Raw genomic sequence first — 55,771 nt, 5'->3', positions numbered from 1 at the left:
ACGGCGGGGCCACGCTGATCCTCTCCGGTGGCGATATCAACACCGGCGTACCTGAATCAGACCTGCAGGACGCCGAGCCTGACTTTCGCGGCATGAACCTGATCGGCTATGATGCGATGGCGATCGGTAATCACGAATTCGACAATCCACTTTCGGTGCTGCGTCAGCAGCAAAAGTGGGCGAAATTCCCGCTGCTCTCGGCCAACATTTACCAGAAAAGTACCGGACAGCGCCTGTTTCAGCCCTATGCCCTGTTTAACCGTATGGGGCTGAAAATTGCCGTTATCGGTCTGACTACTGACGATACGGCGAAAATAGGCAACCCGGAAAATTTCACTGACATCGTGTTCCACAAACCCGCCACGGAGGCCAAAGCGGTCGTCGAGGCACTGCGCGCCAAAGAGAAACCGGATGTCATCATCGCGGCGACTCATATGGGCCATTACGATAATGGTCACCACGGTTCGAATGCACCGGGGGATGTGGAGATGGCGCGCGAGCTGCCCGCAGGCTACCTCGATATGATCGTCGGTGGTCACTCGCAGGATCCGGTCTGCATGGCGAAAGAGAACGTCAAACAGGCTGATTACGTGCCGGGAACACCCTGTACGCCGGACCGTCAGAACGGCACCTGGATCGTCCAGGCCCACGAATGGGGCAAATACATCGGTCGCGCAGACTTTACCTTCCTGAACGGCAAGCTGACGCTGGAACATTACGAACTGGTGCCGATTAACCTCAAGCATAAGGTGAAAAATGCCGACGGTACGACGACCTGGGTGAACTATACCCCAGAGATCGCGAAAAACCCGGCGATGCAGAAGTTGCTGACGCCTTTCCAGAAAAAAGGCGAAGCGCAGCTGGGGGTGAAAATCGGCAGCGTTAACGGGCGGCTGGAAGGGGATCGCAGCAAAGTGCGCTTTGTGCAGACCTCAATGGCGCGGCTGATCCTGGAAGGACAGATCGATCGCACCGGCGCTGATTTTGCGGTCATGAGCGGCGGCGGCGTGCGCGACTCGATTGAGGCCGGGGCGATCACCTACAAAGATGTTCTGAAAGTGCAGCCGTTCGGCAATCAGCTGGTGTATGTGGACATGAAAGGCAGCGAGGTTGAAAAGTATCTCGCCGTGGTGGCCAATAAACAGGTGGATTCCGGTGCTTATGCGCAGTTCGCCCGCGTCAGCCTGACGGCAGACGGTAGCGGTGTCAGCAACATCAGCATCAACGGCAAACCGCTGGAGGCTGATAAGACCTACCGCATGGCGACCCTAAGCTTTAACGCGACGGGCGGCGATGGCTATCCGCTGGTGGATAAGCTGCCGGGCTACGTGAATACCGGCTTTGTCGATGCTGAAGTGCTGAAAAAGTACATTGAGAGCCATTCCCCGCTGGACGTGGCGAAATACCAGCCCGCCGGGGAAATCGTTTATCAGAAGGCAGAAGAAAAGACGGCAGAGAGCGAAAAACCGGCGCAGCCTAAAAAGTGGCGTCAGGCGAAGATAGACACCGCGATGCATTAACCGTCTGTCCGTCAGTGTCGGCCCTCACCTGGCCTGTGGGCGAACCGAAACAGAAGGTTCGCCCCTACGCAGGGTGACGGCGGGCCGCCACAAAACGTTCGCGCACTTTGTCGTACAGCCAGTTATACACTACGGTATACGGCAGGAAGAACAGGAAGAAGGCCACCTCAATCAGAAATGCCTGCCACAGGGAGACGCCCAGCATCCAGGCGGCCAGCGGCAGACCAATCAGAATAAATCCCCCTTCAAAACCCAGCGCGTGCAGGATGCGCAGCCCGATGCCGCGGGTCACCTTCTCGCGTGGATACAGGCGGTCAAATCCGGCGTTATAAATGATGTTCCACACCATCGCTACCGTCGACAGCATGATCGCCAGTGCGCCCATCTGAAACAGGGGTTTGTTCATTGCCCAGGCGGCAATCGGTGACACCAGCGCGATCGCCAGCACTTCAAAGCCGACAGCGTGAAAAAAACGTTCTTTTAGCGTGCGACCAGACATAGGTCCTCCTTAATTTACTATGGGCGCTATTTTCCACGTTTTATTTGCTAAGATAAAATGACTATCCATCGATAAAAGCGATACACGTTTGCGTTATTCACCGGAATCACTGGAAGCCTTTGTTCAGACGGTCGAGAGCGGCTCGTTCTCTGCGGCGGCGCGCGCCCTGCGCAAAAGTCAGTCCACCATCAGCACGGCAGTGGCGAACCTTGAAAACGATCTGGGATTTACGCTGTTCAGCCGTGAGTCGCGTAATCCGGCACTGACCGAAAATGGTCAACGGGCGCTGGCCCAGGTCAAAGAGATACTGGCGGCTTCCGCCAGGCTGGATGAGCTGGCAATCCGCCTTGCGGGCGAAGTGGAACCCTGCCTGCGGCTGGCGATCTCCGACTTCTGGCAGGCGGATTACCATGAGTCACTGTTGCAGCGCTTTTCCGCTCGCTATCCGGATATTGAATTTGAATGCATGATCGCCGAAGATGCCGACGTGATTGACCTGTTACAGAGCAATCGTGCCCACGTTGGCGTGGTGCGCGTGCAGGATCACTATCCGGCCGATATCAGCGTGCAGCGCCTGCAGGTGGAGGCGCAGATGGCCATCTTCCTGCACCAGGACCATCCGCTGGCCCAACAGGAGCAGGTAACGGACGCCGATCTGAAGCAGCTGCGCCAGCTGAGGCTGAATACGTGGATTGAGCGGACGCCGGTACCCGCGGGCAAGGTCTGGCTGGCACAGTCGTATCTGCTGCTGCTGGAGATGGCGGAGCAGGGGTTCGGCTGGAGTATTCTTCCGCGCTGGCTGACCGAGCAGTTTGGTCATCAGAAGCTGCGCGAGCTGCCGGTGGCGGGCTGGCCGCAAAAAATTCAGGTGGACGTGGTCTGGTCACGCCGGACCCCGCCAGGTCCGGCAGGCCGCTGGATCATCGATCAACTGATTGCCCAGCGCCCGACTTAATCCCGCCTGGCGATGTCGGCAAAGCTGGCGTTCAGCAGCTGCGCCAGATCCTGCGGAGCCAGCTCAATATCCAGCCCGCGCCTGCCGCCGGAAACATACACGGTGGCAAACTGCGGTGCCAGGTGGTCAATCACCGTCGGCAGCTGCCTTTTCTGCCCCAGCGGGCTGATGCCACCCAGCAGGTAACCGGTGCTGCGCTGAGCAAACTGCGGGTCTGCCATCTCAACTTTTTTAGCCCCCAGCGCTTTAGCGACCTTTTTCAGATCGAGCTGCCCGGCGACCGGTGTGACCGCTACCGCCAGGGTTTTATTGTCGCCATTCAGCGCCACCAGCAGGGTTTTATACACCCGATCGGCATCAAGATTTAACTTACGCACCGCTTCGTCCCCGAAGTGAGTTTCGCTGCTGTCATGTTCATAAGGATGGAGTGTGAAGGCAATTTTTTGCTTTTCGAGCAGTTTTACCGCGGGTGTCATAACACAAACCTTCTTTCAGTTAATGCAATAAGGAGTGAAGTTTTGGTGAAGAAAAGTACTGGCGAAAGTTCACTATTTGAGCGACAATCCTGTCCGCGTCAGCTTAATCGCTGAGACGATAACAAAAATCATAAATATGTCCTTATTGACGGGCCGATAGCGATATCGGCCTTTTTTTTATTTCTGGCTCAGTAATCCGGGCAGGTTTCCTTCACCGTACAGGTGCAGCGCACCCACGGCGACCAGATAATTCCCCGGCGGCAGATCGTGTAAGAAGCGGCACCACTGCTGATTGCGCTGATGCATCAGCAGGTCGTTCAGACTGTTGCTAAAAGTACTGGGCAGCGCCAGTTTCCCGACGCTGCCCGGCGGCGCTTCCAGCCACCAGCTGACCATGGTTTGCAGCAGGCGCGCGTTAGTCTGCCAGTGCGTCAGCGTGTCCTGCAACAGCGGCAGCCCGTTATCCGGCAGCGATTTCAGCAGCGCCAGCTGGGCTTCCGGCCCTTCCAGCTCAATCACCTTCTTCTGCTGTTCGCGGGCCGCCTGCAACAGCTGGTAGTCAATACCGCAGTCGGCGCGCAGCCCCAGGCGCTGTGCCTGCTGAGCCTGAAGCATCAGCGCCACCTGCCAGGCGGGCAGGGTATCAATGCGCTCCGGGTCGATGCTCAGCTCTTCACAGCGGCGTTGCAGCTCTTGCAGCTGTTCTGCAGAGAGCCGCTCTGCCAGCGAGGCACAGATCTCGCTTTCACTGAAGGGCGAGGCTCCGGCGGTAATATCGGCCTCAACAATCAGCGCATCGGCCTGCTGAAGTTTTTCATTCAGCACCGCCGGCAGCGGCAACATATTGCGTGTCCCCATATGAATGCTGCCTACCAGATGCAGGTGGCGCTGACCCAGCCGGATATCCAGCGCCGGATAGCGGTAACTGACCGACCGCAGCCTGCGCCATAATGTCTGAAGCCCGTGTCCAAAATTGCCCATCGTTTTTTGCCTCATCCTCATATTCACACCATGCTAGCGTGATAAGTCGCTGACGGACAGAGCGAAACGAAGCACCGCTCAAGGGAATCAGGACTGCGGAGGACGATAGCGGATCAGGCGATTGGCATTGCTGACGACGGTAATTGAAGAGAGCGCCATCGCAGCCCCGGCCACCACCGGACTCAGCAGGGTTCCTGTTAACGGATAGAGTACTCCGGCCGCGATGGGGATCCCGCAGGCGTTATAGATAAATGCGCCCAGTAAATTTTGTTTCATATTGCGAAGCGTGGCCTGGGATATCGCTAATGCATCAGCGACGGCATTCAGATCCTGACGCATCAGCGTGATCGCCGCCGTTTCAATGGCGACGTCGCTGCCGCCGCCCATGGCGATACCCACTTCGGCCTGGGCTAACGCCGGAGCATCGTTAATTCCGTCGCCAATCATTGCCACCTGCTGCCCCTGCTGTTGCAGGGAACGGATCGCCTCGGCTTTGCCTTCCGGCAAAACACCGGCAATCACGCGGTCAATTCCCGCCTCGCGGGCAATGGCGTTCGCTGTGATTTCATTATCACCGGTCAGCATCACCAGCTGATATCCGCGTTTGTGCAGCCGCTGCAGCGCGCTGAAACTCTCTTTGCGCAGCGGGTCGCGAAGGGCAAACAGCGCGACGATTTTTCCTCCAGCCGCCAGCAGTACCGGGGTGGATCCCCCCGAAGCCTGCTGTTCTATCTGCTGAGTGGCGGCATCGGTGGCAATCTGCTGCTGCGCCATCAGCGGCGGGTTACCCAGCAGCAGCGGCGTGCCGTCGAGCAGGCCGCTGACGCCCAGCCCCGGTATCGTCCTGAATTGCTCAATGTCTGGCAGCGACGGCTGGGCCGCGTAGTCGATAATGGCTCGTGCCAGCGGATGGCCCGAACCCTGTTCAAGGGCCGCCGCCTGGCGCAGCACGGTGGGCAGATCTGCCCCGTTGAACAGCTGGACGTCAACCACGCGCGGTGCGCCCTCCGTCAGGGTGCCGGTTTTATCAAAGACTAAGGTCGTCAGTGTGCTGGCGCACTGCAGGGCATCAGCATCACGCACCAGAACCCCGAACTCGGCGGCACGTCCGACGCCTGCGATAATCGACATCGGGGTGGCGAGACCCAGCGCACAGGGGCAGGCAATAATCAGCACGGTGGTGGCGATCACCAGGGTATAAACCATCTGAGGGGCCGGGCCGACCAGATACCAGACGGCAGCGCTGATGAGCGCGATAGCGACCACCAGCGGAACAAACACCGCTGAGATCTTATCCGCCAGCTGCCCGATCTCCGGCTTGCTGCTTTGTGCCTGGCGCACCAGCTGAATTATGCGCGACAGCGTCGTATTTTTACCGATGGCGGTAGCGCTGAACAGCACGCTGCCGTCCTGCAGGACCGTCCCGGCGTGCAGGACATCACCCGTTGATTTCTGCTGCGGGATGGCTTCTCCGGTCAGCATCGCCTCGTCCAGCCAGGCCTCACCGCGCAGAATAGTGCCGTCTACCGGCACGCGATCGCCGGTGTTAACGCGCAGCATCATCCCGACCTGCACCTCACTCAGCGGCAGGATCTGCTCTTCACCTTCCGTCACCACGCGGGCCGAAGGTGGGGTCAGATCCAGCAGTTTTTCCAGCGCTTTTGACGAGCGCTGACGGGCGCGTTGCTCCAGCATATGCCCGAGGTTAATCAGGCCGATAATCATCGCGCTGGCTTCATAATAGAGATGGCGGGCGGCCATCGGGAACAGATCCGGCCACAGATTCACCGCGATCGAATAGAGCCAGGCGGCGGCGGTGCCCAGCGCCACCAGCGTATCCATGGTCGCGCTGCGGTTCAGCAGGCTGCGCCACGCGCTGCGGTAAAAATGCCCTCCGGCCACCACCATGACCACCAGCGTCAGCACGCCCACCCCCAGCCAGCCGCTGCGGTTGTTGTCGGTCAGCATCATATTGTCACCGATCATCCCCCAGCCCATCAGCGGAATGCCCAGCGCCAGGGCGACGATGGCCTGCCAGCGGAAGCGTCTGACCGCGGCCTGCGCCGTCTGCTGTTGTTTTTCCCGACGTTCGACGTCATCTTCGATAATTTCAGCACCATATCCGGCGCGGCTCACCGCATCGATCAGGGCCTGAGGCGGGACGGAACCCAGCACCAGCGCGCTGCGTTCCGCAAGGTTGACCCGCGCCTGGCTGACGCCTTCGACGTTTTGCAGCGCACTCTGTACGCGGCTGACGCAGCTGGCGCAGCTCATACCGTCGATCAACAGCTGGAAGCTGTCGGTGACGGGAGAATGTGCCGGAAGCTCGGACGGTGACGCTGTCAGCGCTTCCGGCTGAGATTCTGATTCTGTCAGCGTGTCAGACTTTGGGTGGGCGTCACCTGCTGACAGGCTGGCGTGATAGCCTGCCTGTTCGACGGCGGCGATCAGCGCATCGGCGCTGGCCTCACCGGTAATGCGGGCTTCGGTGATACTGACTTCCGCCTGTTGCACATCGTCACGCTGTTCCAGGGTCTCTTTAACCCGTTTAACACAGTGGCCGCAGGACAGTCCGTCCAGTGCCAGAATGGTAACTTGCGACATATCATCACTCCTGTTGATCCGGTTTGACCCGGCGATGTTTTTACATTAGTTATGGAGGTTAAACCTTCCATCTGGGGGAAGGTCAAGGAGCAAGTATGAATATCAGCGACGTGGCAAAAAAAACCGGATTAACCAGCAAAGCGATCCGTTTTTACGAAGAGAAGGGGCTGGTGACGCCGCCGCTGCGCACGGACAACGGCTATCGCAGCTACAGTGCGAAACAGCTGGAGGAGCTGACGCTGCTGCGCCAGGCCCGTCAGGTGGGATTCAGTCTGGATGAGTGCCGGGAGATGGTCAGCCTGTTTAACGATCCTGAGCGCCACAGCGCCGATGTGAAGGCGCGTACGCTCAGTAAAGTGCGCGACATCGAAGCGCATATCAGTGAGTTGCAGCAGATGCGGCAAAAGTTGCTCGACCTTGCTGCCAGCTGCCCCGGCGATGACAGCGCCGAATGCCCGATCATTAATCATCTGGCTGGCTGCTGCCACAGCGGTAAATCAGATTAAAGCGTACGGCGAATAATCCGCAGCGTAATGCCTTCTACCGCGACCACGGTGATCTGCGTCCCGGCGGGAAGATCTTCATCGGCCTGTACGCGCCAGTTGCCGTCACCGATTCGCACGTGCCCCAGCCCGTTGACCAGCCCGGTATCCAGCGTCAGCTGGCGGCCAACCATCTGCTGACCGCGCTGATTTAACGTGGAAGGCGGGCGTTTGCGATCCCGATGCTTCAGCCAGCGATACCACCACAGGGCGGCGAGGATCGTCAGTACCGCAAAACTCAGGCCCTGCCATTCCCACGGCATCGGTACCAGCCACACCAGCAGGCCGACCAGTACGGCTGCCATGCCGCTCCACAGCAGATAACCGCTGGTGCCCAGCATCTCCGCCGCCAGCAGCAGGCCGCCGAGCGTCAGCCATAACCACCACGGATTCGCCAGCAGCTCATCAACGATCAACGCTTACGCTCCAGTTTGCTCTCGCCCAGCAGTTCGCTGATACCGGCAATCGAGCCCATCAGGCTGCTGGCATCCAGCGGCATCATCACCACTTTGCTGTTGCCTGAAGACCCGATATTTTGCAGCGCATCAGTATATTTCTGCGCGACGAAATAGTTGATAGCCTGAATGTCCCCTGCGGCAATCGCTTCGGACACCATCTTAGTGGCCTGCGCTTCAGCTTCAGCTCCGCGCTCGCGGGCTTCTGCCGCCAGGAACGCGGACTGACGCTCACCTTCGGCTTTCAGAATTTGTGACTGTTTTTCCCCTTCGGCCCGCAGAATAGCGGCCTGGCGCACGCCTTCCGCTTCCAGAATGTCAGCACGCTTGGTTCGCTCCGCTTTCATCTGCGCATTCATCGAGGCGATCAGCTCTGCCGGTGGGCGCACGTCGCGGATCTCGATGCGGGTAATTTTAATGCCCCACGGGTTGGTGGCTTCATCGACAATGTGCAGCAGGCGTGTATTGATGTTGTCGCGCTGCGACAGCATTTCATCCAGCTCCATCGACCCTAATACCGTACGCATGTTGGTCATGGTCAGATTAATGATGGCCAGCTCAAGGTTGCTGACTTCATAAGCGGCACGCGCCGGGTCAACCACCTGAATAAAGCACACGGCATCGATGGTGACGCTGGCATTATCCTTCGAAATAATCTCCTGCGAAGGGATATCCAGCACCTGCTCCATCATATTAATTTTGCGACCCACGCGATCCATAAAGGGGATCACCAGGTTCAGGCCCGGCTGGAGCGTATTGGTGTAGCGCCCGAAGCGTTCAACCGTCCACTGATACCCCTGCGGGACGATTTTGATCCCTGACCAGACGAGGATCAGAGCCAGAATGATAATGACGGGAATCACAGTCAGCATAAAAAAATAACCTCCAGATTGTTATTATTAATCAAAATAGTAGGGGCATTCCTTTCCCGAATACCCTTATTTCAGTGCACTGAAACCGCTGGCATTGTAGCACCAGTGGCAGCTATCGCCCGGCATTGCCCCCAATTATCGGGATTCAGCGGCGACTTTTTATCGGTGCGGCTTTGAGTAATGAAAAGAGAAATCGGCGATATAACTGCCGTCAGCCCTGGCAATCGCTTTCGAGAGTTCCTGATAGTAAGGTTCCAGCCCGATACTTTCAATCTCTGCAATTTTTTCCCGGACAGGGGCGCAGAACAGCGCAGGGTTGCCCGCTGCCAGTCGTTTATTATTCACCGGTAATTCGTGGGTCACCGCCTTCATCGCGGTACGAATGGCCTGACGATAGCTGCCCGGAACCTTGCTGACATCCTCTGAGGCTGTCAGGACGTTGAGCGTAGGGAATTCATTCGCCATGACGGCAGACTTGAGCCGGGCAAAAAATTGCTCAAAGAGCTGGAAAGACTCCAGGTCGGTCACTTTCGGCTTGGTGGATTTGCCGCTGGTATTTCCCACCGGGCGGGGCGCTTCAGAAGGCGGTAACTTTATCCTGCGCAGCTGAAGGTCAAAAAGATAATCCGCATGCTTGCGGCGTTCCTGCAAGTCAGGAAACTTTTCATTGAAGGCTTTGATGAAATCCGGGGCGGGCAGGTCGGCCAGTTCATGATTATCCAGCCAGTCAGAGCGGGCAAACACGCCCGGCTTAACGAACCACGACGGAACCGGTTCAGAGAAGCGTACAGACTTTCCGTTGCGGTCAAATTCGACAAACTCTGCGCCTTTCTCGAAAGCGAAGCAGCAGTTTTTGAAACTGATGATGGTGTCATTGATGATAAGGGCGTCTTTGACAAACTTTGCCACCTCAGCGCTCATAACAAAGGCTGTTTTTTTATCACCATCACGTAACACATAGTTAAGATCGGCCACAGACTTCACGCCAGGTTCAAGATCGAACTCAAAGAAAACATGTGACATATTACAAACTTCCTGTTTTTCCAGAATGAGTCATAGTATCACACCCTGGCTCGTTAACGACATCAGGCAGGAGGACGTGCCGGTAATGAGACGCATACCGGGGCGCAGGGAAGAGAGACTTTTCTTAGAACAACAGGCAGACTTTCATCGATTAATTTTTGACTTTCAGTTCGATACCTGACTCGTCCCGCTTCATCATCAGCTGGGCATTTTCTCTGGAAACGATGCTAATGACCACTGACTTCATATCATCCATGCTCAGCGCCATCAGACGGGCGTTCAGCAGCAGTATGGTCCTTAACATCTCTTCGTTAAACTCTGATGCGATGTAGTCCATCATTCGCTGATTTTCTTGCGCGTTGACGCTTTCTGCCACGTTCTGTGAAAAGCAGGTCATTGTGTCACCCTCTGCGTTAAAGTTTCTAAGGCAGCCTGACAGGTCTGCACGATGGCCATCTGCTGTTCAAGCCGCTGTGCATAGTGAGCCTGTTGTGCTGATGCCGCGCGTTCAAGTTTTAACGTCAGTGATAAAGCCTCACTCGCAGCCTGTGAAAGTTCCAGGCAGGTGGACAGATAGTGCTTACGGTAGCGTTCACTCTCTGACAGTGCCCTGAGAAGGATTGAGCGTGATTCAGTGACAAGAAAAAGGTATTCCGGTGTCATTTCAGGCACTCCTGATAATCATTTGAACAGGGCCAGCTGGCCTGGCCCATTAACGTTGCTTCTGGCGTCTTAATGGAAGTGTGAATGGCCGCCGAAGCCCTCTGAGCGCGAGTTATCATGACCGTAACCGTGACCACCGAAGGCGGAGCTGTGGGCATTGTCACTACCACGATTGTCAGATCCACCGCGTGAGGCATGACTGCCTCTATTCCCGCCGTTCCCTCTGGCGGTTGAGAAAGGGACATTCGAGACCACAACAGGCATGTTGGTGATAACAGAAGGGACAGACTGAACGGGGGTTTTCACGCCCACGGTGACCGCAGGCGTTAATGGTGACACATGAACGGATGGCGTCATAGTGGCCATCGGCTGGCTCAACATACCTGACATTTTCATTGCCTGCTGCTCACGCGCGTTTTCCTGAGCATTGAAGTTGGCGGTAGCGGCCTCGCTGGCCACGCTGGCGTGATCTACCATCATCTCTTGCTGCATCTGCTGAGCTGCTTTATCGGCTGTCGCATTGCGGTTGTAGGCGGCGGCCGCTTTTGCGTCGGCTTGCTGCTGCTGAACCTGATTACGGTAATTCGTGCCATTGACCTCATGCTCAGCAGCGCGGCGCGCGGCGGAGATCTCGCCCCCCCGGACCGCCAGTGCATGGTTCCAGCTACCATCTGCATTAAAACGACCGGTACCATCCGTGCTTTTCACGTCGTTGAAGTGTGCTATGTTCTCTGCTTCCTGTTTCTGGAGGTTGTGCAGGTTAGAAACCGCGTGATCAAAGACATGAGACGAGTCAACCGCCATCGCATTAAAAGAGGCAACAACAGCCAGAACAGTAAGAGCAATCATTGTGCGTTTCATAATTTTTTCCAGTCGATATCAATGTTTAAGATTTTTGATAACAGGGTTGTGATACTGACCACGCAGACTGCTCTGACTTGAAATAGAGTGACTTCTGATGAGCGATGCTGTTGAGTGGTGTTATTTATATGACTATTTGATGTGATGAATTCTAGTCTTATTAATGTCTTTGAAAAATGATCTGGATCAGTTTTTCATCGAATTGATGTGAGTTAAAAGTCTTATTGTATAAGTTGTATTAAAATTAATTAGTCTTAGATTAGTCTTTTGATTGGGTAAGGCAGAAGGGGACGTAGCGCAGAGAGAGTGTGCAGGAAGGAACAGAGGCCGGTGGCTTAACCACCGGCGATGCTGTTTTAGTAGAGCAGAGAGTAAAGCTGACGACGGTATTTCGCTGCCAGCGCGTCGCCGGTTCCGAGTGCCGCGAGAATGTCCTGCAGGATTTTTCGTGCCTGACCGTTGGCCGCGCCAAGGTCCTTTTTCAGGTGCGAGAACAGCAGCTCCAGCGCTTCTTCATTGCGTCCGACCTGATGAAACTGCAGGGCCAGCTGCGTGGCCAGCTCGACATTGTCCGGTTCCGCTTCGATCTGCTGTTGCAACTGCTGGATTTCCGGCGTGTCGGCCGCCTGCTTCAGCAGCTCAATCTGCGCGACCAGCCCCTGATAGCGCGTGTCCTGATCCTGCAAGGGCACCACTTTCAGCACGGCTTCGGCTTCTTCGCTGCGGTTGAGGCCGATCAGCACTTCAGCCAGCAGGAAACCGATGTCGCTGCGCTGCTTGCCGAGTGACCACGCATCCTTCAGCAGTGGCAGGGCGTCGATCAGCTTACCTTCGTCCATCAGCTGCATGGCCTGCTGTGCCTTCAGCTCTTCTTCCTTCGGCAACACTTTCTCCAGCAGGGCGCGCACGGCTTCTTCCGGCTGCGGGCCCTGGAAACCGTCCACTGGCTGGCCGTTCTGGAACAGGTACACCGTCGGAATCGAACGCAAACCAAACTGCTGCGCCACAGCCGGTTCGGCGTCACAGTCCAGTCTTGCCAGCACGAACTGACCGGCATACTCCTGCGCCAGACGATCCAGCAGCGGGGTTAACTGCTGGCAGTGCTGGCTGCGTTCGGACCAGAAATAAAACAGCACCGGGATCTGCATTGACTGTTCCAGCGTCTGTTGCAGGTTGGTTTCATTAATCTCGACAATTGCAGCTTGTGGTGACATGAATTCGTCTCTTCTCACGTAAGTTTATTACTCTATTGGGGCAAGACCCCGAGCTTCAAGGGCCGGTGCCTAATTCTGGCGTAAAATTCGATCCATTACCCAGCCTGGCAGCAAACGTCGCAACAGGGTGATGGCATGTGTGACCAGCGTCACCGGATAGCGCAGACGCGGATGGCGGCTCTCCAGCGCATGACGCAGTTTTGGCAGTATCGCCTCTGGCGGCAGGGTGAAGCGTGCGGCAATTCCCGGATTTTCTACCGGCTTGTCCTGCTGCGCCTGGCGAACGTTATCGGTAAACCGGGTATGGATTGGGCCGGGTTCAATCAGGCTGACGCGCACGCCGCTGTCGTGCAGCTCCATGCGCAGCGCATCAGACCAGGCTTCCAGCGCGTACTTACTGGCGGCATACGCACCGCGCCCCGGCGTTGAAATCAGCCCCATGACCGAGCTGGTATTGATAATGCGCCCGACGCTGGCGATCAGCGCAGGCAGCAGCAGTACGGTAAGCTGGTGGGTGCCAAAAAGATTAGTGGCAAACTGCTGCTCCAGCTGCTGGCGCGACACCGACTGCAGCGAGCCGTAAACGCCAAAGCCACCGTTGTTAAACAGACCGTACAGGCGGCCATCACACAGGGAGAGGATCTCCCCGGCGGCTCGCTCCACGCTGGTGGCGTCATCCAGGTCCAGCAAAACGCCGCTGAAACCCAGTTCATTCATTCTTGCCACATCCTGTGGCTTACGGCAGGCGGCGATCACATGGTAGCCACGGCGCAGCAGATCGTTGGCTGCCACCAGGCCAATACCGCTGGAACTGCCGGTAATGACGATGCTTTTTTGCATAACTTTACCTGTTGCGGCGCTCAGAGCCGTGTCACTCATGCTTAACTAGGGGAGCCAGACTTTTGGCCATCAGGTCGGCAATAAACGGCTGGGCCGCAGGATTAGGATGAATACCATCGTCCTGCATCCATTCCGGTTTCAGGTAAACCTGTTCCATAAAGAAGGGCAGCAGCGGGATGGCGTGCTCTTTCGCCAGCTCAGGGTAGATGGCGGCAAAGGATTCGCTGTAGCGCTTGCCGTAGTTGGGCGGTATGCGCACCTGCATCAGAATCGGCTGCGCTTTAGCGGCCAGCACCTGTTTAATCGCCTGATCCAGATCCTGTTTCACCTGCTGAGGGGGGAAGCCGCGCAACGCGTCATTGCCCCCCAGCTCAATCAACACCCAGTGCGGCTGATGTTGTTTCAGCAGCGCTGGAAGACGTGCCAGCCCCTGCGTCGCGGTATCCCCGCTTATGCTACCGTTAATAATGGTGGGGGATTTTTGCCATTTATCATTGAGTAACGCAGGCCATGCGGCACTGGCAGACATGCGGTAACCGGCGCTCAGACTGTCGCCCAGCACCAGCAGCGTGTCCGCCGCCGTCGCGCGCAGCGTCATGAAAGCCATTAATAACAGGAAAGGCAAATGCCAGCGGAAAACATTCTTGAAGTTCATCGTCTTAGTAAGTCCGTCGGTCAGGGTGAGCATCAGCTTTCCATCCTTACCGGAGTTGAGCTGGTTGTCAAACCGGCTGAGACCTTAGCCCTGATCGGCGAGTCGGGATCGGGCAAGTCCACGCTGCTTGGCATTCTGGCCGGGCTGGACGACGGCAGCGAGGGCGAGGTAATGATGCTCGGCCAGCCGCTGCACCAGATGAACGAGGAGCAGCGGGCAGAGCTGCGCGCGAAGAACGTTGGCTTTGTTTTCCAGTCTTTTATGCTGGTCCCCACCCTGAACGCGCAGGAAAACGTGCAGCTCCCGGCGCTGCTGCGGGGGGAAAGCGAACGGCAGAGCCGTGAACAGGCCGCAGCCCTGCTGGCGCAGTTAGGGCTGGCAGAGCGCCTCAGCCACCTGCCAGCCCAGCTTTCTGGCGGTGAACAGCAGCGCGTGGCGCTGGCCCGCGCCTTTAACGGCCGTCCGTCGCTGCTGTTTGCCGATGAGCCGACCGGCAATCTCGACCGCAAAACAGGCGATCGTATTGCCGATCTGCTGTTTTCCATGAACCGCGATTATGCCACCACGCTGATCCTCGTCACCCACGATGAACAGCTGGCTGCGCGCTGCGATCGCCGCCTGCGGCTGCGCGACGGCAAGCTGTGGGAGGAAGCATGATCTGGCGCTGGTTCTGGCGCGAGTGGAAATCGCCCTCGCTGCTGATTGTCTGGCTGGCGCTGACGCTGGCGGTGGCCTGCGTGCTGGCGCTGGGTTCACTCAGCGACCGCATGGAGAAAGGATTAAGCCAGCAAAGCCGTGACTTTATGGCGGGCGACCGGACCCTGCGCAGCGGCAAAGAAGTCCCTGCTGAATGGCTGGAGCAGGCGCGCGCTGACGGATTGCAGGTCGGGCGTCAGCTCACCTTTATGACCATGACCTTTGCGGGAGATACGCCGCAGCTGGCATCGGTGAAGGCGGTGGATGACCTCTACCCGATGTTCGGGCAGCTGAGCACCGCGCCTGCCGGGTTAAAACCGGCAGCCGGGACGGTGCTTGCGGCTCCGCGTCTGCTGGCGCTGCTCGATCGTAAAGCCGGGGATAGCATTGACGTGGGGGACACCACGCTGCGCATCGGCGGGGAGGTGATTCAGGAGCCTGACGCGGGCTTTAATCCCTTCCAGACCGCGCCGCGCCTGCTGATGAACCTGGCGGATGTGGAAAAAACCGGGGCCATTCAGCCCGGTAGCCGCATCACCTGGCGCTATAAGTTCTCCGGTACGCCGGCGCAGCTGGCGCGCTATGACAGCTATATCGCATCGCGTCTGACGGCCGATCAGCGCTGGATAAGCGTGGAGAACAGCGAGGATGCACTGGGTAAATCAATGCAGCGTGCTCAGCAGTTCCTGCTGCTGTCGGCGCTGTTAACGCTGATGCTGGCGATTGCCGCCGTGACGGTCGCGATGAACCACTACTGCCGTAGCCGCTACGATCTGGTCGCCGTGCTGAAAACGCTGGGAGCCAACCGCGCGGCCCTGCGCAAACTGATTATCGGTCAGTGGCTGGCGGTGCTGCTGCTGGCGGCGATAGTCGGCAGTGCGATCGGCCTGGGTTTCGAAGCACTGCTGTTGCGCATGCTGCGCCCGGTGCTGCCAGGTGAACTGCCGCCAGCCAGCGCCTGGCCGTGGCTGTGGGCAGTAGGGTCACTGTTTGTGATTTCACTGCTGGTAGGGCTGCGTCCTTATCGTCTGCTGCTGGCTACCCAGCCGCTGCGCGTGCTGCGCCGGGACGCGGTGGCCAATATCTGGCCGCTGAAGATTTATCTGCCGGTGATGGCGCTGGTGGTGATCGGCCTGCTGGCGCTGCTGGTCGGTGGCAGCAAGCTGTTGTGGGCGCTGGTAGCGGGTATTGTGCTGCTCTCCCTGCTTTTAGGCGCTATTGGCTGGGGCGGTCTGCTGCTGCTGCGCCGCCTGACGCTGCGTAACCTGGCATTTCGCCTGGCGGTGAACCGTCTGCTGCGCCAGCCCTGGACCACCCTCAGCCAGCTGGCGGCGTTCTCGCTGTCATTTATGCTGCTGGCCCTGCTGCTGGTGATGCGAGGCGATCTGCTGGATCGCTGGCAGCAACAGCTGCCGCCGGGCAGTCCGAACTATTTCCTGCTGAATATCACCGAACAGCAGGTGCCGCAGGTGCAGGCGTTTCTGCAACAGCATCAGGTGAAGCCGGAAACCTTCTACCCGGTAGCCCGCGTGCGCCTGACCGGTATCAATCAGCAGCCTGCCGATCCGGCGCAGGATGAGTCCCTGAACCGTGAACTGAACCTAACCTGGCTGAAAGATCTGCCCGATCACAATCCGATGACCGCAGGGAGCTGGCCGCCGAATCAGGGTGAGGTCTCCATCGAGCAGGAGCTGGCGAAGCGACTTGGCGTCAAACTGGGGGATACGCTGACCTTTACCGGCGATACTCAGGAGTTCAGCGCGAAAATCAGCAGCATGCGCAAAGTGGACTGGGAGAGTCTGAAGCCGAACTTCTTCTTTATCTTCCCGCCGGGCGCGCTGGACGGACAGCCGCAGACCTGGCTGACCAGCTTCAGAATGGATAACGACAACGCCACGCTGGCTCAGTTAAACCGCCAGTTCCCGACGCTCAGCCTGCTGGATATCGGCACTATTCTGCGTCAGATAGGGCAGGTGCTGGCGCAGGTGAGCCAGGCGCTGGAGATTATGGTGATTCTGGTGACGGCCTGTGGTGTGCTGCTGCTGCTGGCGCAGATCCAGGTCGGGATGCGCCAGCGGCGTCAGGAGCTGGTGGTCTACCGCACCCTGGGAGCCAGTAAAAAACTGCTGCGCGGGACGCTGTGGTGCGAGTTTGCGCTACTTGGCGTGGTGTCCGGTGTGGCTGCGGCTATTGGTGCCGAAGCGGCGCTGTGGGGGTTGCAACGCAAGGTATTCGACTTCCCGTGGCAGCCTGATTTTGTACTGTGGCTGGTGCTGCCGTTAACCGGTGCGCTGCTGCTGTCGCTGTGTGGTGGCTGGCTGGGTGTGCGGCTGCTGAAAGGCAAGGCGTTGTTCAGAGGGTATTACGCGGGTTAACGGTATCCGGTCAGGGTCGACCGGAACAGAAGGTCGACCCCTACGCGGTCCGGATGCAGGGGCAGACCTTTTTTCGGTCAACCTGCCGATGTGGGGGCTGACCATCTTTTTCGGTCAACCTGCCGATGTAGGGGCTGACCTTTTTCGGCCAATCTGCCGATGTAGGGGCTGACCTTCTTTTTCGGTCAGCCCGCAATCAATCAGGAAGGACTGGGCGTATAAGCTGCATTTCAACGCCCAGGCGGATGGCATGTTTTGCATTGTTTACGCCTAATTTTTTCACCGCATTCGTAATATGATATTTCACCGTTGTCAGTTTCACCCCGGTAATCGTGGCTATCTCTTTATAAGACTTACCTACGCTAATCCAGTAAATGATTTCATTCTCGCGATGAGTGAATATATTTTTGCTGGTCATTTTTTCAAACTCATTATTCATCTGCATTTTTTGATACAGGTAGATTGTTTTTTCATGAGTGATCATCAGCAGCATATGCAGTTTGCTTTTTTTTACGTTAATGATGCTTCCAATATCCTCTTCACCGTCATTGTCTGAAAACAGTGAGAGCATCACTAAGTTTTTATATTGGTCGTGTAGTACAAAGGTATATCCATTGATAATTTTATGGTTGCGGGCTGAATCGAAAAAGCTCAGTGACTTATCCCCCTCGTTTAACAGGAAAGTTTCATCCCATGAAAAGGGAGTGAGGCGTTGTAAGGCCGTGATGACAACCGGGTCGATAAACTGAAAGTTGTTTTTTTTGTAAAATTTAAACCATTCCTGACGGTTAGAAATGATCGCCAAATTAGCCGGGTTGCTTTTACTCATAATGGCATAAACATATTTTATTTTATTAAACACCCCCAACTCTTTTTCCAGGTGGTGCTTCATTTCTGAGTTAATTTCGCGTTATTAAAAAAGTTATCACGCATCTCATGCTCTCCATGTGAAAATATTCATCCCTGATGTCACAGTTAGTGACATTAACATAGTTGCCCTTATCAGGCTAATCAGGAAGTAGGGGATGGAGTGATAATTGGTTTTGATAGAAAAAGGGAAACCGTGTAAATGGTTTCCCTGGTGTCGGCAAAGTATGTAGCTAAGGCATTAGGGACTGATATGAATTATTTTTGTCGCAGCGATCATAGACCAATAAAACCGGCCATTGTAACTGTACTAAAGTACAGTCCGGCGCGTTTTTTCATTTGCCTTGAGAATATTGGGGCGAGTCTTTTTTTCAAATGTAGGGGCTGACCTTCTGTTCCGGTCAGCCCGCAAGATTAAGCCAGCTTCTCAACCGCCCAGGCAATCCCGCTGGCGTACTCTGCCGGCAGCATTGGCACCAGCGCGTTAAGCGCATGGCTCAGCGCCTGAGGACTGACGTCGGACAGGTTGAGGTGGCCGACTTTACGTCCGGCGCGCACCTCTTTTTCATACCAGTGCAGGTGCACCAGCGGCTGGCTCAGCCAGTCGGGGTTCACGTCAGTGCCAATCAGATTAACCATTACCGACGGTGTGCTGACCACCGGCGTAGGCAGCGGCAGGTCCAGAATGGCGCGCAGATGCAGTTCAAACTGGCCGATCGACGCGCCGTTCTGCGTCCAGTGGCCGCTGTTGTGCACGCGCGGAGCCAGCTCGTTGATCAGCAGACCTTCCGGCACCACAAAGCACTCCATCGCCATCACGCCGACGTAGTTCAGCTCATTCATAATGGCGGACAGCATACGCTCGGCCTGCTGCTGATGCGCGGCGTTGACCTGCGGCAGCACCACGCTGGTCCGCAGGATCCCGTCCTGATGCAGGTTGTGCGTCAGCGGGTAAAACACCGTTTTGCCGTCGTGAGCGCGTGCGCCAACCAGTGACATCTCGCCGGAGAAGTTAATCCCCTGCTCAACGATGCATTCACCGTAGCAGTCGGCTGGCAGTGCTTCAGTTTCATCAGCACGCAGGCGCCACTGGCCGCGACCGTCATAGCCGCCGGTGCGGCGTTTGACAATGGCCAGCGGGCCAAGAGTGGTGAATACCTGCGCCCATTCGTCAGCGCCGGAAAGCAGCTGCCACGGAGCGGTAGCAAGGCCCAGCCTGTCCAGCAGCTGTTTCTGCGTCAGGCGGTCGGCCAGTAGCGGGAAGATATCGCGGTTCACAAACGCATTGTGGCTGGCCAGCTCGCGGGTTAACGCGGTTTCGGGCCAGCGCTCAATTTCGGCGGTAATCACACTCTGAGCGATCGGCAGGTCGCCCGGCTCGGCATCCAGGCCGACCGGATACACGGCAATGCCCAGTGGTTCACCAGCCTGGCGCAGCATGCGCCCCAGCTGGCCATTCCCTAATACGCAAACCGGCTTCATGCTTCCTCCCGCGGGTCCGGGTTGTTCAGCACTTCATCGGTCTGGCTCTGACGCCAGTGATTCAGGCGGCCAGCCAGCTCTGCGTCATGCAGCGCGAGGATCTGAGCGGCCAGCAGGGCGGCATTGGCCGCACCGGCTTTGCCAATCGCCAGAGTCCCGACCGGGATGCCGCGCGGCATCTGCACAATGGAGTACAGGCTGTCGACACCGCTCAGCGCTGCGCTCTGTACCGGCACGCCCAGCACCGGCACCAGCGTTTTTGCCGCCAGCATGCCAGGCAGGTGCGCTGCGCCGCCTGCTCCCGCGATAATCACCTGATAGCCGTTGTCCGCTGCCTGTTCGGCAAAGCTGAACAGTTTGTCCGGCGTGCGGTGTGCAGACACCACTTCGCAGTGAAAGGGAACGTCCAGGCTGGTAAGGATTTCCGCCGTAAACTGCATGGTTGCCCAGTCACTTTTGGAACCCATAACAATAGCAATGCGGGCCGGTGCGGCGTTGGATGACATGCGGGTCTGACTCCTGTGATTGTAAAACGTCACCAGGGTCGCGCTGAGGGGCAACCCGGTGGGAAGGGCAGAGAGAATATCACGACTACGCGGCGAGGAAAACGGTTGCGTGGCGCAAAACCCCGCCGGATCCCATCAGGTTTTTGCTTCAGAACGGGAAGGAAATCAGGCTTATCTCGTCAGCGCTGACTCTGATCATCGACCCTTCTTCGTGCCATGCCCCCAGCACCAGACGTTCAGCGGGTTGACCGTTAACGAGCAGCGGATGAACGGCAGGGCGGTGAGTATGACCGTGGATCAGCCAATGTACCTGCTGCCGTGACATCACGTCCACGACGGCCTGCGGGTTGACGTCCATAATTTCCTGGGATTTGCTGCTGTTGGCCTGGCGGCTTCCTGCGCGCATTTTCAGCGCGATACGCTGGCGGACAAACAGAGGCAGGGCGAGGAACAGCGTTTGCAGCCAGCGCTGCTGCACCTTCGCGCGAAAGCGCAGATAGCCTTCATCATCGGTACACAGGGTGTCGCCGTGCATAATCAGCACGCGCCTGCCGTACAGGTCCAGCACCTGCTCTTCCGGCAGCAGGGTCATGCCGCTGGCTCTGGCAAAGCGCTTACCGACCAGAAAGTCGCGGTTACCGTGAATAAAGTAGCAGGGGATAGCCAGCTGGCGCAGGGCTGCGGCGACCTCCGCGTGTAGCGGATTCGGGTCGTCGTCGCCAATCCAGGCTTCAAACAGGTCACCGAGAATATACAGCGCGTCAGCGTGCTGGGCTTCACGGCGTAAAAAATGCAGAAAACCGGCTGTGATAGCCGGTTCTTCAGTACACAGATGGAGATCTGCGATAAACAGCGTGTGCGACATTATTCGCTGACGGTGACTTTCTGGATAATCACGTCGTCTTTTGGTACATCCTGGTGCATGCCGCTGCGGCCGGTAGCCACGGCTTTAATTTTCTCAACCACGTCCATGCCTTCAACCACTTCGGCAAACACGCAGTAACCGAAGCCCTGCAGGCTTTCGTCACGGAAGTTGAGGAAGTCGTTATCAGCGACGTTAATGAAGAACTGCGCGGTAGCAGAGTGTGGCGCCTGAGTACGGGCCATCGCCAGCGTACCTTTGGTGTTCTTCAGGCCGTTACCGGCTTCGTTACGAATCTCTTCTTTGGTGTCTTTCTGCTTCATGCCCGGCTCAAAACCTCCGCCCTGGATCATAAAACCGTTGATCACACGGTGGAAGATGGTGTTGTCGTAAAAACCTTCGCGGCAGTATTCAAGGAAGTTTTTAACGGTAGCCGGCGCTTTATCATCGAAAGTCTTGATGACGATATCGCCATGATTAGTCTGGAAAGTGACCATATTCTCATCCTGTCAGGGTTGGAGTATTTAACATTGAGCGCCGGGAACTGAGACGGAAGTCTGTCCCGTGCGACAGACGGCTCTTATATCACAAAATGTGATAGCTCGTCAGCCTCCCCTGGATAAACCAAGCGCAGATAACCTTGCTTTGCGTAGCGCTGAAGGTAAGAATACGTCAGAATGATCGATTGAATTTTTCTTGTAATCCCGCACACGCTTAAAACGGAATGTCTCAATGCTAAAGATTTTTAATACCCTGAGTCGTCAAAAAGAGGAATTTAAACCTATTCATGCCGGTAAAATCGGTATGTACGTGTGTGGCATTACCGTTTACGACCTCTGTCATATCGGACACGGCAGAACCTTCGCGGCCTTCGATGTCGTGGCGCGCTATCTGCGCTACAGCGGCTATGAGCTGAATTACGTGCGTAACATCACCGATATTGATGACAAAATCATCAAACGCGCGAATGAAAATGGTGAAACCATTGAGCAGCTGACCAATCGTATGATTGCCGAGATGCACAAAGATTTCGCTGCGCTGAATATCCTGCCGCCAGACCTGGAACCGCGTGCAACGCACCATATTCCGGAGATCATCGAGCTGGTCAGCAAGCTGATTGCGCGTGAGCACGCCTATGTGGCCAGCAACGGCGACGTGATGTTCTCTGTCGACAGCGATCCTGAGTATGGTTCTCTGTCGCGTCAGGATCTGGACCAGCTTCAGGCCGGTGCCCGCGTGGAAGTAGCGGCAGACGTGAAGCGCAACCCGATGGACTTCGTGCTGTGGAAGATGTCGAAAGCCGACGAACCCGGCTGGACGTCGCCGTGGGGAATGGGGCGTCCGGGCTGGCACATTGAGTGCTCGGCGATGAACTGCAAACAGCTGGGTGAGCATTTTGACATCCACGGCGGCGGTTCCGATCTGATGTTCCCGCACCACGAGAACGAGATTGCCCAGTCCACCTGCGCTCATGACGGCCCGTATGTGAACGTCTGGATGCACTCCGGCATGGTGATGATTGACCGTGAGAAGATGTCCAAGTCACTGAACAACTTCTTTACCGTGCGCGATGTGCTGGAGCACTACGATGCCGAGACCGTGCGTTACTTCCTGATGTCCGGCCACTACCGCAGCCAGCTCAACTACGGCGAAGACAACCTGAACCAGGCGCGTTCAGCGCTGGAGCGTTTGTACATCGCCATTCGCAACACCGACGCCAGCGCTGAAGCGGTCGGGGGCGAAGAGTTCGAGGCCCGTTTCCGTGCGGCGATGGACGACGATTTCAACACCCCGGAAGCCTATTCCGCGCTGTTTGACCTGGCGCGTGAAGTCAACCGCCTGAAAGACACCGATAAAACCGCTGCAAACGGTCTGGCTGCGCGCCTGCGCACCCTGGCTGGCGTGCTGGGCCTGCTGGAGCAGGATCCGGAGCAGTTCCTGCAAAGCGGCGCGAACAGCAACGACGAAGAAGTGGCGCAGATTGAAGCGCTGATTCAGATGCGTATTGATGCGCGTAAAGCGAAGGACTGGGCGCAGGCTGATGTGGCGCGCGACAAACTCAACGAGATGGGAATTGTGCTGGAAGATGGCGCAGGCGGCACCAGCTGGCGCCGTAAGTAACCCCAGGGGGCGCGGCATGACGCGCCTCTGTTTTACCCTCGTTACCCGTTCCCCATCGTTAGCGCTCTGTTGCCGGAAACACGCTGACGCCACGATCAAAAAAGGCTGCCCGCAGGCAGCCTTTTTCACATCAACCTGAATATCAGGCCGTTACAGTTACGCTTTCGCCGTCAAACTCAACCGTCTGACCTGCCAGGATTTTGCAGCGCTTACGGGTTTCCTTTACACCATTCACCGTAACATGACCGCCGGAGATCATGATTTTCGCCATCGCACCGCTTTCCACCCAACCTTCCAGTTTCATCAGGTCGCAGAGATCGACGTGGGGATGATCGCCCAGAGAGAAAGTTGCCATTATGCTGTTGCTCCATTGTCGTTATTTTCACAGGCTTGCAGAGTATTCTGGATCAGAGTGGCGACCGTCATTGGCCCCACGCCGCCCGGCACCGGAGTAATGTAAGAGGCGCGTTCAGATGCCACGTCAAACTCCACATCTCCCACCACTTTGCCGCTTTCCAGACGGTTAATCCCGACGTCAATCACGATCGCGCCTGGCTTAATCCATTCACCGGGAATAAAGCCCGGTTTACCGACGGCGACGACCAGCAGATCGGCGTGCTCAACGTGGTGACGCAGATTTTTGGTAAAGCGGTGGGTCACGGTCGTGGTGCAACCGGCCAGCAGCAGCTCCATGCTCATCGGGCGACCGACGATGTTGGACGCGCCAACGACCACCGCATTCAGGCCGAAGGTATCAATGTTGTAACGCTCCAGCAGCGTGACGATGCCGCGCGGCGTGCACGGGCGCAGCTTCGGTGAGCGCTGGCACAGGCGGCCGACGTTATACGGATGGAAGCCATCCACGTCTTTTTCCGGCGCGATATGTTCCAGCACCTTCACGTTGTCGATGCCCGCAGGCAGCGGAAGCTGCACCAGGATACCGTCGATTTCCGCATCGTGATTCAGTTTGGTGATCAGGTCGAGCAGCTCCGCTTCGCTGGTGGTCGCGGGCAGATCGTAAGAGCGTGAGAGGAAACCGACCTCTTCACAGGCACGACGCTTACTGCTGACATAAATCTGTGATGCCGGGTTTTCACCGACCAAAACCACTGCCAGACCAGGCGCACGTTTACCGGCTGCCAGACGCTGCTGAACCAGCTCTGCAACCTCTTGTCGCACCTGCTGCGCAATCGTTTTACCGTCAATAATTTTTGCTACCATCAGAGAGGGGATCCATCTGTTTTGAGTTAAATCGGGGATTGCGCCTATTTTGTCAGAAGCGCGCCCCGCTGTCAGGCAGAGATTCAACGGTGAGTGTGCAATGGTGTGGTAACAGACTTTTCTCAAACAGCTCTGCTTATGCTTTGCGGGGCAATTCCCGGCATATTCCTAAATCATTACCGTAAAGGCTGTGCCAGGATTGAACTGTGACACGGCAACTAATCGAAAAGATAAAGAGGGAATTATGAAAACGACCATTATTGCACTGTCTGCTTTGCTGCTGGCTTCACCTGTTTTCGCTGCAACGACCACGGATAACACCGTTGCTGAAGCGCATAAAGGTGCTGATACCGCCAAAGAGAAGCTGCACAAAACCCAGCACGAGGGTGAAGAGATGAAGCTGAAAGCAAAACATGCTGCAGAAGGTGAGAGCAACTCAACCAGCAGCAAGATCTCTGAAGGCACGCAGGAAACCTGGCACAAAACCAAAGAAGGCACCGAGAAAGGCTGGGATAAAACCAAGCAGGGTGCTGAAGAACTGAAGAACAAAGCGACCAACTAAGGCGCTCTGTTGACCGAACCCGATGAAGCCCACCGCCTGCGGTGGGTTTTTTTATGGGTTGCCGCAGGTAGGATGCTTAGCGGCTGGTCATTACTTCAGCATTAGATGCTGACAGGCAGTAAAATCGTTGACTCAGCGGGATCGCACCGTATAATCCGACGCAATCACTATGCGCCCTTAGCTCAGTTGGATAGAGCACCGGCCTTCTAAGCCGTAGGTCACAGGTTCGAATCCTGTAGGGCGTACCAATATTTTTCAATGACTTAGGCTATTCTCAAGCCTGCCTGATTCTCTCCCTGTGTCTTATTTGTGTCGTCATGTGCCAAAAGCGCGTCAATTTTGCGTGCGTGCTCGGTCAGATTGTAAGTATCCCGCATAATCGTGCCATCCACATTTAGAGATCCTCCTGCATAATCAATCTGCCAACAAAGGAGATCGCTATGCGTAAAGCCCGTTTTACTGAGCATCAGATCATTGCCGTAATTAAATCGGTTGAAGCCGGACGAACCGTTAAAGATGTCTGCCGGGAGGCCGGTATTTCTGAAGCCACCTACTACAACTGGAAGTCCAGATACGGTGGCATGGAGGCTTCTGATATTAAACAGATCAAGGCTCTTGAGGATGAGAACCGACGTCTCAAACAGATGTTTGCCGACCTGAGCCTTGAGAACCGGGCGCTGAAAGACGTTATCGAAAAAAAGCTTTAAAACCAGCCTTTAAGCGTGAGCTGGTCACTCATCTGATAACGACATTTGGACTCAGTATCCGTCAGGCCTGCCGGAGTCTGAACCTAAGCATGTCGTTGATGACTTTAACCGTGAGGCGTTGTCGATTGAAATCGATCTGAATCTGCCAGCTCTGCGCGTGGTCCGCGTGCTCGACAGGATCGCGGCAAATCGCGGCTATCCGGTCATGCTACGCATGGATAACGGCCCGGAATTTATCTCCCTGGCACTGGCTGAATGGGCAGAGAAGCATGCAGTAAAACTGGAGTTTATCCAGCAGGGTAAGCCGACGCAGAACGCTTTCATTGAGCGCTTTAACCGGACATACCGTACAGAAATACTCGATTTTTATCTGTTCAGAACGCTGAATGAAGTGCGGGAAATCACGGAGAAATGGTTATCAGAATATAACTGTGAACGCCCGCATGAATCACTGAACAATATGACGCCGGAGGAATACCGACAGCACCATTATTTGGCCGGGATCTCAAAAAATGCATGGAACTAAAACCGGTCTATTTACACCCAGCGCGATGGTGCCGTTTTTATTTTGTATAGGGTTGTCATTGTTTTTGGTGTGACAGCTATCAGCGTTGTCACACCATTTAAAATTAACATCGAGAGATTGGAGAGGTTAACAAATAAATTTAGCCCCTCAGCTCACCGTCCCCACAATGCGTAAATCCACCTCATCCGGCACTTCATTATAAGAAAGCACGTGCAGCCCGGCCGCAAACAGGCGGCTGTAGCGGGCGATCAGCGGCCGCAGTTGTGGAGTGACCAGCAGCACCGGTGTCAGGTTCTGCGCCTTTAGCTGCTCCAGCACCACCGGCAGGGTGGACTGGAGCTGGGTGAGAATATTCGGGTCCACCGGGAAGCTGTCCAGGCTCACCTTACCCGCCTGCTGCGCCTGATTAAGCAACCCAAGCAGCAGGTTCTCCAGCTGAGTGTCCAGCGTATAGGCCGACAGCGGCTTGTTGTCCGGCGCGATAGCCGCCACCATCGCGCGGCGCAGGGCAAAGCGCACGTCGGAGGCGAGTAAAATAGCGTCTTTGGTGATCGCGGCGCTCTCTACCAGCGTGGTGGCAATGGTGGTGATGTCCTTCAGCGACACCTGGTCCTGCAACAGCAGACGGTAAACTTTGAGCTGCTGGCTGAAGTTCAGCGCACCGTTCAGGTCGTCTGCCAGCTTCGGGGCCACGCCGGCCAGGCGCAGGTTGAGCTGCGTAATGTCGTCGTAGTTAAACAGTTCGGGCAGGTGCTCACGCGCTACCCGGTTGATGTGCGTGGCGATGACGCTGGCGCAGTCAACCACCTGATAGCCGAGGTTCAGCGCCTGCGGTTTCATCTCCGGGGGGATCCAGGTGACCGCCAGGCCATAGGCCGGATCGGTATCCAGTATGCCGTCGATCTCGCCGTACTGCTCGGCGGTCGGGATCGCCATCAGGCGTTCGGGATGTACCTCGCCCACCGCCGTGCGCACCCCGTTGACCTTAATGGCGTACTGCGCGGGCTTCAGGCGGAAATCTTCACGAATCGACATCTCCGGCAGCAGTATCCCGCTGGTGTCAGACACCACCTGGCGCACCCCGCGCACTCGCTGGGTCAGCGGATTGCCTTTCGCTTTATCGACCAGCGTCACCAGCTTATAGCCCAGATTAAGCCCCAGCGGCTCAATCAGTGGAATGCTCTGCCAGCAGATAACGCCGTCGCTGTCGTCCAGCGCGCTGCTTAACGCCGCCATATCCTGCGCGTTCGCGGCCGGTTTCTCAACGACCCGGCTCTGCCGCCAGGCGGTGAACAGCAGCAGGGCAGTGAAGAGCAGAAATGCCGCGTGCGGCATCCCCGGCACCACCGCCAGCACAAACATCACAAAGGCGGCGGTGTAAAGGGTAGCGGGCTTCGCCAGCAGCTGGCGCTGGATGTCGTCAGAAATGCCGCTGCTGTCGTCATCGCTGACGCGGGTCACGATAATCGCTGCCGCAGTAGCCAGCAGCAGGGAAGGGATCTGCGCCACCAGGCCATCACCGATGGTCAGCAGCACGTACTGGTCGAAAGCCTGCCCGGCATCAAGGTGGTGCTTAAAAATACCAATCAGAATCCCGCCGACCACGTTGATCAGCAGGATCATAATGCCGGCAATTGCATCGCCGCGCACGAACTTAGAGGCACCGTCCATCGCCCCGTAGAAGTCGGCCTCGCTGGCCACATCTTTACGCCGGATGCGCGCCTGTTCCTGGTTGATCAGTCCGGCGTTGAGATCGGCGTCGATCGCCATCTGCTTGCCGGGCAGGGCGTCCAGGGTGAAGCGCGCAGAGACTTCGGAAATACGCTCGGCGCCCTTGGTCACCACCACGAAGTTGATTGTCGGCGCCGTATCGAAAAAAGAACGTCAGGAGATTGTGGCTCAGCTGAACGGCACCTCTATCTTTCAGGGAGCCGGCTTCAGCCCGGTGAGCGATCCTTCGGTCAACGGCCCGATGCCGATCGTCGGCTCACTGCCCGCAGAGAATGACGTCGCGCCGCAGGACACTCCGCAGCCGGAGTCGCTGGAAAACGTGCTGTCGCGTTCGGATCGGGAACTGAATGAGTTAAGTGAGGCGATTGCGCGTATTACTGCACAATTAAACGCGCAGGGAAATCTGGCGCTGGAAAAAGTGCCGCAGGGGCTACTCATTCTGCTCCAGGATGACGATGACCGGGTGATGTTCCCACGCGGCAGCGCACAGATGACGCCTTTCTTTACGCGTCTGCTGAGCGAGCTGGCACCGGTATTTAACCGCATAGATAACCAGGTGGTGATCAACGGCCACACCGACGGGGCTCACTATCCTGCCCGTGCCGGCTATAACAACTGGAACCTGTCGGGCGACCGCGCGCTGGCGGCCAGGATGGTGCTGGAAAAGGGCGGGCTGGAAGCGGATCGCGTGATCCAGGTGAATGCCATGGCTGAACGCATGCTGCTGGACCCGGAAAATCCGCTGTCTGCGCGCAATCGCCGCATTGAGATCATGGTCCTCACCCAGGCGGCATCCGAAACGCTGTACCAGTTTTACGGGCGACACGGTATTAACGTCGTTAAACCGATAGTCGAACGTTTGCAGTAACCTCTAGTGCCTTGAGCCATCAGGTTTGGCTCTTCCGGCGGCATTTTGCCGCCGGTTCTTTTCTGTTCGGTGTCTGAGAGGAAAAGATCGCCGTCTCTCAGTTGCCAGTCGCTGAAAACAGGCGGATCATAAACGCATTGTGCGTTTTGTTGAGTTCGCTAAATGTTAATCAGTACCGATGCCGCCAGGACTTTCAACACCGACAGCCGCCTGGCCTGTACTCTGGCCGCCGTAGCGGGCGCGCTGAACACCGCCGCTTTTGAAAGCGTTGGTTTTTTCTCGGCGAATATGACGGGAAATATCTCCTCACTGTCAGACCACCTCGCCAAAGCTAACCTGACGGCGGGCGTATTCTTTCTGGCTATCGTCTTCCTGTTTATCGCCGGTTCCACCTTTTCCACCCTGATCATTAATGCCGGGCGCAGGAAGGGCATCAGCACCATCTATGCGGTGAATATCTTTATTGAAGGGCTGGCGCTGATGGCGCTGGGTGCGATGGAAAGTGTGCTGTCGCTGGCCTCGCCGGGCGCACTGCTGATCCTCAGCCTGAGCTTTCTGATGGGGCTGCAAAACGCCGTCGTCACGCGCATTTCAAATGCCCGCGTCAGAACCACCCACGTTTCCGGGACGGCAACCGACATCGGTATTGAACTGGCGATGCTGTTTGATGTGCTGCGCCGGAAGGAATCACCGCAGAATGCCCCTCTGTATCTGGAACGGCTGCGCCTGCATTTCTATACCATCGTGGCCTTTTTACTGGGCGGCGTGGCGGGGATCTGGCTGTTCCACGGGCTGGGGTATCTGTTTCTGATGCTGGTGGGGGCCGGGCTGCTGGTCCTGGCAATGAAGACCATGTTCAGCAAGCGCATCGTCGCGCCCTGAGTAAAGTCTAAATGGCGGCAACACTGTCGGGAATTATGCTGTAGTTTATGCAGCAGAATAATCACAACGGCAGAGGTGCCAGCTATGAACAGAAAAATAATCGGGTGCCTGATGCTGGCGCTACTGAGCGGATGCACCGCATCCGTGGGCAACAACTTCGATGATGCTCAGCTGGCAAACATTCACTATGACGTGACGACGAAAAAGGATCTGATCGCGCTGTTTGGTGCGCCGTCTTCGGATACGCCGTTCCCGCAGGGGCAGTCGATTCTGATGTGGACCTGGAGCCAGGCGAAAACCGGCAGCACAACCGAAGGCAGAACCCTGACGGTGCGTCTGCAGAACGATAAGGTCAAAACTTATACGGTGAGTAAAACCTGATAGTTGTCGCGGGCAGAGCAGGGGAGTTCGGGTCAGTCAGAAGCGGGCTGGAGCGGCCAACGGGAATCGAACCCGTGTCATCAGCTTGGGAAGCTGAGGTAATACCATTATACGATGGCCGCAAAGCGGGGTGAATACTACCACAGGCTTAACGAGAAATGTTGAGTCATATCAAAGATAAATAGCGATGTTTAAAAAACAAACAGCGCGTAGCTCATGTTGTGTGCAGGGTAACCGGTTATTATCGGCAGTAAATCGTTAAACATTAGTCAGAAAGAACATTTTTTTGCATATTTCCCCGCCCCTCCGAAATCGCGGCCTTTTTCTTATTAAGGGTGTGTGGTGCTAACCTCAGGATTGTAAAAATCTTTATCCTCTCCTCGCTCTGAAGTTGAGCCGCTGAGCAAAATAAATACCAATGAATTTTGCTTATCAGTCCCTTTGGTTTTACCCATCGCTATAGTATATTTCTGGCAAACCAACCGGCTGTGATGACAAGGGATCCTATGTCTACGCTTCGCTTTATTCCTTTAGATGCTTCTGAATCCGCTGTTCTGAGAGATAACCAGTCGCTGCTCCCTCTCCCTGTTTACCAGCAGCTGGCGGTGTTTATTACCGAGGCTCTGAAGAAAGTGCCGGATTCAGGCATCTCTCCGGATATTAATACCGTGCGCAGTCATAATGCCGTGTCGGTTGACGGTGCCAGGGGCACCGGTAAAACTTCGGTGCTGGTTAATCTGCGGCAATATCTTGAGAACGATGATGAGCATCGCAAGCTATTACGCGATATTCATATCTTTTCGCCCATCGATCCCACGCTGCTGGAAGAGAACGAATCGCTGTTTTTACATATTATCGTGGCGGCCCTGCTGTCGGATAAAGCGGTTCAGGATGCACAGCGTGCTTTCCCGGATAAAAGGCAGCAGCTGGACAAGAGCCTCGAAGCGTTAGCCAATGCTCTAACATCGGTGGAAAAGCAGAACAGCGAATACGGTATGGCGAAGCTGCGTTCGCTGTTTGGCAATCAGCGGCTGGCGGGATGCGTGCAGGATTTCTTCAAAGCAACGCTGGATCTGCTGGATAAGAAACTGCTGGTGCTGCCGATAGACGATGTGGATACCTCGCTGAACCGCGCGTTTGAAAACCTGGAAATCATCCGCCGTTATCTGACCACGCCCTACGTGCTGCCGATTGTCAGCGGTGACCGCAATCTCTATCGCGAAGTCACCTGGCGTGATTTCCACGGCCGTATCACCAGAGACTCGAAGTATAAAACCGATGAGGCGTATATCCAGGCGGTAGAGCTTGCCGATGAGTATCAGCGTAAACTGCTGCCGCTGCCGCGCCGTCTGGAAATGCCGGATGTCAGTGAGTATCTGAAGTCCGGGGACATCGAACTCAGGGATAACGATAAAAAGTGCACCACGCTCAACAACTTTTATAGCTGGCTGCAAATTTTTATTGCCGGGCCGGTCAACGGACTGGAAGGAAGCAATCTGACAATACCCGTGCCGTCAATTCGCGCCCTGAGCCAGCTGATTAATAAGTGTGGCTCACTCATTCCGCAATTACCGTCTGCTTTTCGTCATGCAGAGAGTGCATTACAGGTACAGCGCGCCTGGCAGATGCCGGAAGTATCCAATGAAGCTATCGAGGCCTTTCAGCAGCAATACTGGCGTCAGGCAGGCACAGCTGATAGAGACTATCGCATTGCCTATAAGGTATTTGTTGACGCAAAAGATAACTATCCTGCATCGGGCGACACGCGGCTGGACGATACGCTGCTGATGAAGTGGGAGCAGACGCTACACGACTATTTTCGCTATGAGCCGAAAGCCGGAGCGGTCTCCCTGGTACTTCAGGCCAGTCAGCACTGGCAGTCTTTTCGTCACGTTGAACCGCAAGAAAACCGCAACAGTGTATTCGATACCCCACTGTTCCAACCGCTGCGTCACAGAGAGAGCGAATTTTCTCAGTTCGGAAAAAGTGCCGATCTGATGGAATGGTCGGAACGTCTGCAGAACAAGTTGCCTGAAAGCTGGCTTACCCGCCTGCACTCCTGCGACACTATCTTGCCGTATCCGGTGCCTGAAGTCGGTATTAACTCCAGCTCAGGATGGCGATACTGGAATTCTATTCCAGCGGATGTCAGGGACAGTGAGGCCGGTAAAAAGATTATTTTCCTGACGTCTTTTTCTATGCATCACAATTATTACACTGCGGCTAAACAGTCCGCCCTTTTCAATATCGGGCGTATTTTTGAGGTGATTATTGCCAGTCTGATTGGTGAAGTCAGCCTGGAGCATTTACAGCGGATTGCGCAAAGCTCACCGTTTTTCTCAGCCAGCGCATTAGCACCGTCTAAAATGCTCAACAGCGATTCAGACACGAGTGAAGAGCAGGATAAAAATAATACCATCATTAACCGTGCTCCCTCGACTAATGAGATGTTGCGTCAATTACACGAGGAGATAGAAGTATGGCGCAGTTCTCACGAGCTTCATCTGGTGCGATTTTCGCCCTGGATGGTTTATAAGGTCTTTAACAAAGTTTATAGCCAGTTTGCCAGTTCTGAGCTGTATCCTAGTGGTTTAAGAGACCTGAATAGAGTAATTGAAAATGCAGGCCGCGTATTTTACGGCACCTGGTCTGCATTTGGCAGTTTTGAAAAAGGACGGCTCTTTGGCCTGCCGGAGATAGTATCGACGGTCAATCTTCTTTCCCCTTATCATTTTGAACGCAGCAACGATCATTTTAATACTAATCTCAGGCCTTTTGTTGTGAAACTGGATGCGAATGCACCAAAAAAAGAAATTTATGGGAAAAGTACCCGCACGGCCAGCTATTATCTGGCCGATCATCCGCTGAAAAAGTGGATAGAAGAAGCCCTGGCGGTGTTATCGCCGCCAGAAAAAACGGCTGCTAAAACTGACGTTGAGACAGCCGCTAACCCGCCTATGTATGCTGGCCCGTGGCTTCGTCAGTCATTACCCTTCGAAAAGGGGGAAAAGGTTGAAGAAGCTTCCCTGAAGAAATATCTGGATAGGCTCAGCGATAAAAAATCAGAATTATTTTTCGCTGAAATGGAAACATTATATCCGAGAGACAAATGGACCCGCGTGGTCAGACGTCTTATCGACGAAAAAAAGGCCGCTAAATAATGCTGCACCGTTCCCTTTCGGAACATGCCGCAGGGTGCTTCTACGGCAGCGAGCCGCTGGCTGCAAGGCTCTGGGCGTTCTTACTGGCGCCGCGTGACGGTGATGAAACACGAAAATGGGTGCAGATAAACCATGACTGCTATCAGCTGCTGGTGGATAGCGTGGATGCGCGCCATCCCCGGCGCTACCGCCTGAATGATATTCGTCAGCTGATCAACGCCCTGTGTGATGGATCCCTGTTTACCGGCGGCGATCTCCCCGAATTAGAGCCGCTGTTCGATCGGCTGATGATGCGTCACGGCGATCTGATCTGCTACCGGGAAACCGAGGTGCAGGCCTATGTCCGCCTGGCGGCCGAGCTGGACCCGACGCTGATGGTGGCATGGCATATCAGCGGCTGGCTGGCTGGGGGAACCCATCCGAGGGAAGGGGATATCCGGCGTATCGTGGCCGCACAGCGACCGTTCTTTGCCGCTCCGGGTAACCCGGTTTTACCCTTTGCCGAAGGTCATGTGCACTTCGGCGGTATTACCGTTGCTGATGCGGTATTTGGTGAATATCTGCTGGCAGAAACGGCATCCGACCTGAAAATCAGCAAAAAGGACAGTGACTGGCATCAGCAGGAAAAATCACAGCTTAATCTCTCCCTGAAGCGGTTAAGGCAGCTGCTCTGGCTGCTGCTGGACGATAACCGATTCCCGCAGGCGAAAGATCCGGCCGACCGTGCGAAAAAACGCAAAGCCGCCTGGCAGCGCCGGACAGAAATGCTGAATAATTCGCTGGAAAATACCGCGTTGCCGGACTGGTCACTGCTGGCGACAACCTACAGCACCGAAGAGGTGGGTTCTCCCGGCTGGCTGCTGGGGGAGTTTGCCAGCGCCATGCAGCGGCAAAGCCACGATCGCTGGCTGTGGCTGCACCTCTATCTGTGCTGCTGCTATCGCCGTGCCGATACGTTGCCGCAGCAGCGTGTGGCCATTCTCTGCTGGTTGCAGACCCTGAACGACGCGCGCCGCCGTCTGATAATGGACGGCCAGGGACTGACACGTTTTTCGCAGCGCGCCTACAGCAGCCCGCTTGAAAGACCCATCGAAGCGCAGTGGGATAATATCCGACGACTGCTGCCTGATGGCGGCGATGTGGCGGAAATAAAGGCGATGCCGGGAGCGTTTAATGCAAAAGCCATTGCCAGCCTGGCGACGCAGATCGCTGAGCAGTCCGGCCACCCGCGCCCGCCGCCGCCCTATATTTTTGGCGAGCATGAAACCGCAGCCGATGCGCGCGCGATGAAGTATATGCAGGCGCTGGAGCGCTGGCAGTTCTGCGGCCATTTTTCGCGCTCGAACGCGGCAGCAAAACCGGGGGAAACGGCGCGGGCAGATATGGGTAAACAGTGGAAGCAGGCGCTTAACATCATGAAGACCATTGATGATACCAGCGCCTGGAACCGGCCCGAATTTATGAACGGGCACCTGAACAGCCACTTTCACTTTCAGCCGGGGCGCTGGTTTCGCGGGCTGGATGTTGCCGGGGATGAAAACGATCTGCGCATTGAGTGGTTTGCCCCGCTGCTGCGCTGGCTGCGCCGTGGCTTTATCTCCCGTCCTGACGGTGAGCGCCCGTCGTCCGGGTTCCACTTCAGCATTCATGCCGGAGAAGACTATGCGCATCCGGCCTCCGGGATGCGCCACATCGACGAAACGGTCCAGTTCTGTGAGATGCGCGACGGCGACCGCTTAGGCCACGCGCTGGCGCTCGGCATTGAACCGCAGGTGTGGCTGGAACAGCAGGGCGAGATGATCCTGCGGGTCGATGAGCATCTGGATAACCTCGTCTGGCTGCGTCATTACGCGGTGATGCTCAGCGGCAGGCTGCCGCTGGCACAGCAGGTATTGCCGCTGCTGGATATGCGTATTAAGTATTTTTACCCCCTGACGGGCTGGCAGGCAGGCCCGTTACTCGGTCAGGAGACGATCACGCCAGATGCCCACAGCCAGGGGCAGCCCCAGCCAGAGTGCGATGCGCAAACGCTGTATAACGCCTGGCACCTGCGCAGAAACTGCTATTACCAGCTGAGCCAGCTGCAGGGGATTGACCTTCTCAGCCCGCTGGAAGCGGAGGCGCTGCCGGATATCAGCACGTTAACGCAGGACGGAGCGGCGACCAGAAACTATCTGCATCGCCATCAGCATATTGCCGCTGAAACCACGATCCCGCTGGTGATTGTGCGTGCGGGCGATGAGTGGCAGGCGCGTCAGTGTCATCAGAATAAACAGGATGAAAGCCGCTACCTTGAGGACGTTGAAACCCCCGCCGAGCTGGAGTTTATGCACGCGCTGCAGGACTATCTGCTCGACAGGTACGATCGCATGGGGCTGATTATTGAAACCAACCCGACCTCCAACGTCTATATCGCCCGGCTGGATAAACACAGTCAGCACCCGATATTTCGCTGGAACCCGCCGGATGAGTCGGTGCTGATACCGGGGCAGAAATACAATCGCTTTGGCCTGCGGCGCGGTCCGGTGCGGGTATTAGTCAATACGGATGATCCCGGCATTATGCCCACGACGTTGCGCACGGAGTTTTTATTACTGCGTGAGGCGGCGATTGACTCCGGTATCAGCCGCACGGTAGCGGAATGCTGGCTGGAAAAACTGCGCCAGTACGGGATGGAACAATTCCATCGTCATCACCAAACGGTCTTTGAGCTGAATTAAAAAGAGAGAGAGAATGTCGACCACCCCAGTTAAATTTTCCGGATTTGAGGATATGGCCGCTTATCTTTCAGCGCAAAATGAAAAGCTCTGGAATAAGAGCAAAGAAACCGAACTTTTAAGCTATTTATTTCGGCGGATACCGCTAATTTTTGGCGCGTTTTTAACTTTTTTCTTGCTCTGTTTATTGGTTTCACTATGTAAAGGGATAGCGTTAACGTCCATCAATCAGTGGCTGCAATCACTGCAATCCTGTTTCACTTACCATAAAACGTGGTTTTTTGTGATTCTGGGTTTTAATGTATTTTGCGCTTTTTTTTGTCACGTTGGCGCACCAGTAAACTCATGGAAATTTTGGCGAAAGAAAATAAAAGTCGTTATTGTTCCTTTTCTTATTCAATTTGTGGCGATGCTGTGCTTTATCTTCAGCCTGGCGGCCGTGCAACCGCTTATTGCGGGGGCGGTCATTATGGGCACGGTCACTGTTACCAGCATGCTAATAAACCGTACGCTGGGTTTTACCCGTCGATATGAGCGCTATCGGTTTTTCAGCACGCGGGCAAAGCAGCTGGCAATACAGTTTCGCACCCTTGAAGAGATGGAAATTACGTGTACCGAGTTGCATGTCAGAGAGCTGGCAGCACTCTTTGAGGCACTCGCCAGCAGCAAACACAATGCCACCGTAGGCGATTCGTTTTATCTGCTGAAACAGTTAGAAAAGCGCGTTGCAGAGCTTTGATCAGATAGTTAAGTGGCCGGTTATTTCGCCATAACGGGGAGACAGGCCACTCCGTCTGCCTCATCCTTTGAGGGTCAGAACCATAAATAGGTTGCCAGGCAGTATGCCAGGGTTAATGACAACAGAATCAGCTCTGTGGGTTTGATCAGGTACATGGTCGTTCCGTGCAGTTCAGGATGAGTGCTACTTACATCGGTCTTTTTCACTGAAACTTTAGGCATACCTGCCAGGAATAATGCCGCTAAAGCGGATGCTTAAAGGCCCTGACTCTGCCTGCGGCGGTGTTTATCCTGGTACATCGCCGCATCGGCATCGCGCACCGCGCTGTCCGGGGTGCTGATGGCCGGGTCCACGCTTACCGTGCCAATACTGGCTCCGGCATAGTCTATCCGGGTGCCGGAGAGGGTATAAAGACCGCTCAACGATGCCGCAATACGGTTTTTCAGCGCGGCAGGCGCGCTTTTATCGTCTGAGGTGTCAACCGTGGCAATAATAAACTCATCACCGCCCAGGCGTCCCAGCACGTCGTCATCCTGTATCGCGTCCTGCAGGCGCTGGCCGACGGCCTGCAGGAACTCATCCCCGGTTTGATGCCCGTGGCGGTCATTAATCTGCTTAAAACCGTCCAGGTCAATAAAGGCCATCAGCAGCGGGTGGGTATCGCTGCGCGCGTGGGCAAACAGTTTGTTCAGCCTGGCAAATACCGCCCGACGGTTGGGCAGCCCGGTCAGTTCATCGGTAAAGCTGACGGCCGTCAGCGTGGCGTTCGCCTCCTGCAGCTCCTCCAGCAACTGCTCTTTGCGCAGGTACTGGGAGATCAGCTCGGCAAACAGCTGCAAGATTTGTTCGGCGCGTTCGGACAGCTCCTTGCGGCGTGAACTGGCGGCACAGAGCGTACCGTACAGCGCGCCGTCGCCCATCACCACCGGGGTACTGACGTAAGTGGTGATCCCCAGCGCTTTGGCTGCGTCAGAATCCCCCCAGATATCGGGCACCTCACAGGTATAACGCCGCCCTTCATCCAGCGCGCGCTTGCACAGCGTATCTTCCCACGGTACGGACAACCCCTCCGGGATCTGCATCTCATGGCTGTTGCGCGCATAGAGGACATGCTGCTCGCTGCCGTCAGCATCTATTTGAGTGAGATAGGTGGACTCCATCTCAGTGACCAGCTCCAGCATTTCCAGCAGCTGGCGCACAAACCCTTCGAGGGTTTTTTCCGACCCAAGCGCCGTGGAGATGCGCTCAATCAAATTTTCCTTCATAGATCAGGTTTCCCGGATAGTGGTGTGGGTAAATCAGTGATGCAAAATCTGTAAAAATAAAAAATAACACGCTGTCATTATTGATTTTTTTTAGCTGTCGCAGGCGATATGGCTTCACCCTTTTAGCGAATCATTAAGTCTATCATCGGACGAAGAGGGAAAACATTGAGAGTAGAGGAAAAAGTGCAGGACTTTAGGAATAAACTTATGAAAACCGGCCCGGAAAAAACCGGTCCATGTGAGCCTGGCGCGGACGAATTAACGCCATGTTTCTCTTATTTTTTGCACGCGGCTGGAAAAGCTTAGTGGAATATCTTTGATTCCCTGATGCAATAACTCCGGTATGTATAGTCTTCACTGACAGGGCGCGAAAAAGCAGGGATACATGTTGAAGGCAACATCGTTATTAAGCGGAGCGCTTTCGCTGCCGCAGGCATGGCAGTCGGCCATCATTTGCCAGACAGGCCAGGCGAACGTAAAACTGATCCGCATGAGTGAAGAGGGGATACCGGATGAGGTGCATGAGGATTTTGCCGAGCTGCTGGTGGTGATTGACGGCCAGATGACGCTGAAAATTGACGGGCAGCATGTGCCGCTGAAAAGCGGAGACTACTTTGTGATACCGCCGGGCAGCACCCATCGGGTATTGCCCGGCAGCCGTGGGACGTTACTGCTGGTCGATGCCGACCCGCCCTTACCAGGCCAGTAGCTTTCCACTGTAATCAATATAGTGATGGCCGCCTTTGCCGCGCCACGCGACCAGCTGGTCGGCAATACCACCTGCGCTCTGCGCTACCGTCAGCGGCGCATTTTTGCCCCCCATATCGGTTTGCACCCAGCCCGGATGTACGCAGAGCAGGGTCTGGCCCTGCGCGTTCGTCCGCGCTGACAGGCCGCGTGCCAGCATATTCAGCGCCCCTTTGCTTGCCGCATACAGCGGGTAGGTGGCATCCGGGTTTTCATTCAGGCTGGCCAGCTGTGAGGTCATCAGCGCCAGGATGCCGCTTTCAGGTTTGACCAGCGGCAGCAGCGTTTCCGCACAGCGCAGCGGTGAGAAGGTGTTGGTCATAAACAGCGCCATCAGCTCGTCGTCACCGGTGCGTGACAGGGTCTGATGGTCCGGGCCGTAGACACCCGCGTTGATAAAAATGACGTCAAACTGCTGGCCTGCCAGTGCTCCCGCCAGCGCTTCCCGCTGTTCAGCCAGATTAATATCCAGGGTTAACCAGCGGATAGCGGCGGCACTGGCCGGTGCGTCTTTACGCGTGGTGGCGGTCACCTGCCAGCCGCGCTCGGCCAGCGTGTTCGCCAGCCCTAAACCGATGCCGCGCGAGGCGCCAATAATCAAAGCCTGTGAGGTTGTCATGATGCGGTCTGCCTTATATGAGATCGGGTAAGAGGATTTATCCTGCGAAAAAGCATAGCAAACAGCGGGCACATCGCCTTATCGCCCTGTGCCCGTTCAGGCGGATGAGGTGATGCCCATCCGCTTTCTTATCCTCAGCGGTAGCCGGCCCACCACAGGCGCAGCTTCATGCCCCAGCCGCTGGTAAAGCCGGTGGTGGAGCTGACCACCTGGCCTTTATCAATGATCACCAGCGTTGGGGTGACGCTGACCTGCCAGTTAGCCGACAGGCGGCCCTGCGGGTCATTCACCAGCGGCATCTGATAGTGCTTTGCCTGTAAGTAGCGCTGCACTTTTTCATCGTCGCCGGAACGCAGGGCTATGCCGATCACATTACCGCCTTGCTGCGCCATTTCTGCAACGGTCGGTGTGGTAAAGCGGCAGATACCGCACCAGCTGGCCCAGAAATAGACCAACAGCGGGCGATCCTGGCTCAGGGTGTTCAGCGTCACTTCCTGCCCGTCGAGCGTGTGCAGCGGCTGGTCCGCAAACGCCAGCGGTGCCTGCGGCGCGCGCGAGCTGTCCATCACCCACAGCACCCCCGCCAGCAGGATGGCCAGCACCAGCAGCTCACGCGCCCAGCGCTTTAGCCGGCTCATGGCGTCTGCGCCAGCTGCTGTTTCACCAGGCTTTCCAGCTGTTCGTAAGAAACCGCCCCCGGCAGCAGACGGTTACCAATCAGCGTGGCGGGGGTACCTTCAACGCCGAGATGCTGAGCCAGTTTGAGGTTGGTATTGACCGTCTCCAGGCTCTGCTTATTCGGTTCTTTAATGGTGATGCCCAGCTTTTTCTCTGCCGCCTGAATACTGGCGTCATCGTGGTAGCCTTTCTTCGCCATCAGCCGCTGGTGCAGCGCCAGCCAGCGATCCGGCTGCTGCTGCCACAGCGTCAGCACTTCCCGTGCGGCGGTCAGAGAACTTTCAGAGCGGTACGGCAGCGGTTTGATCACCACGGCAACCTCCGGGTACTGCTGCACGATCTTTTCCAGATGCAGATCGAACTGTTTGCAGTACGGACAGTTGTAATCGGTGAATGACACCAGCGTCAGCTTCGCGTCTTTAGCGCCAAGGCGCGGTGACCCGGCATCTTCATACAGCGCGGCGCGGTTCTGTTCAATCACCTGCCCGGTGACATCTGCCTGCTGCTTCTGCGTCTGTTTGTCATAGGCATCGGCGGCTTCCGCCAGGATCTGCGGGTTTTCCACCAGCGTTTCGCGGATCAGCTGCTTAATGCGTGTCTCCTGCTCCGGGGTGAAAGGGGCGGCAGCCCACAGCGGTGAAGCGACCAGTAACAGGGCGATCAGAGATTTTTTCATTGTTCAGTTCCTTTGGCATCATTCAGGGTTTTCAGCAGGGTGGCACGGTCAAGCAGGGGGGAAAGCACCACGCCCTGGGGAGTACCCGGTCCATAAATTTGATTAAACGGGACGGCAACGCTGCCGCGCTGTTGCAGGAAGCGGGTGATGGTCTCTGATGGGCGGCTCCAGTCACCGCGCAGCGTCACCACGTCGTCAGCCAGCAGCGCCTGCTGCACGTCATCACGCAGCAATACGTTGTATTTATTGGCCTTGCAGGTCACACACCAGTCGGCGGTGACGTCAATAAATACCCGCTTGTTGGCGTTCAGCGCGTGCTGAATCGCCTGCTCTGACAGCGGCTGCCAGTGGAGTCGATCCTGCAGGGCGCGTTTGCCGGGCGTGGCGGTGAAGACCCCGCTCAGCATCACACCCCCGGCGCACACCAGCAGCAGCGCGGTGACCAGCGCCGCCAGCCGGATGCCGCACTGTTTTACCAGAGCGGCCAGCAGCAGCAGGACGATAAGCCCGGCGACGACCAGCGTGGCCGTCGTGCCAATATGATTCACCAGCAGGCTGACCAGCCAGAAGCAGGAGGCCAGCATCAGTGCACCCAGCACTATGCGCAGCACATTCATCCAGCGTCCGGGGCGCGGCAGCCTGAGCGCCAGCGCGGGCCAGGCGGCTATCAGCAGCCACGGCAGGCTCATGCCGATGCCGAGGGCCACAAACATCACCCACAGCAGCGGCAGCGGGGCGGCCAGCGCAAAGGCTACCGCCGTTCCGAGGAGGGGAGCAGAGCACGGCGTGGCCAGCAGCGTGGCAAAGGCTCCCTGCCAGAAATGTCCGCTCAGGCCGCGTCCGCCGTGCGTCGCCAGGCGGGTATTGAGCGTGGAGGGCAGATGCAGATGCAGCAGGCCAAACAGGCTGGCGCTGAACAGCAGCGTCACCAGCACCATAAAGCCAATAAACCACGGGTTCTGGAACTGAATGCCCCAGCCGAGCGCGTGGTTGCCGAAGCGCAGCAGCGTCATCAGCAGCGCCAGCGCCATAAACGAGGCGATAATCCCGGCGCTGGAGGCGAGGAACTGTAACCGCACGCTGCGGCGGTCACGCTGAGGGGTCGAGATAATGCTGCCAAGCTTCATGCCGAGCACCGGCAGTACGCACGGCATCAGATTGAGGATAAAGCCCCCGGCCAGCGCCATTAGCAGCATCTGCCACAGCGGCAGGGTCGGGGCTGTTGAGGCGATCCCGGCCGCGACCGGCAGGCTGATTTGCTGTGCCAGACCGTTATCGGCCAGCACCAGCGACAGGGTCTTTCCGCTAATATCCGCTGCGCGATCCCCCCATTCATCGCTGACCGGTACGCGGGCGACCAGCTGCGAGCCGCTGAGGGTGATACGCGGCTCACCGAAGCTGGTATCCGCCATGCCGTCCAGAAACAGCGCAGGCTGCTGCCAGCCGTCCTGGCGTTCGGCCACGACCGTCAGCTCACCCTGCTGATAGCTGGCGTGAAGACTGTCTGCCAGGCCGTGTTCAATCGGCACTTTGCCCATCGCCTGCGCGTAATCATGGGCGAATGCCGCCTCAACCGGCGCCGTCATATCCAGGCTGAACGGATAGTCGGTGAGGATGCAGACGTTGCTACAGGTAGAAAGCGTCAGCGTACCGGCTATTTTCCCGGGGGCAGGTGCAGGCAGTTCAATCGGCAGTGAAACCTGCTGATGATAGCCCTGGGTGCTGATCCCCGCGACGTCAAAACGCTGCGGTACGGGCCAGAACCAGCGTGCGTCGGTGATGCCGTCCTGCCAGCGAATGGCCGGGGCAATGCCGCCTTCACCCGGCGAACGCCAGTAGGTTTTCCAGCCGTCCTGCAGGCGGATATCCAGCAGCAGTCGGGTACGATCGGTCTGTGAAGTGTCGGCGCGCAGGCGAACCTGAGCGTGACTGTTTTGTGGGTTTTGCAGCCAGCCGCTGTCGGCAGCCTGAAGCGCAGATAGCCACAACAGCAGCAGGAGAGCAAAGCTCCTGATAAGCGTAAACATAGTAATTCTCCGTGAATGAGTGTCAGAACCGGGGGGAGCGCTCTGTCATTCGCGGAAATTGCAGTTAATCAGATGGATGCGTAACAGCGGTGCGCGGCTGGCGCGCAGCGGCGGGAAAATCAGCGGGCGCATGTGCAACAGCGCCAGTACCAGCAGCAGGACGATCAGCGCCGGGACGGCATTTTCGCACAGCAGCGGCATCGCCAGCAGCAGCGTTTTGGCGCTCATCTCGCAGGGGGCTGGCTTCAGGTCACCGCCATCCGCTGCCGTGACGCTGAGGCTGGCAGCGGTGGAGAACGGCATTTGCAGGGCGTGCAGGCTCGCCACTCGCTGTGCCATACACACCAGTATGACCAGACAGGCGAGTATCAGTAAGCCCGTTGCGCTGCGTTGTCGAGTTGCCATGACCCGTCCCATTCGATAAGTGCGACTATCTTAACCAGACAGCCGCGTTTGACAATGGCTACGCGTGTAAACTTTTGTCTGCCACGCGATTACGCTTTGTTCAGCGCCCCCCAGACCAGGTTGCCCTGATGGAAGGTGGCCGTGCGCGGCGAGATACGCGCCACCGCTTCTGCCGAACAGGAAGCATCCACCAGCACAAAGCTGGCTTCATCCTGTTCGACGGGCCACACGCGTTCCCCTTTATCGCTGAGCGGCAGACGGTTGCCGGTGGCAATGGCCAGCGCCCGCGACAGGGGAAGCTCGCCCGGACGCACATACAGCTGGGCATAAAGATTGGCTTTTTCCAGCATGTCACCGAGACCATACGGCGACCAGTGATCGATAACGCTGTCGGTGCCGGTCATGACAAAGACGCCGTTATCCTGCAGCTGTTTCAGTGGCATATGCAGCGTGCCGATCGGCACCGTCGAGGCGATGCTGATCTGCTGTGCCGCCATACGCTGCGCGGTCTCTTCCACCTGCTGCGGGGTGAGCGTCGCCAGCGCAAAAGCGTGGCTGATGGTCAGCCTGCCCTTCAGCTGTGGCGTCTGCTCTACCCGGTCAATCATGTAGTTGATGGCAGCAACGCCGGCCGGGCTGGTTTCGTGCAGATGGATATCCACGCCCTTCTGGTAGTCGATGGCGATCTGAAACATCGTATCGAGGGATTTTTCCATGTTGCCATCGACGCTGGTCGGATCCAGCCCGCCGACGTAATGCGCCCCGGCCTGCATCGCTTCACGCATCAGCGGTTCTGACTTCGACAGCAGCAGCCCGTGCTGCGGGAACGCAACGATCTCGCAGCTAAAGCCGGAGCGGCGGCGTTCCAGCACGGCCATCAGATTTTCCAGATTTTTCAGCCCGGAAACCGGCTCGATATTACAGTGGCTGCGCGCCACGCTGGAGCCTTTCGACTGCACCAGGTCGATCAGCTTATTGGCGCGCTCCTGAGTGTGCGGTGCCAGCTCTGGCAGCAGGCGATGTTCCAGCTCAATCATCTGCTTAATGGTGGTGCCTGCCGGGCGCGACTGCACGCGCCACGGGCCGCCGTAGAAAGTTTTATCCAGATGAATGTGCATATCGCGCATGGCGGGCAGCAGCAGCTTTCCACCGGCATCGACGTGCGTCAGGCTGGCATCCGGGCGCACGTGGTTGGCGCGCAGGGCGACGATTTTACCCGCGTTGATCTCCAGACAGTGCAGCGCCGTGCGGGTTGCGACGACCACGCCGTCCTGATAGTCAAAACCGGTCTCCAGCAGCACGTTATCCAGATAGTAATGGCGGGCGCTGAGCGTGGTCATGGTGGTCTCCTTTCTGACGGGCGCGGGCGAGTCTGCGGCAACTGCCAGCGGGCTGCCGGCGCCGATCAGGGCACAGGCACCGAGCAGTTTGCTGCCGTGGCTGAGAAAAGTGCGGCGCTGTGGGTCGGGTTTAATCATCATGGGCTCCTGCGTTAATAAGCTGTGTGGCAATGGCGTGATAGCCCAGCGAACGCGCCAGCTGCAACGGGGTTTTACCGTATTTATCCGTCAGGTGTGGGCTGGCGCCGTGCGCCAGCAACAGCTGAACAACGTCCTGCTGCCGTGTGCCGCCATCATTGAGCACGATGGCTTCCAGCAGCGGCGTCCAGCCGAGGAAATTAGTGTGGTTAACGTTGATGGTGGTCTGGGTCAGCAGCTCGCGGACGATCTCCACGTGGCCTTTCTCGCTGGCCGGAGTCAGGCCAACGCCACCGAAGCGGGTCAGGCGGGTCAGATCGGGGGCAGCCGGCAGCAGCAGGCGCAGCAGCGTGAGGTCGTTATTCAGACAGGCGAGCAGAAGCGGATTCAGGCAGGTGTTATCCTGCAGGTTGATATCCGCCCCGGCGGCAATCAGCCACGTCACACAGTCATAGTGCTGATGCTGTGCCGCCAGCGTAATGGCGCTGGTGCGCTGCGCAGTCACGGCATTCAGGTCGACGCCCTGTGCAGCGCACTGCTGTAATGTATCGAGATCGCCCAGGCGTGCGGCCTGAAGGAAACGTACCGGCAGCACGTCGGCAGCGGCGGGCGCAGAAGAGTGAACAGATGACATAAAATTTCCCTGGCAGGTCAGTGAGGGTCTGTCACCAGACAATAGCAGGCAGTAAAAACCGGTGATATCCGTTTAAAAATTATTCACCAATAAGGGTGTTATTGTTGAATAATACTCAACGAAACCGTGGCGCAGGGAAACGCAGAATGAACTCCATATTTAGCGAAGAAAATTTGCAGGTGCTGACCACCGTGGCGCGCTGTCACAGCTTCAGCCAGGCCGCCGCAGAGCTGGGGGTAACCACGTCGGCCGTCAGCTACGCCATCAAACGCATGGAAACCGGTCTGGAGGCGAAGCTGTTTATCCGCCACGCCCGCCGGGTTGAGCTGACCGAGTCGGGGCACTTTTTTCAGCAGAAGGCGCTGGCGCTGCTGGAGGATTTCCGGGCGATAAAGCAGGGCGTTGATGCCGTGGAGCAGGGCGTGGAGGCGCGGGTGCGCATCTGTATTAACCATCTGCTGTTTACCCCGCATCACACCGCGCGGCTGCTGCAGCGGTTGAAAAAGCAGTTTCCCACCTGTCAGGTCACCATCACTCAGGAAGTGTACAACGGCGTCTGGGATGCTTTTATCCACCACCAGGCGACTATCGCTATCGGGGCCCCGGATGCTCCGCCGCAGGGCGGCGGCATTGAGTGCCTGGAGATTGGCTGCATTCGCTGGCAGTTCGCGATAGCCCCCGATCATCCGCTGGCACGGTTGCCGCAGCCGATTAGTGAAAGCCAGATGCGGCGCTATACCAATATTATGGTCGCCGACACCGCACTGACGCTGAATCAGCGGGTGGGCTGGCTGCTGCACGGACAGGAGGTGATTCTGGTGCCGGACTTTCACACCAAATGTCAGTGCCAGATCCTCGGCGAGGGCATCGGTTTTCTGCCGGATTATATCGTCAGCGAGGCCGGGGAAAAGCTGGTGACTCGTCAGGTGGACAACCCGCGCCGCGATTCCCCGCTGCTGCTGGTGACCCGCCAGCCTGCCAGCGGCCAGGTGACGCAGTGGATCCAGCAGCAGTTTGCGCCAGAGGGCGAGTTAAGTGCGCTATACCAGGATTTTCTACATCGTGCAAATAAAACAGACGGAATGTAAAAACTGTGTTAACTTCATTCCTCGTAAGTTGAATTTCTCTTAAAATAAAAATATGTAGGTCTATTATCCAAAATATTAAATATCAGTGCCCGTCTTGTCACGGATGCCAGTACCGCTTTTCGCCTTTCAGTATCACCGCTAAAAATCCCCATGGTGCCAACTGTATCTTCTGTAAATCTCAGATGGTTTGCTTACCCGCGATGGCAGTACAGAACTAAACCCTTCGGACGTTTTCCCCAGGCCTGTTGTTGATGTTACCCTTAGCGGCTTATCCCCGTTTAATCTCGACATCTCAGGGCCGAATGATGACCACCTCAACCGAAAAACTTCTCTCTCTCTGTAGTGACAGCCTGGCTGCCACCCCGCAGGATATGCATTTCAGTACCACGGCCGATCCCGCGCTGATTGAAGAACTGCGCCAGCTCCTTGCCCGTAAAAACGGCTGCTACGGTTTTGTTTCTGCGCTGCATATCTTTCCCTGGCAGGCGACGGAGAACGAACCCGGCCTGCAACAGTGGAACCAGCCGGCACTGTGGATAGATGCCTACCAGGAAATGGCGCGTGATGCGCTGTTCTTTGCGGAAGATATCTTTGGCGTACAGTTCTGCCTGCGTCAGGACGGCGTGTTCAGCTTCGAACCGGAAACCGGTGAGTTCAGCTGGCTGGCCGCAAGCCTGGAGGACTGGAGTGCCCTGATTCTGGAAGAGTATTCGGTGTTAACCGGCTATCCGCTGGCGCTGGACTGGCAGGATCAGCACGGTGCCCTGCCTGCAGGTTATCGTCTGGTTCCCATCACGCCGTTTATTGTCGGCGGGGAGTTCGTGCCGGATAACCTTCACGCCGTACGCAGTGAGGATGCCATGCGCATCCGCGCGCTGTTCGCGGTGCAGATGCGCGATCGGCCGGACGGGACGGTGCTTAGCGTCGGTTCGTCAGATCCTGAGCTCTGATCTCAGTTTCCCGGCATCGCCGCGCCAGAGGCAATAAACCACACCAGAAATGCCATCGCGGCAATGAAGATCAGACCAGGGGCAATCGCTCTTTTATTCATGGCATTACACACTCAGTGGGCTAAGGGAAAAGCGGGAAGCCGTGCTCCCCGGCGGCGCTGAGTGTAGCATATTTAACCCGCCGCCTGACATGCCGTTAACACCTGTTTCAGCGCAGGGTTTTATGGGAAAATGATAGCGCAAACATTTTAGCCGCTGGATACCTGATGCAAAACCGTGATGACTGGCCCGATGCCGGGCAGGTTAAAAACCCGACGCTGGACGATGTGGCCCGCGTGGCGGGGCTGTCCCCGATGACCGTCAGCCGGGCGATCAATAAGCCGCAGGTGGTGCGTCCTGCCACCGTGGCAAAAGTGATGGAAGCGATTCAAATCACCGGCTACATCCCTAATATGCTGGCAGGGGGGCTGGCGTCAAAGCGCAGCCGCCTGATCGCCGTGGTAGTACCGCAGATTAATAACAGCATGTTTGTCGATACCGTACAGGCCATCAGCGATCGGCTGGCGCAGCGCGGCTACCATATGCTGCTGTGCGTCACCGGCTATTCCCCGGACAGTGAAGCTTCGATTGTGGCCACCATTCTGTCGCGTCGCCCGGACGGCATGGTGCTGACCGGCATCCATCACAGTCCCGAGCTGAGAAAAACCATTCTGAATATTGGTCTGCCGGTGGTGGAAATCTGGGATCTGACCCCCACGCCGCTGGATATGCTGGTCGGTTTTTCCCATGAAAAAGTCGGTACACACATCGGGGAGTATTGTCTGCAGCAGGGCTATCTTAACCTTGGGCTGGTGTGGGCGGGCGATCGTCGTGCCCGGCAGCGGCGCAAGGGGCTGTCAGATGTGATGCAGGGGCAGGCGGGCAGCCGCCTGCGCGGCGTGAATGCGCCAGTGCCAACGTCGCTTGATGCCGGGCGGCAGGGGCTGAGTCAGCTGCTGGCCCAGGGGGAGCGCTATGACGCGATTATTTGCAGCTCTGACACGCTGGCGCAGGGGGTGATCATGGAAGCGGAAGCGCACGGATTACGCGTACCTGAGGCGCTGGCGGTGATTGGCTTTGGCGATCTTGCCTTTGCAGCCGCGAACCGGCCGTCGATCACGACGATAGCCATCGACCGGGTGAAAATGGGCGAGGATGCCGCCACGCTGCTGGCCGATAAAATAGAAGGCCAGCGCCCGCACGAGGCGATCGTTGACCTTGGTTTTCAGCTTGTTCTGCGGAATTCGGGCTAATTGCTATCTGGCGGAATGCTTTTCCGGGCATGCTCCGCCAGCGCGCTGCGTTCCTCTTCATTTAACTGCTGATAAAAGAAACGTGCGGTGGCATCGGCTACCCGCTGACGCTCCTGATCGACAGTGACCAGATGGTAACTCTCCTCCAACTGCAGCAGTACGGTTTCACCGCCATAATGGCGCTGTACATAGTGAGAGTTGCTGATATCCGACAGGTCGTCCTCACGCCCGTGGACCAGCAGCGCCGGTGCTTTCACCTGCGGCATCACTTTTTTGGCGGCGCCGGCAATACGCAAAATTTCACGTAATGTCACGCCGGGCGTGTTGGTGTGCCCGGCGGCTGAACTGTCGCCGCTCTCCAGTTTAAGCAGGATACGCTCACGCAGCGCCTCGTTTTTAATCCCATAGGGAAATGCTTCCTTAAAACGATAGTGGTTGCGAAACAGCGGGATCGACAGCAGCACGGGCAGCAGGCAAGAGAGCTTTGAAACCGCCCAGCCGTTGCATTTCAGAGTGATAGCATAGAGCGCCAGCCCACGCAGGTCGCGAAACTGGTGTGCCAGTAAAATAGCCATCGAAGCACCCACCGATAGTCCCCCGGCAAACACCTGATATCCCTCCGCTTTCAGTCGCTGATATTCAGCGGCTATGGCTGCCATCCAGATGTGGCGATCGCTGCTGAGTAGTGCAGTAATATCGCTACAGTGGCCGGGCAGCAGAGGAATAGAAACGGTAAAGCCATAACGACGTAAACGCAGTGCGACGGAGTCCATCTCTTTAGGTGTACCGGTCAGACCGTGGATCAGCAGAACGGCAATGCGGCTTCCCTGATGAAAAATCGCTTTGTTCATGGTGTTACCTGGCTCCCTGGTTTTTCCGCCTGATAGAAGACTTTCAGTTCCCCGCTGGCCAGCAGGCGTTCATTGCAGTCGATATGGAAATTCAGCAGGCTGATGCCAGCCACTTCCCCGCTCATAGAGACGTAAATCATCAGGGTCTGAGCCACCTTTGCATCTTCAAACACCTGAAAGTGACTCACGCCACCAAGCAGTGCAGTGACGTTGGCCCGCTTATCACCGGCACCCATGCCTTTCAGACCACAGGCCGCCTGAGCGGCCAGTTCGATAAATCCACTGCGGTCGAGAGTGGTGTTGTTATTCAGCAACAGATGCTGCGGATGCAGCGTGACGCAGGCGATAACCTTCTGTGACGTTGCCTCCAGTAGGGTATCAATGCAGCACATTCCTCCACGATGTGGCACCACCTCTTTAGCGGGCAGGGGAAATTTCATACTGCTTGTCTCGCTCGTCGTGGCCACTCAGGCGGCCTGCGCTTCAATCGTTTTGAGAATGAAGTCCTGCAATTCACCGAGGGTTTTAATCGCCACCAGTTCGGTATTTTTACCCATTCTAATCGCGAACATTTTCTCAAAACTGACCACCATATCTACCGCGTCCAGGCTGTCCATTCCGAGGTCTTCATACAGCCTGGCCTCAGGGATCAGTTCGCTGTTTTCCAGTTCAAAATCTTCAATCAGGATCTGATTAATTTTTTCTTTCAGTAGCGCTTTATCCATTTATGTTTTCCTCATAATGATGCTGGAGTGGGTGTTATCTAAGACAAAATGCGTGATACGTGCTTCGCCGAAGTGGCGATAAAAGGAGGCCTGCTGGTTTCGCTAGCGGCACAGACTCACTCCGTGCAGCAGGTTCTGATGCCCGAGCAGATATCCGCAGGCAAGGAAAGACGAAATAACGGCACCGAGCACCCCCGGCCCGGTTACGGCTTGTCCGGCAAGATACAGCCCAGGCAGACGCGTGGTCGGCAACGGATTAAACTGCGTCATATCATGAGCCGCCCCATACATACCGGTATGGGGAGTATGCAGATATTTCTGCAGGGTTACCGGGGTGGCGCCGTCGACCACGCGCAGCGAATCCAGTTCCGGCAGGGCCTGACGCAGTGAGGCGGTCAGCTCCGACAGACGACGTTTTTTTAGCTCCCGATAGGCTTTCGGGCGTTTACCTCCGCCGGTACCGTAGAAGGAACGATATTCGCTGCCATCGCAGGGAATGACAGCGACATAATCTGCCGACTGCTGCGCTCCACTGCGGTTGAGCACCGACGGGCCCGGCATCACGTAGAATGGCCCCTCATCCCCCCGATGCTGCGGCATAAATGCCTGTTCAAACGGACGATCGTGACGGCAGTAAAGCAGGTTTTTTTTGTCGAGCAGGGGCGGCGGCTGTTGGCGGTCGCCACACAGGTACAGCAGGTGCGCAGACATCCCGTCATACAAATTATTGAGGCGCTGGCAGGCTGCCGGGCGCAGCGCATTTTCCGGCAGCATGTCCGGCAGATAATGCGGATGTCCGGTATAGACCACCGCTGAGCTGGCGATCGATTCGCCGTTACTCAACTCAACGTTACTCAGTTCGCCATCGGGGCTGCACTGTATTTTCCTGACGCGGTGACCACAGTACAGCGTGACGTTCTCCTCTTTCAGCCGTTGTTCAAAGGCCTGCACCAGCGAGGAACCGCCCTGAGAGAAGGTACGCACCCCGTTAAAATGGCTGCCGGCGACGCGGGCATGCTGCAGAAAAGAGACACTATCCGGGCTGACGCCGTGATACAGACAGGGCACCGCCAGAATGGTCTGCAGGTAATGATTTTGCGTAAAGCGCGCAATGAAATCTTTTAGCGAGACATGCCACTGTGGATTATTGTCAGCCTGCTGAGTGAGCGAACCTTGCAGTGAGTGAAACGACGAGGTGTTGTAGGCGCGCCGGACTTCCTCCATATAGCTACAGATACCGGCCTTTTCCGCCGGGAAGTCTGCGCACATCCCGGCAACCATGGCGTCAAATCCCACTGGCAGAAAATACTGGCGGCCATCAGAAAAGCGCACGGTTTCGAAGTGATTCTGATCGAAGTCGACACACTGCAAATGCTGCAGGCCAAGATAACGCAGGTAAGCGCTCAGAACGCCGTCTGATGACAGCTCCCCGACGAAGTGAACGCCGCTGTCAAAATAGACGCGACTTTTCAGAAAACCGCGCATCGTCACGCCGACCTGGCGGGCGCTTTCAACCAGCGAGACCTGATAGCCGTGCATAGCCAGCAGGAGTGCGGAGGCCATGCCGGAAGCTCCGGCACCAATTACCACGGCGGTAGGTTTAGTCCTGTTCATGCTCAGAAACCTATCGCCAGACTGGCGTTGGTGCCGCCAAAACCGGCGGCGTTACACAGAGCGCGGCGGATAGGCTGCTGGCGCGTTTCGGTGATGACATCCAGCTGCTCTGACGCTTCATCCGGTCCGTCAAAGTTGATATTTGCCGCCATAAATCCCTGTCTGGCCATCAGGCAGCTATACACCACCTGTGCGGCGCCGCTCATCCACAGCTCATGCCCTGTCATGGATTTAGTCGAGGATACCGGCACTCCTTTCGGGCCAAAAATATTGAGAATGTTGATAGCTTCCATGCTGTCACCGACGGGTGTCGAGGTAGCGTGCGCGCAAATGTAAGAGATATCACGCGGCTGCAGGCGGGCATTGTTCAGCGCCATGCTCATGGCCCGACCCAGTCCGGTGGGGCTGGGAGCGACGATGTTTTCACCGTCAGAGGAGAAACCATAGCCGAGAACTTCCCCCCAGATCGGCGCGTTGCGCTTAACAGCAAGATCGTAGCGCTCCAGTACCAGCGCCGCTGCGCCTCCGCCAGGCACCAGTCCGTCACGGCTTTTGGCAAAGGGACGGCTGGCCGCCTGAGGGTTATCCGTGCGCGTTGAAAAGGCACCCAGCCCGTCAAAGCTGCACATTGATTGCCAGTTAATTTCCTGTGCTCCGCCGCAAATGACGCGATCCTGACGCCCCAGCATGATCAGATCTGCAGCCTGACCTATCGCGTGACCGCTGCTGGCGCAGGCACCGCTGATGGTCCAGCTGGCGCCCTGGGTGCCTAAAATCGCGTTAAGGTTCATGGTGATGGTGGAGGTCATCGAACGGAACACCAGCCCGCTGCCAAGGCTGGGGGTGTTGAGCGTCTCCCGCAGACGGTCGGTCTGCTCAATAGCGGCTAACGCGCTGGAATCGCAGCCAAATATTAAGCCAGTGCGATCGTTATGAATATCCTGAAGCGTCAGGTTCGAATCGGTCAGAGCACACATCGCCGCCTCGGCCGCCCATTCGGCAAAGAGAGGCAGAGATTTACGCTGTTTTCTGTTGAGCGGATGCTGCCGGTTAAACTCCCTGATAGTGGAGGTCAGGGGAGAGAGGAATCCCATTTCAGTACGCTGGGGATCGTTAATGATGCCGGAACGCCCCTTAAATAAAGAGTCGGTAACTTCCTCTTTTGATGTTCCGATGCTGGATATAATACCCAACCCTGTAATTGCAACCCGATGTAACATAATGACCCTTAATTAATTTGGTTTCATATGCCTGATGCCGCCACGTTTTAAGGTGTGGCATCTGTTAATTATTTAGGGGGGACCTTATCTGTCAGATGAGATGATAATCTATCAGCAATATTCATTTGTGATAAATAAAGGTTTTGCTTCATTTAGATTTTGTTTATGGTGTCTTTGGCATATATTGTTATTTGTTTTTATTTTTGATTGTTGGTGCTATTTTTATTTTATGCCTCATGAAGAAGGTGTTTTCTGTTGAAATATAAGTGTGATGTTTTCTGGTATATTGTAATTCTTTATCAATATGGTCAGCAGTATGAATAAATTAAGGTACTTTAGCACTTCAGATTAATAAAGGAGATAACAGAATGGAAAGGCGTGCAGAGTCACCGGTCAGGAGCGGGAAAATAGCGCTGGTCACCGGGGCGAGTAAAGGGATTGGTGCCGCCATAGCGCGCCGGCTGGCGAGCGAGGGGTTTACGCTGTGGGTGAATTATCTCCGCGATCGTGCCGCTGCCGAAAGCGTTCAGGCCGATATCCAGGCGGCGGGAGGGCAGTGCCAGCTGTTACCGTTCGATGTTGCGGATCACCACCAGTGTCAGCAGGTGCTGGCGCCGTTAATCGAACAGGGGCAGGTGCCTTCTGTACTGGTTAATAACGCAGGTTTTGCCAGTGACAGGCTGCTGGCTATGATGCAGGAAGAGGACTGGAAGCGCGTACTGGCTGTCCATCTGGGCGGTTTCTTTAACGTCACCTCGCCGATTGTGGCAGCGATGCAGCGACAAAAACGCGGGCGCATCATCAATATTGCTTCCACCTCTGGAGAGACCGGCGTCGCCGGCCAGGTGAACTACTCGGCAGCGAAAGCCGGGCTTATCGGTGCTACACGTTCGCTTGCCGTGGAGCTGGGGCGGCGCAATATTCTGGTCAATGCGGTGGCCCCTGGATTTATCGCCACAGAGATGATCGCCGGGCTGCCGCTGGATAACATTGTTGCCACCATCCCGCTGCGCCGCATCGGGCAGCCCGAAGAGGTGGCTTCTGTGGTCAGTTTCCTGGCGTCTGACGACTCCAGTTACATCACCGGTCAGGTGATTGGCGTCAACGGAGGGTTATTTACCGGCTGATGAGGTCTGCAATAGTCCCGCCTTCCAGCGCTGGCAAAATGCGGCATAGAAGGCGGGCTGTTCGACGAAATATACCCCGTCCGGCAGGGTAAACATCTGGACGGTGTAGCCACTGGCCACCCTATTATTGTGCTGTACGCTGACTATCTGATAAGACATATTCATGCGCGCGGCTTCACACCAGTGCAGCCGGGCCGTAATCCGGCAGCGCTCAGCGAAAGCCAGCGGTGAGTGATAGTTGACGAACATTTGTTTGACCGGTGCGGGGATGCGTTCACGCCACAGCGTGGCGTATCCGATGCCAAAGTGTTCGCCCAGTGCGACACGTGCATCCTCAAAATAGCTGGCGTAGTGCCCGTGCCAGACCATATGAATGGAGTCTACCTCTTCAAAACGGCTAACGCGCTCCACCGTAAATTCCAGCGGGGCAGGACAGGGCGAACCGTCAAGGCACGGCTTGTTTTTAAACCAGGGATAACGCTTCATGATTGCTCCTTCATGGCTGCATTGAAAAAGTTAAAACGGAACAGACCTTATTATTTGCACTAATCTCAGCCTGGTAATGATGACTGCCTGACTGTTGTTTTACCTTCACCGTTATTTTGTCTCGCGGTTTTATCGAATTAACAAATTTACAGCGCTTGATATGCTGAATTAAATCACCGCCACCCTGAGCTGCGGTAAAACGGGCCAGTGAGATTTGCACAATTCCCGGCAATAAGGGATTGCCGGGGAAATGCCCCTGGAAACCACTAAAGTCATCCGGAAACGAAAAGTAACCCACGATCTCCTTTTTTTCCTGAGAGGAAGGGAGAACGGAAAAGGGCTGAGTAATATAGCGGGGGAATTCATCAAATATACCTGGCATCTGTCTCTCACAAAGTGATCTATTGAAGAGTTCGATGCTACTGAATGAATACCGGTGATACTTTGCGTGAAATGGGATCGAAGCAGGTGGCTGTCAGTGAAAGCAGGTTTTCCCTGGGGTTAGCATCAAAGATCCTGACCGGTACACTGTTATCCACTTCGCATGAAACAAGAATTCTTTGACTTTATTACCGGAGGTGATTATCTGTTTTGTAAACTAATATTGCTCGTTTTTTATACTCACTGCGCGCCTTCAGAGGAAAATTTCCGCTAAGTCCGCCACTTTAATCCCTGCTGTTAATGATGACATTGTTGTGAAATGTTAGAAGACACAACTGTTCTTAACTTTAAATACTATTACTTTAATTTTTACATTTTGTAATGTTTGTATCGCTAACATTACGTCAATGTAAATAGATAAAAACAGTTCTTTAACCTTAATGACACCTGCCGTCACGGTGTCCTTTTCTGAGTGTGTGAGAGTCGTAAAAATGCTCCTTCAAAAAGAAACCACCCGCCGTAAGTTCTTACTCGGGTCGTTGTTGGCATTGCCGCTGGGTGAGATGGTCTTTAAAGGACTCACCGCCGCGCAGGCTGCCGAAATGGCCGCCCCGGAACTGGCAGACTACCAACCGATCTTCTTCAGCAGTGATGAGTGGCAGTTTATTCTCGCGGCCTGTGACAGCCTGATCCCCGCCGGGGGCAAAGGCAAAGCGCCCGGTGCGCTGGAAACCAATGTGCCGATCTTTATCGATCAGCAGATGCATACCGACCTCGGCGATGAGATCTACATGAAAGGGCCGTTTAATACTCAGGCCCCTGCCACCATGGGGTATCAGATCCCATTCCGCCCGCAGCAGATCTACAAAACTGGCATCAGGCTGGCCAACCAGTGGTGTCAGCAGAACCATCAGAAGCCCTTCCACCAGCTGTCATCGCAGGAT

Annotated in this window: 56 protein-coding genes, 2 tRNA genes and 2 pseudogenes (2 of these 60 cut by a window edge); 22 read left to right on the top strand and 38 right to left on the bottom strand. The window is 56.3% G+C overall.

Translation table 11 applies throughout. From position 1 onward, the window contains the following. Positions 1–1,520 carry the 3' portion of a bifunctional UDP-sugar hydrolase/5'-nucleotidase UshA gene (gene ushA / locus ABEH87_RS08915; RefSeq protein WP_346575802.1) on the top strand. The gene continues 217 nt to the left of window position 1, outside the view, so 1,520 of the gene's 1,737 nt are visible here — the last part of the coding sequence; its start codon lies beyond the left edge, outside the window; its stop codon occupies positions 1,518–1,520. Positions 1,521–1,584: 64 nt separating this feature from the next. Here ushA and ABEH87_RS08910 read toward each other — a convergent pair whose 3' ends face one another. Beyond that, a complete protein-coding gene (locus tag ABEH87_RS08910) occupies positions 1,585–2,019 on the bottom strand; it encodes a multidrug/biocide efflux PACE transporter (protein WP_346575800.1) in 435 nt (144 codons plus the stop codon). Positions 2,020–2,107: 88 nt separating this feature from the next. On the opposite strand from ABEH87_RS08910, the gene ABEH87_RS08905 reads away from it, so the two are divergent. Continuing rightward, entirely contained in the window at positions 2,108–2,974 is an 867-nt protein-coding gene (locus ABEH87_RS08905) for a LysR family transcriptional regulator (protein ID WP_346575798.1), read from the top strand. Here the strand turns inward: ABEH87_RS08905 and ybaK are convergent. From ybaK to copA, 3 genes are all read right to left on the bottom strand, one after another. Further along, positions 2,971–3,450: a Cys-tRNA(Pro)/Cys-tRNA(Cys) deacylase YbaK gene (gene ybaK, locus ABEH87_RS08900; protein WP_346575796.1), complete on the bottom strand. Its 480-nt coding sequence runs from the start codon at positions 3,448–3,450 to the stop codon at positions 2,971–2,973. The two genes, ABEH87_RS08905 and ybaK, sit on opposite strands and share 4 nt — an antisense overlap. Before the next feature lie 177 nt (positions 3,451–3,627). After that, positions 3,628–4,431, bottom strand: a complete 804-nt coding sequence (locus ABEH87_RS08895) for a TraB/GumN family protein (protein WP_346575794.1) — start codon at positions 4,429–4,431, stop codon at positions 3,628–3,630. A gap of 87 nt (positions 4,432–4,518) precedes the next feature. After that, positions 4,519–7,035: a copper-exporting P-type ATPase CopA gene (gene copA / locus ABEH87_RS08890; RefSeq protein ID WP_346575792.1), complete on the bottom strand. Its 2,517-nt coding sequence runs from the start codon at positions 7,033–7,035 to the stop codon at positions 4,519–4,521. Positions 7,036–7,130: 95 nt separating this feature from the next. Here copA and cueR point away from each other — a divergent pair, with 95 nt between their 5' ends. Next, positions 7,131–7,541, top strand: a complete 411-nt coding sequence (gene cueR, locus ABEH87_RS08885; protein WP_346575790.1) for a Cu(I)-responsive transcriptional regulator — start codon at positions 7,131–7,133, stop codon at positions 7,539–7,541. Here the strand turns inward: cueR and ABEH87_RS08880 are convergent. From ABEH87_RS08880 to tesA, 8 genes are all read right to left on the bottom strand, one after another. Next, the gene (locus tag ABEH87_RS08880; protein ID WP_346576197.1) at positions 7,538–7,990 is read right to left on the bottom strand and encodes an NfeD family protein; all 453 of its coding nucleotides are present in this window, start codon (positions 7,988–7,990) and stop codon (positions 7,538–7,540) included. The two genes, cueR and ABEH87_RS08880, sit on opposite strands and share 4 nt — an antisense overlap. After that, a complete protein-coding gene (locus ABEH87_RS08875; protein ID WP_346575788.1) occupies positions 7,990–8,904 on the bottom strand; it encodes an SPFH domain-containing protein in 915 nt (304 codons plus the stop codon). Before ABEH87_RS08875 ends, ABEH87_RS08880 begins: the two co-directional genes overlap by 1 nt. A 159-nt stretch (positions 8,905–9,063) precedes the next feature. Beyond that, the gene (locus tag ABEH87_RS08870) at positions 9,064–9,927 is read right to left on the bottom strand and encodes a hypothetical protein (RefSeq protein ID WP_346575786.1); all 864 of its coding nucleotides are present in this window, start codon (positions 9,925–9,927) and stop codon (positions 9,064–9,066) included. A gap of 151 nt (positions 9,928–10,078) precedes the next feature. Continuing rightward, complete coding sequence (locus ABEH87_RS08865) at positions 10,079–10,324, bottom strand: hypothetical protein (RefSeq protein WP_346575784.1); 246 nt, start codon at positions 10,322–10,324, stop codon at positions 10,079–10,081. Positions 10,325–10,659: 335 nt separating this feature from the next. Next, on the bottom strand, positions 10,660–11,451 hold the full coding sequence (locus ABEH87_RS08860) for a hypothetical protein (protein WP_346575782.1): 792 nt from the start codon (positions 11,449–11,451) through the stop codon (positions 10,660–10,662). A gap of 356 nt (positions 11,452–11,807) precedes the next feature. Continuing rightward, positions 11,808–12,665, bottom strand: a complete 858-nt coding sequence (locus tag ABEH87_RS08855) for a co-chaperone YbbN (protein WP_346575780.1) — start codon at positions 12,663–12,665, stop codon at positions 11,808–11,810. Between the two features lie 69 nt (positions 12,666–12,734). Continuing rightward, entirely contained in the window at positions 12,735–13,505 is a 771-nt protein-coding gene (locus ABEH87_RS08850) for an SDR family oxidoreductase (protein ID WP_346575778.1), read from the bottom strand. Positions 13,506–13,536: 31 nt separating this feature from the next. Then, positions 13,537–14,160 carry a multifunctional acyl-CoA thioesterase I/protease I/lysophospholipase L1 gene (gene tesA / locus ABEH87_RS08845; protein ID WP_346575776.1) on the bottom strand — a complete coding sequence of 208 codons (624 nt, stop codon included), beginning with the start codon at positions 14,158–14,160 and terminating at the stop codon, positions 13,537–13,539. On the opposite strand from tesA, the gene ybbA reads away from it, so the two are divergent. Then, a complete protein-coding gene (ybbA, locus tag ABEH87_RS08840; protein ID WP_346575774.1) occupies positions 14,131–14,817 on the top strand; it encodes a putative ABC transporter ATP-binding protein YbbA in 687 nt (228 codons plus the stop codon). The two genes, tesA and ybbA, sit on opposite strands and share 30 nt — an antisense overlap. Further along, entirely contained in the window at positions 14,814–17,231 is a 2,418-nt protein-coding gene (ybbP, locus tag ABEH87_RS08835; RefSeq protein ID WP_346575772.1) for a putative ABC transporter permease subunit YbbP, read from the top strand. The genes ybbA and ybbP overlap by 4 nt, the downstream gene beginning before the upstream one ends. Before the next feature lie 196 nt (positions 17,232–17,427). Here the strand turns inward: ybbP and ABEH87_RS08830 are convergent, their stop codons facing one another. The 5 genes from ABEH87_RS08830 to ppiB form a co-directional block, all read right to left on the bottom strand. After that, positions 17,428–18,123 carry a LuxR family transcriptional regulator gene (locus ABEH87_RS08830; protein ID WP_346575770.1) on the bottom strand — a complete coding sequence of 232 codons (696 nt, stop codon included), beginning with the start codon at positions 18,121–18,123 and terminating at the stop codon, positions 17,428–17,430. A 389-nt stretch (positions 18,124–18,512) separates the two neighbouring features. Next, positions 18,513–19,580, bottom strand: coding sequence for a 5-(carboxyamino)imidazole ribonucleotide synthase (gene purK, locus ABEH87_RS08825; protein WP_346575768.1), 1,068 nt, complete (start codon positions 19,578–19,580; stop codon positions 18,513–18,515). Continuing rightward, positions 19,577–20,086: a 5-(carboxyamino)imidazole ribonucleotide mutase gene (gene purE / locus ABEH87_RS08820; protein WP_346575766.1), complete on the bottom strand. Its 510-nt coding sequence runs from the start codon at positions 20,084–20,086 to the stop codon at positions 19,577–19,579. Before purE ends, purK begins: the two co-directional genes overlap by 4 nt. A 148-nt stretch (positions 20,087–20,234) precedes the next feature. Further along, positions 20,235–20,951, bottom strand: coding sequence for a UDP-2,3-diacylglucosamine diphosphatase (gene lpxH, locus ABEH87_RS08815; protein WP_346575764.1), 717 nt, complete (start codon positions 20,949–20,951; stop codon positions 20,235–20,237). After that, positions 20,951–21,445 (bottom strand): peptidylprolyl isomerase B, encoded by a 495-nt coding sequence (gene ppiB, locus ABEH87_RS08810; protein WP_062745124.1) that lies wholly within the window; start codon positions 21,443–21,445, stop codon positions 20,951–20,953. Before ppiB ends, lpxH begins: the two co-directional genes overlap by 1 nt. A gap of 235 nt (positions 21,446–21,680) precedes the next feature. Between ppiB and cysS the strand changes: the two genes are divergently transcribed. Continuing rightward, positions 21,681–23,069 carry a cysteine--tRNA ligase gene (gene cysS / locus ABEH87_RS08805; RefSeq protein WP_346575762.1) on the top strand — a complete coding sequence of 463 codons (1,389 nt, stop codon included), beginning with the start codon at positions 21,681–21,683 and terminating at the stop codon, positions 23,067–23,069. Positions 23,070–23,211: 142 nt separating this feature from the next. Here cysS and ybcJ read toward each other — a convergent pair whose 3' ends face one another. Then, entirely contained in the window at positions 23,212–23,424 is a 213-nt protein-coding gene (gene ybcJ, locus ABEH87_RS08800) for a ribosome-associated protein YbcJ (RefSeq protein WP_346575760.1), read from the bottom strand. Next, a complete protein-coding gene (gene folD, locus ABEH87_RS08795; RefSeq protein WP_346575758.1) occupies positions 23,424–24,290 on the bottom strand; it encodes a bifunctional methylenetetrahydrofolate dehydrogenase/methenyltetrahydrofolate cyclohydrolase FolD in 867 nt (288 codons plus the stop codon). Before folD ends, ybcJ begins: the two co-directional genes overlap by 1 nt. A 244-nt stretch (positions 24,291–24,534) precedes the next feature. Here folD and ABEH87_RS08790 point away from each other — a divergent pair, with 244 nt between their 5' ends. Continuing rightward, positions 24,535–24,852: a hypothetical protein gene (locus ABEH87_RS08790; RefSeq protein WP_346575756.1), complete on the top strand. Its 318-nt coding sequence runs from the start codon at positions 24,535–24,537 to the stop codon at positions 24,850–24,852. Positions 24,853–25,023: 171 nt separating this feature from the next. After that, a tRNA-Arg gene (locus tag ABEH87_RS08785) sits at positions 25,024–25,100 on the top strand. 15 nt (positions 25,101–25,115) lie between these two features. Here the strand turns inward: ABEH87_RS08785 and ABEH87_RS08780 are convergent. After that, positions 25,116–25,214: pseudogene (locus ABEH87_RS08780) on the bottom strand (hypothetical protein); the annotation flags it as partial. 78 nt (positions 25,215–25,292) lie between these two features. Here ABEH87_RS08780 and ABEH87_RS08775 point away from each other — a divergent pair. Beyond that, a pseudogene (locus ABEH87_RS08775) lies at positions 25,293–26,085 on the top strand (transposase). Positions 26,086–26,232: 147 nt separating this feature from the next. Here ABEH87_RS08775 and ABEH87_RS08770 read toward each other — a convergent pair. Beyond that, positions 26,233–27,942, bottom strand: coding sequence for an FHIPEP family type III secretion protein (locus tag ABEH87_RS08770; RefSeq protein ID WP_346576195.1), 1,710 nt, complete (start codon positions 27,940–27,942; stop codon positions 26,233–26,235). A gap of 37 nt (positions 27,943–27,979) precedes the next feature. Here ABEH87_RS08770 and ABEH87_RS08765 point away from each other — a divergent pair, with 37 nt between their 5' ends. The 3 genes from ABEH87_RS08765 to ABEH87_RS08755 all read left to right on the top strand — a co-directional run bounded on the left by ABEH87_RS08765 (position 27,980) and on the right by ABEH87_RS08755 (position 29,947). Next, complete coding sequence (locus ABEH87_RS08765; RefSeq protein ID WP_346575754.1) at positions 27,980–28,684, top strand: OmpA family protein; 705 nt, start codon at positions 27,980–27,982, stop codon at positions 28,682–28,684. 162 nt (positions 28,685–28,846) lie between these two features. Beyond that, positions 28,847–29,566: a YoaK family protein gene (locus ABEH87_RS08760; protein WP_346575752.1), complete on the top strand. Its 720-nt coding sequence runs from the start codon at positions 28,847–28,849 to the stop codon at positions 29,564–29,566. 84 nt (positions 29,567–29,650) lie between these two features. Further along, positions 29,651–29,947, top strand: coding sequence for a hypothetical protein (locus ABEH87_RS08755; RefSeq protein ID WP_346575750.1), 297 nt, complete (start codon positions 29,651–29,653; stop codon positions 29,945–29,947). A gap of 48 nt (positions 29,948–29,995) precedes the next feature. Here the strand turns inward: ABEH87_RS08755 and ABEH87_RS08750 are convergent. After that, positions 29,996–30,069, bottom strand: a tRNA-Gly gene (locus ABEH87_RS08750). A 384-nt stretch (positions 30,070–30,453) separates the two neighbouring features. Between ABEH87_RS08750 and rdrA the strand changes: the two genes are divergently transcribed. The 3 genes from rdrA to ABEH87_RS08735 are packed head-to-tail and all read left to right on the top strand — an operon-like array spanning position 30,454 to position 36,564. After that, positions 30,454–33,108, top strand: coding sequence for an antiviral RADAR system adenosine triphosphatase RdrA (rdrA, locus tag ABEH87_RS08745; RefSeq protein WP_346575748.1), 2,655 nt, complete (start codon positions 30,454–30,456; stop codon positions 33,106–33,108). Continuing rightward, the gene (rdrB, locus tag ABEH87_RS08740) at positions 33,108–35,828 is read left to right on the top strand and encodes an antiviral RADAR system adenosine deaminase RdrB (RefSeq protein ID WP_346575746.1); all 2,721 of its coding nucleotides are present in this window, start codon (positions 33,108–33,110) and stop codon (positions 35,826–35,828) included. Before rdrA ends, rdrB begins: the two co-directional genes overlap by 1 nt. Before the next feature lie 13 nt (positions 35,829–35,841). Further along, on the top strand, positions 35,842–36,564 hold the full coding sequence (locus ABEH87_RS08735) for a hypothetical protein (protein ID WP_346575744.1): 723 nt from the start codon (positions 35,842–35,844) through the stop codon (positions 36,562–36,564). A gap of 254 nt (positions 36,565–36,818) precedes the next feature. On the opposite strand, the gene ABEH87_RS08730 is transcribed toward ABEH87_RS08735, so the two are convergent. Continuing rightward, complete coding sequence (locus ABEH87_RS08730) at positions 36,819–37,829, bottom strand: sensor domain-containing diguanylate cyclase (RefSeq protein ID WP_346575742.1); 1,011 nt, start codon at positions 37,827–37,829, stop codon at positions 36,819–36,821. Positions 37,830–38,214: 385 nt separating this feature from the next. On the opposite strand from ABEH87_RS08730, the gene ABEH87_RS08725 reads away from it, so the two are divergent. Continuing rightward, the gene (locus ABEH87_RS08725; protein WP_346575740.1) at positions 38,215–38,538 is read left to right on the top strand and encodes a cupin domain-containing protein; all 324 of its coding nucleotides are present in this window, start codon (positions 38,215–38,217) and stop codon (positions 38,536–38,538) included. Here ABEH87_RS08725 and ABEH87_RS08720 read toward each other — a convergent pair. The 7 genes from ABEH87_RS08720 to ABEH87_RS08690 form a co-directional block, all read right to left on the bottom strand. After that, a complete protein-coding gene (locus ABEH87_RS08720; RefSeq protein WP_346575738.1) occupies positions 38,524–39,195 on the bottom strand; it encodes an SDR family oxidoreductase in 672 nt (223 codons plus the stop codon). The genes ABEH87_RS08725 and ABEH87_RS08720 overlap by 15 nt on opposite strands. Before the next feature lie 134 nt (positions 39,196–39,329). Then, positions 39,330–39,833 carry a protein disulfide oxidoreductase gene (locus ABEH87_RS08715; RefSeq protein ID WP_346575736.1) on the bottom strand — a complete coding sequence of 168 codons (504 nt, stop codon included), beginning with the start codon at positions 39,831–39,833 and terminating at the stop codon, positions 39,330–39,332. Next, positions 39,830–40,549, bottom strand: a complete 720-nt coding sequence (locus ABEH87_RS08710; RefSeq protein WP_346575734.1) for a DsbA family protein — start codon at positions 40,547–40,549, stop codon at positions 39,830–39,832. Before ABEH87_RS08710 ends, ABEH87_RS08715 begins: the two co-directional genes overlap by 4 nt. Beyond that, positions 40,546–42,576 carry a protein-disulfide reductase DsbD domain-containing protein gene (locus ABEH87_RS08705; protein WP_346575732.1) on the bottom strand — a complete coding sequence of 677 codons (2,031 nt, stop codon included), beginning with the start codon at positions 42,574–42,576 and terminating at the stop codon, positions 40,546–40,548. Before ABEH87_RS08705 ends, ABEH87_RS08710 begins: the two co-directional genes overlap by 4 nt. A gap of 45 nt (positions 42,577–42,621) precedes the next feature. After that, positions 42,622–42,981: a copper resistance protein gene (locus ABEH87_RS08700; RefSeq protein ID WP_346575730.1), complete on the bottom strand. Its 360-nt coding sequence runs from the start codon at positions 42,979–42,981 to the stop codon at positions 42,622–42,624. Positions 42,982–43,070: 89 nt separating this feature from the next. After that, a complete protein-coding gene (locus tag ABEH87_RS08695; protein ID WP_346576193.1) occupies positions 43,071–44,456 on the bottom strand; it encodes an amidohydrolase family protein in 1,386 nt (461 codons plus the stop codon). Further along, positions 44,452–45,093: an ankyrin repeat domain-containing protein gene (locus tag ABEH87_RS08690; RefSeq protein ID WP_346575728.1), complete on the bottom strand. Its 642-nt coding sequence runs from the start codon at positions 45,091–45,093 to the stop codon at positions 44,452–44,454. Before ABEH87_RS08690 ends, ABEH87_RS08695 begins: the two co-directional genes overlap by 5 nt. Before the next feature lie 146 nt (positions 45,094–45,239). On the opposite strand from ABEH87_RS08690, the gene ABEH87_RS08685 reads away from it, so the two are divergent. From ABEH87_RS08685 to ABEH87_RS08675, 3 genes are all read left to right on the top strand, one after another. Next, positions 45,240–46,181, top strand: coding sequence for a LysR substrate-binding domain-containing protein (locus tag ABEH87_RS08685; RefSeq protein WP_346575726.1), 942 nt, complete (start codon positions 45,240–45,242; stop codon positions 46,179–46,181). 62 nt (positions 46,182–46,243) lie between these two features. Then, positions 46,244–46,399 carry a cold-shock protein gene (locus ABEH87_RS08680; protein ID WP_346576191.1) on the top strand — a complete coding sequence of 52 codons (156 nt, stop codon included), beginning with the start codon at positions 46,244–46,246 and terminating at the stop codon, positions 46,397–46,399. 87 nt (positions 46,400–46,486) lie between these two features. Beyond that, on the top strand, positions 46,487–47,131 hold the full coding sequence (locus ABEH87_RS08675; RefSeq protein WP_346575724.1) for an SMI1/KNR4 family protein: 645 nt from the start codon (positions 46,487–46,489) through the stop codon (positions 47,129–47,131). Between the two features lie 2 nt (positions 47,132–47,133). Here the strand turns inward: ABEH87_RS08675 and ABEH87_RS08670 are convergent, their stop codons facing one another. Continuing rightward, the gene (locus ABEH87_RS08670; protein WP_346575722.1) at positions 47,134–47,232 is read right to left on the bottom strand and encodes a YoaK family small membrane protein; all 99 of its coding nucleotides are present in this window, start codon (positions 47,230–47,232) and stop codon (positions 47,134–47,136) included. A 165-nt stretch (positions 47,233–47,397) separates the two neighbouring features. Between ABEH87_RS08670 and ABEH87_RS08665 the strand changes: the two genes are divergently transcribed. After that, entirely contained in the window at positions 47,398–48,423 is a 1,026-nt protein-coding gene (locus ABEH87_RS08665) for a LacI family DNA-binding transcriptional regulator (protein ID WP_346575720.1), read from the top strand. Here ABEH87_RS08665 and ABEH87_RS08660 read toward each other — a convergent pair. The 5 genes from ABEH87_RS08660 to ABEH87_RS08640 form a co-directional block, all read right to left on the bottom strand. Beyond that, positions 48,420–49,274 (bottom strand): alpha/beta fold hydrolase, encoded by an 855-nt coding sequence (locus tag ABEH87_RS08660; RefSeq protein ID WP_346575718.1) that lies wholly within the window; start codon positions 49,272–49,274, stop codon positions 48,420–48,422. The genes ABEH87_RS08665 and ABEH87_RS08660 overlap by 4 nt on opposite strands. Next, complete coding sequence (locus tag ABEH87_RS08655) at positions 49,271–49,714, bottom strand: hypothetical protein (protein WP_346575716.1); 444 nt, start codon at positions 49,712–49,714, stop codon at positions 49,271–49,273. The genes ABEH87_RS08660 and ABEH87_RS08655 overlap by 4 nt, the downstream gene beginning before the upstream one ends. Positions 49,715–49,741: 27 nt before the next feature. Continuing rightward, the gene (locus ABEH87_RS08650; RefSeq protein ID WP_346575714.1) at positions 49,742–49,999 is read right to left on the bottom strand and encodes a phosphopantetheine-binding protein; all 258 of its coding nucleotides are present in this window, start codon (positions 49,997–49,999) and stop codon (positions 49,742–49,744) included. Positions 50,000–50,101: 102 nt separating this feature from the next. After that, complete coding sequence (locus ABEH87_RS08645) at positions 50,102–51,613, bottom strand: NAD(P)/FAD-dependent oxidoreductase (protein WP_346575712.1); 1,512 nt, start codon at positions 51,611–51,613, stop codon at positions 50,102–50,104. 2 nt (positions 51,614–51,615) lie between these two features. Next, positions 51,616–52,833, bottom strand: coding sequence for a beta-ketoacyl-[acyl-carrier-protein] synthase family protein (locus tag ABEH87_RS08640; protein WP_346575710.1), 1,218 nt, complete (start codon positions 52,831–52,833; stop codon positions 51,616–51,618). Positions 52,834–53,201: 368 nt separating this feature from the next. Between ABEH87_RS08640 and fabG the strand changes: the two genes are divergently transcribed. Then, on the top strand, positions 53,202–53,960 hold the full coding sequence (gene fabG / locus ABEH87_RS08635) for a 3-oxoacyl-ACP reductase FabG (protein ID WP_346575708.1): 759 nt from the start codon (positions 53,202–53,204) through the stop codon (positions 53,958–53,960). Here fabG and ABEH87_RS08630 read toward each other — a convergent pair. Together ABEH87_RS08630 and ABEH87_RS08625 are read right to left on the bottom strand one after the other, a co-directional pair. Continuing rightward, complete coding sequence (locus ABEH87_RS08630; protein WP_346575706.1) at positions 53,946–54,446, bottom strand: acyl-CoA thioesterase; 501 nt, start codon at positions 54,444–54,446, stop codon at positions 53,946–53,948. The genes fabG and ABEH87_RS08630 overlap by 15 nt on opposite strands. Positions 54,447–54,456: 10 nt before the next feature. Further along, the gene (locus ABEH87_RS08625) at positions 54,457–54,828 is read right to left on the bottom strand and encodes a hypothetical protein (RefSeq protein WP_346575704.1); all 372 of its coding nucleotides are present in this window, start codon (positions 54,826–54,828) and stop codon (positions 54,457–54,459) included. Positions 54,829–55,318: 490 nt separating this feature from the next. Between ABEH87_RS08625 and ABEH87_RS08620 the strand changes: the two genes are divergently transcribed. Further along, positions 55,319–55,771 carry the 5' portion of a gluconate 2-dehydrogenase subunit 3 family protein gene (locus ABEH87_RS08620; protein ID WP_346575702.1) on the top strand. The gene runs 273 nt beyond the window's last position, so the window shows 453 of its 726 coding nt (coding positions 1–453); its start codon is at positions 55,319–55,321; its stop codon lies off the right edge, out of view.

Origin of the sequence: Erwinia sp. Eh17-17 (assembly GCF_039675725.1) — a bacterium.
GTDB lineage: Bacteria > Pseudomonadota > Gammaproteobacteria > Enterobacterales > Enterobacteriaceae > Erwinia.
This window is presented reverse-complemented; position numbering and strand designations above follow the sequence as displayed.

Coding starts and splice junctions, on each gene's coding strand:
- ABEH87_RS08645 (WP_346575712.1), bottom strand. CDS start 51,613: ATGAACAGGACTAAACCTACCGCCGTGGTAATTGGTGCCGGAGCTTCC.
- ybbA (WP_346575774.1), top strand. CDS start 14,131: ATGCCAGCGGAAAACATTCTTGAAGTTCATCGTCTTAGTAAGTCCGTC.
- folD (WP_346575758.1), bottom strand. CDS start 24,290: ATGGTAGCAAAAATTATTGACGGTAAAACGATTGCGCAGCAGGTGCGA.
- ABEH87_RS08895 (WP_346575794.1), bottom strand. CDS start 4,431: ATGGGCAATTTTGGACACGGGCTTCAGACATTATGGCGCAGGCTGCGG.
- ABEH87_RS08755 (WP_346575750.1), top strand. CDS start 29,651: ATGAACAGAAAAATAATCGGGTGCCTGATGCTGGCGCTACTGAGCGGA.
- ABEH87_RS08855 (WP_346575780.1), bottom strand. CDS start 12,665: ATGTCACCACAAGCTGCAATTGTCGAGATTAATGAAACCAACCTGCAA.
- ABEH87_RS08655 (WP_346575716.1), bottom strand. CDS start 49,714: ATGAAATTTCCCCTGCCCGCTAAAGAGGTGGTGCCACATCGTGGAGGA.
- cueR (WP_346575790.1), top strand. CDS start 7,131: ATGAATATCAGCGACGTGGCAAAAAAAACCGGATTAACCAGCAAAGCG.
- ABEH87_RS08650 (WP_346575714.1), bottom strand. CDS start 49,999: ATGGATAAAGCGCTACTGAAAGAAAAAATTAATCAGATCCTGATTGAA.
- ABEH87_RS08730 (WP_346575742.1), bottom strand. CDS start 37,829: ATGAAGGAAAATTTGATTGAGCGCATCTCCACGGCGCTTGGGTCGGAA.
- ABEH87_RS08690 (WP_346575728.1), bottom strand. CDS start 45,093: ATGTCATCTGTTCACTCTTCTGCGCCCGCCGCTGCCGACGTGCTGCCG.
- cysS (WP_346575762.1), top strand. CDS start 21,681: ATGCTAAAGATTTTTAATACCCTGAGTCGTCAAAAAGAGGAATTTAAA.
- ABEH87_RS08715 (WP_346575736.1), bottom strand. CDS start 39,833: ATGAGCCGGCTAAAGCGCTGGGCGCGTGAGCTGCTGGTGCTGGCCATC.
- ABEH87_RS08910 (WP_346575800.1), bottom strand. CDS start 2,019: ATGTCTGGTCGCACGCTAAAAGAACGTTTTTTTCACGCTGTCGGCTTT.
- ABEH87_RS08630 (WP_346575706.1), bottom strand. CDS start 54,446: ATGAAGCGTTATCCCTGGTTTAAAAACAAGCCGTGCCTTGACGGTTCG.
- ABEH87_RS08705 (WP_346575732.1), bottom strand. CDS start 42,576: ATGTTTACGCTTATCAGGAGCTTTGCTCTCCTGCTGCTGTTGTGGCTA.
- purE (WP_346575766.1), bottom strand. CDS start 20,086: ATGTCATCCAACGCCGCACCGGCCCGCATTGCTATTGTTATGGGTTCC.
- ABEH87_RS08660 (WP_346575718.1), bottom strand. CDS start 49,274: ATGAACAAAGCGATTTTTCATCAGGGAAGCCGCATTGCCGTTCTGCTG.
- ABEH87_RS08725 (WP_346575740.1), top strand. CDS start 38,215: ATGTTGAAGGCAACATCGTTATTAAGCGGAGCGCTTTCGCTGCCGCAG.
- ABEH87_RS08700 (WP_346575730.1), bottom strand. CDS start 42,981: ATGGCAACTCGACAACGCAGCGCAACGGGCTTACTGATACTCGCCTGT.
- ABEH87_RS08720 (WP_346575738.1), bottom strand. CDS start 39,195: ATGACAACCTCACAGGCTTTGATTATTGGCGCCTCGCGCGGCATCGGT.
- purK (WP_346575768.1), bottom strand. CDS start 19,580: ATGAAGCCGGTTTGCGTATTAGGGAATGGCCAGCTGGGGCGCATGCTG.
- ABEH87_RS08675 (WP_346575724.1), top strand. CDS start 46,487: ATGACCACCTCAACCGAAAAACTTCTCTCTCTCTGTAGTGACAGCCTG.
- ABEH87_RS08865 (WP_346575784.1), bottom strand. CDS start 10,324: ATGACCTGCTTTTCACAGAACGTGGCAGAAAGCGTCAACGCGCAAGAA.
- ABEH87_RS08760 (WP_346575752.1), top strand. CDS start 28,847: ATGTTAATCAGTACCGATGCCGCCAGGACTTTCAACACCGACAGCCGC.
- ybaK (WP_346575796.1), bottom strand. CDS start 3,450: ATGACACCCGCGGTAAAACTGCTCGAAAAGCAAAAAATTGCCTTCACA.
- ABEH87_RS08640 (WP_346575710.1), bottom strand. CDS start 52,833: ATGTTACATCGGGTTGCAATTACAGGGTTGGGTATTATATCCAGCATC.
- ybcJ (WP_346575760.1), bottom strand. CDS start 23,424: ATGGCAACTTTCTCTCTGGGCGATCATCCCCACGTCGATCTCTGCGAC.
- ABEH87_RS08735 (WP_346575744.1), top strand. CDS start 35,842: ATGTCGACCACCCCAGTTAAATTTTCCGGATTTGAGGATATGGCCGCT.
- ABEH87_RS08830 (WP_346575770.1), bottom strand. CDS start 18,123: ATGAAGCACCACCTGGAAAAAGAGTTGGGGGTGTTTAATAAAATAAAA.
- ABEH87_RS08625 (WP_346575704.1), bottom strand. CDS start 54,828: ATGCCAGGTATATTTGATGAATTCCCCCGCTATATTACTCAGCCCTTT.
- ABEH87_RS08870 (WP_346575786.1), bottom strand. CDS start 9,927: ATGTCACATGTTTTCTTTGAGTTCGATCTTGAACCTGGCGTGAAGTCT.
- ABEH87_RS08875 (WP_346575788.1), bottom strand. CDS start 8,904: ATGCTGACTGTGATTCCCGTCATTATCATTCTGGCTCTGATCCTCGTC.
- ABEH87_RS08670 (WP_346575722.1), bottom strand. CDS start 47,232: ATGAATAAAAGAGCGATTGCCCCTGGTCTGATCTTCATTGCCGCGATG.
- rdrB (WP_346575746.1), top strand. CDS start 33,108: ATGCTGCACCGTTCCCTTTCGGAACATGCCGCAGGGTGCTTCTACGGC.
- ybbP (WP_346575772.1), top strand. CDS start 14,814: ATGATCTGGCGCTGGTTCTGGCGCGAGTGGAAATCGCCCTCGCTGCTG.
- tesA (WP_346575776.1), bottom strand. CDS start 14,160: ATGAACTTCAAGAATGTTTTCCGCTGGCATTTGCCTTTCCTGTTATTA.
- ABEH87_RS08710 (WP_346575734.1), bottom strand. CDS start 40,549: ATGAAAAAATCTCTGATCGCCCTGTTACTGGTCGCTTCACCGCTGTGG.
- copA (WP_346575792.1), bottom strand. CDS start 7,035: ATGTCGCAAGTTACCATTCTGGCACTGGACGGACTGTCCTGCGGCCAC.
- ABEH87_RS08685 (WP_346575726.1), top strand. CDS start 45,240: ATGAACTCCATATTTAGCGAAGAAAATTTGCAGGTGCTGACCACCGTG.
- lpxH (WP_346575764.1), bottom strand. CDS start 20,951: ATGTCGCACACGCTGTTTATCGCAGATCTCCATCTGTGTACTGAAGAA.
- ABEH87_RS08665 (WP_346575720.1), top strand. CDS start 47,398: ATGCAAAACCGTGATGACTGGCCCGATGCCGGGCAGGTTAAAAACCCG.
- ABEH87_RS08790 (WP_346575756.1), top strand. CDS start 24,535: ATGAAAACGACCATTATTGCACTGTCTGCTTTGCTGCTGGCTTCACCT.
- fabG (WP_346575708.1), top strand. CDS start 53,202: ATGGAAAGGCGTGCAGAGTCACCGGTCAGGAGCGGGAAAATAGCGCTG.
- ABEH87_RS08860 (WP_346575782.1), bottom strand. CDS start 11,451: ATGAAACGCACAATGATTGCTCTTACTGTTCTGGCTGTTGTTGCCTCT.
- rdrA (WP_346575748.1), top strand. CDS start 30,454: ATGTCTACGCTTCGCTTTATTCCTTTAGATGCTTCTGAATCCGCTGTT.
- ppiB (WP_062745124.1), bottom strand. CDS start 21,445: ATGGTCACTTTCCAGACTAATCATGGCGATATCGTCATCAAGACTTTC.
- ABEH87_RS08850 (WP_346575778.1), bottom strand. CDS start 13,505: ATGCAAAAAAGCATCGTCATTACCGGCAGTTCCAGCGGTATTGGCCTG.